This is a genomic window from Phytoactinopolyspora halotolerans, from assembly GCF_010550675.1.
Lineage (GTDB): Bacteria > Actinomycetota > Actinomycetes > Jiangellales > Jiangellaceae > Phytoactinopolyspora > Phytoactinopolyspora halotolerans.
The window spans coordinates 57,672-115,342 of record NZ_JAAGOA010000002.1 but is presented as its reverse complement, the minus strand read 5'-3'; the positions used below and the strand labels follow the sequence as shown (position 1 = coordinate 115,342).

Annotated in this window: 52 protein-coding genes and 1 tRNA gene (2 of these 53 cut by a window edge); 31 read left to right on the top strand and 22 right to left on the bottom strand. The window is 67.6% G+C overall.

What is annotated here, in order from left to right; all coding sequences use genetic code 11:
* The 4 genes in view from G1H10_RS02845 to G1H10_RS02830 are tightly spaced (at most 37 nt apart) and all read left to right on the top strand, a layout consistent with a single transcriptional unit that may run on beyond the window.
* Positions 1-190, top strand: the 3' end of a protein-coding gene (locus G1H10_RS02845) for an ABC transporter ATP-binding protein (RefSeq protein WP_163732411.1). Its footprint begins 596 nt before the window's first position; only the last 190 of its 786 coding nucleotides appear in the window; its start codon lies off the left edge, out of view; the stop codon is at positions 188-190.
* 37 nt (positions 191-227) lie between these two features.
* Positions 228-1,220 carry an ABC transporter substrate-binding protein gene (locus G1H10_RS02840; RefSeq protein WP_163732408.1) on the top strand — a complete coding sequence of 331 codons (993 nt, stop codon included), beginning with the start codon at positions 228-230 and terminating at the stop codon, positions 1,218-1,220.
* Positions 1,217-1,780 carry a hypothetical protein gene (locus G1H10_RS02835; RefSeq protein WP_163732407.1) on the top strand — a complete coding sequence of 188 codons (564 nt, stop codon included), beginning with the start codon at positions 1,217-1,219 and terminating at the stop codon, positions 1,778-1,780. The genes G1H10_RS02840 and G1H10_RS02835 overlap by 4 nt, the downstream gene beginning before the upstream one ends.
* Before the next feature lie 14 nt (positions 1,781-1,794).
* Positions 1,795-3,279, top strand: coding sequence for an aldehyde dehydrogenase family protein (locus tag G1H10_RS02830; protein ID WP_163732404.1), 1,485 nt, complete (start codon positions 1,795-1,797; stop codon positions 3,277-3,279).
* 140 nt (positions 3,280-3,419) lie between these two features.
* Here G1H10_RS02830 and G1H10_RS02825 read toward each other — a convergent pair whose 3' ends face one another.
* Positions 3,420-4,253 (bottom strand): alpha/beta fold hydrolase, encoded by an 834-nt coding sequence (locus G1H10_RS02825; protein WP_163732402.1) that lies wholly within the window; start codon positions 4,251-4,253, stop codon positions 3,420-3,422.
* A gap of 120 nt (positions 4,254-4,373) precedes the next feature.
* Here G1H10_RS02825 and G1H10_RS02820 point away from each other — a divergent pair, with 120 nt between their 5' ends.
* Positions 4,374-5,624, top strand: a complete 1,251-nt coding sequence (locus G1H10_RS02820; RefSeq protein WP_163732399.1) for an FAD-dependent oxidoreductase — start codon at positions 4,374-4,376, stop codon at positions 5,622-5,624.
* A gap of 51 nt (positions 5,625-5,675) precedes the next feature.
* On the opposite strand, the gene G1H10_RS02815 is transcribed toward G1H10_RS02820, so the two are convergent.
* Both G1H10_RS02815 and G1H10_RS02810 read right to left on the bottom strand, forming a co-directional pair.
* Complete coding sequence (locus G1H10_RS02815; protein ID WP_163732396.1) at positions 5,676-6,659, bottom strand: phosphotransferase family protein; 984 nt, start codon at positions 6,657-6,659, stop codon at positions 5,676-5,678.
* Between the two features lie 433 nt (positions 6,660-7,092).
* Positions 7,093-7,407 (bottom strand): DUF2470 domain-containing protein, encoded by a 315-nt coding sequence (locus G1H10_RS02810; RefSeq protein WP_163732394.1) that lies wholly within the window; start codon positions 7,405-7,407, stop codon positions 7,093-7,095.
* Between the two features lie 136 nt (positions 7,408-7,543).
* Here G1H10_RS02810 and G1H10_RS02805 point away from each other — a divergent pair, with 136 nt between their 5' ends.
* Positions 7,544-9,100 carry a DUF7059 domain-containing protein gene (locus tag G1H10_RS02805; RefSeq protein ID WP_216852839.1) on the top strand — a complete coding sequence of 519 codons (1,557 nt, stop codon included), beginning with the start codon at positions 7,544-7,546 and terminating at the stop codon, positions 9,098-9,100.
* Positions 9,101-9,113: 13 nt separating this feature from the next.
* Here the strand turns inward: G1H10_RS02805 and G1H10_RS02800 are convergent, their stop codons facing one another.
* Positions 9,114-10,115 (bottom strand): helix-turn-helix domain-containing protein, encoded by a 1,002-nt coding sequence (locus G1H10_RS02800; protein WP_174264019.1) that lies wholly within the window; start codon positions 10,113-10,115, stop codon positions 9,114-9,116.
* Between the two features lie 71 nt (positions 10,116-10,186).
* Here G1H10_RS02800 and G1H10_RS02795 point away from each other — a divergent pair, with 71 nt between their 5' ends.
* Entirely contained in the window at positions 10,187-11,431 is a 1,245-nt protein-coding gene (locus G1H10_RS02795; protein WP_163732388.1) for a YbfB/YjiJ family MFS transporter, read from the top strand.
* On the opposite strand, the gene G1H10_RS02790 is transcribed toward G1H10_RS02795, so the two are convergent.
* A complete protein-coding gene (locus G1H10_RS02790; RefSeq protein ID WP_163732386.1) occupies positions 11,394-11,858 on the bottom strand; it encodes a MarR family winged helix-turn-helix transcriptional regulator in 465 nt (154 codons plus the stop codon). The two genes, G1H10_RS02795 and G1H10_RS02790, sit on opposite strands and share 38 nt — an antisense overlap.
* 110 nt (positions 11,859-11,968) lie before the next feature.
* Here G1H10_RS02790 and G1H10_RS02785 point away from each other — a divergent pair, with 110 nt between their 5' ends.
* Together G1H10_RS02785 and G1H10_RS02780 are read left to right on the top strand one after the other, a co-directional pair.
* The gene (locus G1H10_RS02785) at positions 11,969-12,892 is read left to right on the top strand and encodes an SDR family NAD(P)-dependent oxidoreductase (protein ID WP_163732383.1); all 924 of its coding nucleotides are present in this window, start codon (positions 11,969-11,971) and stop codon (positions 12,890-12,892) included.
* On the top strand, positions 12,889-13,341 hold the full coding sequence (locus tag G1H10_RS02780; RefSeq protein ID WP_163732380.1) for a MaoC family dehydratase: 453 nt from the start codon (positions 12,889-12,891) through the stop codon (positions 13,339-13,341). The genes G1H10_RS02785 and G1H10_RS02780 overlap by 4 nt, the downstream gene beginning before the upstream one ends.
* A 31-nt stretch (positions 13,342-13,372) precedes the next feature.
* Here the strand turns inward: G1H10_RS02780 and G1H10_RS02775 are convergent, their stop codons facing one another.
* Positions 13,373-14,377 (bottom strand): NAD(P)-dependent oxidoreductase, encoded by a 1,005-nt coding sequence (locus G1H10_RS02775; RefSeq protein ID WP_163732376.1) that lies wholly within the window; start codon positions 14,375-14,377, stop codon positions 13,373-13,375.
* Between the two features lie 209 nt (positions 14,378-14,586).
* Here G1H10_RS02775 and G1H10_RS02770 point away from each other — a divergent pair, with 209 nt between their 5' ends.
* The 7 genes from G1H10_RS02770 to G1H10_RS02740 all read left to right on the top strand — a co-directional run bounded on the left by G1H10_RS02770 (position 14,587) and on the right by G1H10_RS02740 (position 21,771).
* Positions 14,587-14,943 (top strand): MerR family transcriptional regulator, encoded by a 357-nt coding sequence (locus G1H10_RS02770; RefSeq protein WP_163733273.1) that lies wholly within the window; start codon positions 14,587-14,589, stop codon positions 14,941-14,943.
* Between the two features lie 119 nt (positions 14,944-15,062).
* Entirely contained in the window at positions 15,063-16,076 is a 1,014-nt protein-coding gene (locus G1H10_RS02765) for a M28 family metallopeptidase (RefSeq protein WP_216852837.1), read from the top strand.
* A 115-nt stretch (positions 16,077-16,191) separates the two neighbouring features.
* Positions 16,192-16,962, top strand: coding sequence for a CAP domain-containing protein (locus G1H10_RS32240; protein WP_216852836.1), 771 nt, complete (start codon positions 16,192-16,194; stop codon positions 16,960-16,962).
* Positions 16,963-17,152: 190 nt separating this feature from the next.
* Positions 17,153-18,361: an MFS transporter gene (locus G1H10_RS02755; protein ID WP_216852835.1), complete on the top strand. Its 1,209-nt coding sequence runs from the start codon at positions 17,153-17,155 to the stop codon at positions 18,359-18,361.
* A gap of 616 nt (positions 18,362-18,977) precedes the next feature.
* On the top strand, positions 18,978-20,258 hold the full coding sequence (locus G1H10_RS02750; RefSeq protein ID WP_216852834.1) for a GGDEF domain-containing protein: 1,281 nt from the start codon (positions 18,978-18,980) through the stop codon (positions 20,256-20,258).
* 57 nt (positions 20,259-20,315) lie between these two features.
* The gene (locus tag G1H10_RS02745; protein WP_163732360.1) at positions 20,316-20,723 is read left to right on the top strand and encodes a MerR family transcriptional regulator; all 408 of its coding nucleotides are present in this window, start codon (positions 20,316-20,318) and stop codon (positions 20,721-20,723) included.
* Positions 20,724-20,775: 52 nt separating this feature from the next.
* The gene (locus G1H10_RS02740; RefSeq protein ID WP_163732357.1) at positions 20,776-21,771 is read left to right on the top strand and encodes an aldo/keto reductase; all 996 of its coding nucleotides are present in this window, start codon (positions 20,776-20,778) and stop codon (positions 21,769-21,771) included.
* A 67-nt stretch (positions 21,772-21,838) separates the two neighbouring features.
* Here G1H10_RS02740 and G1H10_RS02735 read toward each other — a convergent pair whose 3' ends face one another.
* A complete protein-coding gene (locus tag G1H10_RS02735; protein ID WP_163732353.1) occupies positions 21,839-23,989 on the bottom strand; it encodes a DUF6351 family protein in 2,151 nt (716 codons plus the stop codon).
* 40 nt (positions 23,990-24,029) lie between these two features.
* The gene (locus tag G1H10_RS02730; RefSeq protein WP_163732351.1) at positions 24,030-25,049 is read right to left on the bottom strand and encodes an ABC transporter substrate-binding protein; all 1,020 of its coding nucleotides are present in this window, start codon (positions 25,047-25,049) and stop codon (positions 24,030-24,032) included.
* Between the two features lie 184 nt (positions 25,050-25,233).
* Between G1H10_RS02730 and G1H10_RS02725 the strand changes: the two genes are divergently transcribed.
* The 3 genes from G1H10_RS02725 to G1H10_RS02715 all read left to right on the top strand — a co-directional run bounded on the left by G1H10_RS02725 (position 25,234) and on the right by G1H10_RS02715 (position 29,756).
* Positions 25,234-25,941: a YggS family pyridoxal phosphate-dependent enzyme gene (locus G1H10_RS02725; protein WP_163732348.1), complete on the top strand. Its 708-nt coding sequence runs from the start codon at positions 25,234-25,236 to the stop codon at positions 25,939-25,941.
* A 407-nt stretch (positions 25,942-26,348) separates the two neighbouring features.
* On the top strand, positions 26,349-28,973 hold the full coding sequence (gene topA, locus G1H10_RS02720) for a type I DNA topoisomerase (protein ID WP_163732345.1): 2,625 nt from the start codon (positions 26,349-26,351) through the stop codon (positions 28,971-28,973).
* 84 nt (positions 28,974-29,057) lie between these two features.
* Positions 29,058-29,756 (top strand): DedA family protein, encoded by a 699-nt coding sequence (locus G1H10_RS02715; protein ID WP_163732342.1) that lies wholly within the window; start codon positions 29,058-29,060, stop codon positions 29,754-29,756.
* Between the two features lie 79 nt (positions 29,757-29,835).
* On the opposite strand, the gene G1H10_RS02710 is transcribed toward G1H10_RS02715, so the two are convergent.
* A complete protein-coding gene (locus tag G1H10_RS02710; protein ID WP_163732339.1) occupies positions 29,836-30,996 on the bottom strand; it encodes a serpin family protein in 1,161 nt (386 codons plus the stop codon).
* Between the two features lie 186 nt (positions 30,997-31,182).
* Between G1H10_RS02710 and G1H10_RS02705 the strand changes: the two genes are divergently transcribed.
* The 3 genes from G1H10_RS02705 to G1H10_RS02695 are packed head-to-tail and all read left to right on the top strand — an operon-like array spanning position 31,183 to position 34,377.
* Entirely contained in the window at positions 31,183-32,544 is a 1,362-nt protein-coding gene (locus tag G1H10_RS02705) for a glycoside hydrolase domain-containing protein (protein WP_216852833.1), read from the top strand.
* A gap of 24 nt (positions 32,545-32,568) precedes the next feature.
* The gene (gene tmk, locus G1H10_RS02700; RefSeq protein WP_163732336.1) at positions 32,569-33,219 is read left to right on the top strand and encodes a dTMP kinase; all 651 of its coding nucleotides are present in this window, start codon (positions 32,569-32,571) and stop codon (positions 33,217-33,219) included.
* On the top strand, positions 33,220-34,377 hold the full coding sequence (locus G1H10_RS02695; RefSeq protein ID WP_163732334.1) for a DNA polymerase III subunit delta': 1,158 nt from the start codon (positions 33,220-33,222) through the stop codon (positions 34,375-34,377).
* A 50-nt stretch (positions 34,378-34,427) separates the two neighbouring features.
* Here the strand turns inward: G1H10_RS02695 and G1H10_RS02690 are convergent, their stop codons facing one another.
* Entirely contained in the window at positions 34,428-35,396 is a 969-nt protein-coding gene (locus G1H10_RS02690) for an FkbM family methyltransferase (protein ID WP_163732331.1), read from the bottom strand.
* Between the two features lie 311 nt (positions 35,397-35,707).
* Here G1H10_RS02690 and G1H10_RS02685 point away from each other — a divergent pair, with 311 nt between their 5' ends.
* The 5 genes from G1H10_RS02685 (at position 35,708) to G1H10_RS02665 (ending at position 40,355) form a co-directional block, all read left to right on the top strand.
* Positions 35,708-36,604 carry a PSP1 domain-containing protein gene (locus G1H10_RS02685; protein WP_163732329.1) on the top strand — a complete coding sequence of 299 codons (897 nt, stop codon included), beginning with the start codon at positions 35,708-35,710 and terminating at the stop codon, positions 36,602-36,604.
* Entirely contained in the window at positions 36,601-38,319 is a 1,719-nt protein-coding gene (locus G1H10_RS02680; protein ID WP_163732326.1) for an alpha/beta hydrolase, read from the top strand. The genes G1H10_RS02685 and G1H10_RS02680 overlap by 4 nt, the downstream gene beginning before the upstream one ends.
* A gap of 22 nt (positions 38,320-38,341) precedes the next feature.
* A complete protein-coding gene (locus G1H10_RS02675; protein WP_163732323.1) occupies positions 38,342-39,562 on the top strand; it encodes a L,D-transpeptidase in 1,221 nt (406 codons plus the stop codon).
* A gap of 86 nt (positions 39,563-39,648) precedes the next feature.
* A tRNA-Thr gene (locus G1H10_RS02670) sits at positions 39,649-39,724 on the top strand.
* A 157-nt stretch (positions 39,725-39,881) separates the two neighbouring features.
* Positions 39,882-40,355 carry a nitroreductase family deazaflavin-dependent oxidoreductase gene (locus tag G1H10_RS02665; protein WP_163732321.1) on the top strand — a complete coding sequence of 158 codons (474 nt, stop codon included), beginning with the start codon at positions 39,882-39,884 and terminating at the stop codon, positions 40,353-40,355.
* 40 nt (positions 40,356-40,395) lie between these two features.
* Here the strand turns inward: G1H10_RS02665 and G1H10_RS02660 are convergent, their stop codons facing one another.
* On the bottom strand, positions 40,396-40,938 hold the full coding sequence (locus G1H10_RS02660; RefSeq protein ID WP_163732318.1) for an MOSC domain-containing protein: 543 nt from the start codon (positions 40,936-40,938) through the stop codon (positions 40,396-40,398).
* Between the two features lie 217 nt (positions 40,939-41,155).
* Between G1H10_RS02660 and G1H10_RS02655 the strand changes: the two genes are divergently transcribed.
* Complete coding sequence (locus G1H10_RS02655) at positions 41,156-41,824, top strand: hypothetical protein (RefSeq protein WP_163732316.1); 669 nt, start codon at positions 41,156-41,158, stop codon at positions 41,822-41,824.
* A 65-nt stretch (positions 41,825-41,889) separates the two neighbouring features.
* Here the strand turns inward: G1H10_RS02655 and G1H10_RS02650 are convergent, their stop codons facing one another.
* The 9 genes from G1H10_RS02650 to G1H10_RS02610 form a co-directional block, all read right to left on the bottom strand.
* Positions 41,890-43,134: a sugar ABC transporter permease gene (locus G1H10_RS02650; protein ID WP_216852832.1), complete on the bottom strand. Its 1,245-nt coding sequence runs from the start codon at positions 43,132-43,134 to the stop codon at positions 41,890-41,892.
* Entirely contained in the window at positions 43,131-43,922 is a 792-nt protein-coding gene (locus G1H10_RS02645; RefSeq protein WP_163732313.1) for an ATP-binding cassette domain-containing protein, read from the bottom strand. Before G1H10_RS02645 ends, G1H10_RS02650 begins: the two co-directional genes overlap by 4 nt.
* 3 nt (positions 43,923-43,925) lie before the next feature.
* Complete coding sequence (locus G1H10_RS02640) at positions 43,926-45,026, bottom strand: substrate-binding domain-containing protein (RefSeq protein WP_163732310.1); 1,101 nt, start codon at positions 45,024-45,026, stop codon at positions 43,926-43,928.
* Positions 45,027-45,144: 118 nt separating this feature from the next.
* Positions 45,145-45,783: an AAA family ATPase gene (locus tag G1H10_RS02635; protein WP_216852831.1), complete on the bottom strand. Its 639-nt coding sequence runs from the start codon at positions 45,781-45,783 to the stop codon at positions 45,145-45,147.
* A 12-nt stretch (positions 45,784-45,795) separates the two neighbouring features.
* Positions 45,796-46,209, bottom strand: a complete 414-nt coding sequence (locus G1H10_RS02630; RefSeq protein WP_163732307.1) for a TFIIB-type zinc ribbon-containing protein — start codon at positions 46,207-46,209, stop codon at positions 45,796-45,798.
* 126 nt (positions 46,210-46,335) lie between these two features.
* Positions 46,336-47,460, bottom strand: coding sequence for a 5-methyltetrahydropteroyltriglutamate--homocysteine S-methyltransferase (locus G1H10_RS02625; RefSeq protein ID WP_163732304.1), 1,125 nt, complete (start codon positions 47,458-47,460; stop codon positions 46,336-46,338).
* Positions 47,461-47,627: 167 nt separating this feature from the next.
* On the bottom strand, positions 47,628-50,936 hold the full coding sequence (locus G1H10_RS34385; protein WP_163732301.1) for a UvrD-helicase domain-containing protein: 3,309 nt from the start codon (positions 50,934-50,936) through the stop codon (positions 47,628-47,630).
* 113 nt (positions 50,937-51,049) lie between these two features.
* Positions 51,050-51,958: a transketolase family protein gene (locus G1H10_RS02615; protein WP_163732299.1), complete on the bottom strand. Its 909-nt coding sequence runs from the start codon at positions 51,956-51,958 to the stop codon at positions 51,050-51,052.
* 2 nt (positions 51,959-51,960) lie between these two features.
* On the bottom strand, positions 51,961-52,656 hold the full coding sequence (locus G1H10_RS02610; protein WP_163732297.1) for a thiamine pyrophosphate-binding protein: 696 nt from the start codon (positions 52,654-52,656) through the stop codon (positions 51,961-51,963).
* A gap of 142 nt (positions 52,657-52,798) precedes the next feature.
* On the opposite strand from G1H10_RS02610, the gene G1H10_RS02605 reads away from it, so the two are divergent.
* Entirely contained in the window at positions 52,799-53,227 is a 429-nt protein-coding gene (locus G1H10_RS02605; RefSeq protein ID WP_163732294.1) for a hypothetical protein, read from the top strand.
* Here the strand turns inward: G1H10_RS02605 and G1H10_RS02600 are convergent.
* A complete protein-coding gene (locus tag G1H10_RS02600) occupies positions 53,224-53,991 on the bottom strand; it encodes a slipin family protein (protein WP_163732291.1) in 768 nt (255 codons plus the stop codon). The two genes, G1H10_RS02605 and G1H10_RS02600, sit on opposite strands and share 4 nt — an antisense overlap.
* 6 nt (positions 53,992-53,997) lie before the next feature.
* Entirely contained in the window at positions 53,998-55,455 is a 1,458-nt protein-coding gene (locus G1H10_RS02595) for an NfeD family protein (RefSeq protein WP_163732288.1), read from the bottom strand.
* A 407-nt stretch (positions 55,456-55,862) separates the two neighbouring features.
* Between G1H10_RS02595 and G1H10_RS02590 the strand changes: the two genes are divergently transcribed.
* Together G1H10_RS02590 and G1H10_RS02585 are read left to right on the top strand one after the other, a co-directional pair.
* On the top strand, positions 55,863-56,375 hold the full coding sequence (locus tag G1H10_RS02590) for an anthrone oxygenase family protein (protein ID WP_216852830.1): 513 nt from the start codon (positions 55,863-55,865) through the stop codon (positions 56,373-56,375).
* 215 nt (positions 56,376-56,590) lie between these two features.
* Positions 56,591-57,671, top strand: partial view of an alkaline phosphatase D family protein gene (locus tag G1H10_RS02585; RefSeq protein WP_216852829.1) — the 5' portion only. Its footprint extends 536 nt past the window's final position; 1,081 of the gene's 1,617 nt are visible here — the first part of the coding sequence; its start codon is at positions 56,591-56,593; its stop codon lies off the right edge, out of view.

The window sequence follows — 57,671 nt, the reverse complement described above, 5'->3', positions numbered from 1 at the left end:
GGTCTATCTCAGCGACCGCGTCGTGGTGCTCACCCCAGCGCCCACCCGCGTCGCCGAGATCGTCGACGTCCCCCTGGCCCGGCCACGGGACCAGGTCGAGACCAAAGAACAGCCCGAATTCGCTCATCTGCGGGCCTACGTCTGGCGATCGATCAAACGCCCCGAACACGCGGCCACAGCATCCGTCTGAGCGAACCGAGCCGACACCGACTCGACAAGGAGAACAGATGAGACACCAGCGCATCCCCGGCCGTGTCCGCCCCGTCAGCGGCATGGCAGCGGCGGTCGCGGTCACAGTCTTCGCCGCCGCCGGTTGCGGCGACGATTCCGCCGACGCCACCGGTGACGGCGGGGATCAGATCACCGTCGACGTCGGCACCCTGCCGATCGCGAACGCCGCGCCGATGTACCTGGGCATGGAGGAGGGCTTCTTCGAAGAAGAAGGCCTGGAGATCGAACCCACGGTCCTGCAGGGCGGCAACGAGATCATCACCGGCCTGGTCTCGGGCGACTACGACTTCGGATTCGTCGGCTACATCTCCGCCGGCGTGGCGCTGAGCCAGAACGTACCCGTCTGCGTCGTCACGGCCAGCGATGCGACCGGCACCACGCCGGAGGACGACTGGCAGGTCCTGGTGGCCGGCGCCGACAACGGCATCGAATCGCCGCAGGACCTCGCCGGCGCGACCCTGGGCATCAACGCGCTCGGCGGGGTCGCCGAGGTACTGATCAAGGCGGCGCTGGACGCGGACGGCGTGGACCCGAACTCCGTCGAGTTCATCGAGGTTCCGTTCCCGGAGGTTCCGGCCGCGGTCGCGGAGGGCCGCATCGATGCCGGTTACACCTCCGAGCCGTTCGTCACCACCGTCCTCGACCAGGGCGGCGAAGTGGTCTATGCGCCGCAGTCCGAACTCGCTCCGGAATATCCCAACGGGTCCTATGCGGCGAGCGAGCAGTTCATCGCGGAGAACGGCGACGTCGTCGAACGTTTCACCCGAGCGATGAACCGCTCGCTGGACTACGCACGGGAGAACGAGGACGCGGTCCGCTCGATCATCCCCAGCTACACGGAGATAGACCCCGCGGTCGCCGAGCGGATGCGGCTCCCGGTGTACACGTCCGAGCTCGACGAGCAGGCGATCGACGAGCAGATGGGATTCATGGAGCAGTTCGACATCGTCGAGGCCGCCCCCACCGCCGACGACCTCATCTGCGGATGAGCCGGACCGAAGAGCCGGACATGCGGGTGGCAGGGCCGGCCCCCGGCGCCGTACCGCGGCTGGCCGAACTGCTCCGCGTCGCGCGGCGTCCGGTCTTCATCGCCGGGCGAGACGCACGGCCGACGGGAACGCGAAATGCCCTCATCCAGCTGGCGGCCTTCAGCGGTTCCCTGCTCGCGACGTCCGCTGCCGCCCGGGACCTGTTCGACGGCGAGCCGTGGTCGATCGACGTCTCGGGCGGTTCCTCCGCGCGCTTGGCCGATGATCTGATCCGCACCGCCGATCTCGTCGTCGGCTGGGGTATGTCGCACGACGCGCGGACGCTCCGCCACGGCGCGCCGCTCTCGGCGGAAGCGACGGTGGTCCGGATCGACCAGAACGCCGACGTGTTCGGCGACTACGCGCCTGTCGACGTCATCCTGGTCGGCGATGTTCGTTCGATTGCGGAGGCCACCGTCGACGCGCTCCGCTCCCACCCCCGGACCACTCTGTCGTGGCGCACCCCTGAGCTGCGTCGCGACCTCGCGAGGCGCCAGCTGGCCCTCGCACCCCAGACATAGAGAGGCGGACCACCGTGACCGTTGACGCGTCCTCGCAGGTAAAGACCGGTTTATACATCGGAGGTCAAGCACGGGAGACCGCGGATACCCTCGCCGTCGCGGATCCGGGCAGGCCGGGCGCCGTCGTCGGGTACGCGGCGTCGGCGTCGCCGACGGACGTCGCGGACGCGGTAGCGTCGGCCAGGCGGGCCTTCCCGGCCTGGTCCGGGTTGTCGGCGTCGGAGCGGGCACAGGCGATGGCCCGGGCGATCGAAGGGATCGAGGAGGACCGGGACACCGACGCCGTGATCCTCTCTCAGGAGAACGGGAAGATCGTGTCCGAGGCGTGGGTGGATGCGCTGGTGTTCCAGATCCGATGGCAGCTGGCACTGGCCCTCGCCGATCAGGTCGACACCGGAAAGGTGCTGGATCCGGCCCCCGGGATACCGGTGACCACCCGGGTGCGGTACCAGCCACTCGGCGTGGTGACCGTCATCGTGCCGTTCAACTGGCCCATCGCGATCCTCGGCGCATCCCTGCCACACGCGCTGCTGGCCGGGAACACCGCGATCGTCAAGCCGCCGCCCACGGCGCCGCTGGCCACCGCCCGCGTCGTGCAGCGGGTGGCGGAGACGCTGCCGCCGGGCGTGCTCAACGTCGTCACCGGCCGCGACGAGAACATGAGCGGGTTGATCCAGAACACCGACGTCGCCAAGGTATGTTTCACCGGTTCCGTGGCCGGCGGCAAGAAGATCATGGAGATGGCCGCGAAGACCCTGACCCGGGTGACCCTCGAGCTGGGCGGAAATGACCCGGCCGTCATTCTGGACGACGCCGCGCTGGACGACACACACCTGGACCGGCTGTTCGCCTCGATCTTCGACACCACCGGTCAGATCTGCATGAACACCAAACGGGTCTACGTCCACCGCACCCGGATGCCCGAGGTGGTCGACGGGCTGGCCGCACGGTTGGAGAACACCGTCATCGGCTACGGACTCGACCAGGACACGACCATGGGGCCACTGCACTCACCCGCACAGAAGGCATTCGTCCAGGACCTGGTCGAGGAAGCTCGCGGCGCCGGCGCGGACGTCCGCGAATTCGGCCGGCTCCCGACGGGTGACGAGTTCGCGGCCGGGAACTACGTCCGGCCCGCGCTCGTCGTCGATCCCCGCTCCGACCTGCGCGTGGTCACGCAGGAACAGTTCGGCCCCGTCATCCCGATCCTCCCGTTCGATACGGACGACGACGCCGTCCAACGGGCCAACGACACCTGGGCCGGGTTGTGCGCGTCGGTCTGGAGCACTGACCAGGCTCGCGCCGAAGACCTCGCCACGCGTATCGCTGCGGGTTATGTCTGGATCAACGACCACGGCGCCGCCCGCCTCGACCTGCGCGCGCCGTTCGGCGGCATGAAGCAGTCCGGCTTCGGTCGTGAGCAGGGCATCGAAGGTGTGCGGGGCTTTCAGGACACCCACTCGACCGCGATACTCGACGAACGAGCACTCGGGGGCTGATCACGGCTTCGGGTCAGCGGCGTCACGGGCATGCCCTCGACCGCGGCCATCAGGTCTGCGGGCTTCTTGAGTTCAGGTAGCGCTTGCGGCCCCGTTTACCGACTCCAAGCGTTACGTGAACTCAGGAAGTGCCGGCCGAGTCATTCGGGGGGTTGCCGCGCATTCCGGGTGAGCCAGCGGTGCAGCACGGTGGCCAGCTGGATCGGTGCGTCGAGCTGTATGAGATGTCCCGCGTGGTCGATCAGCTCCAGCTGGGCGCCGGGGATCAGCTCGGCGAGTCTGTGTGCCCGGTCCACCGGGATCCAGGTGTCTTCGGTACCCCACGCCACCAGAACAGGGACGTCCAGCGACGGGTACCGAGGCTCGACTTCGTCCGTGTAGGCCTGGTCCGCCTGCGCGATCTGCCGGTAGAACGCCGCTTGGCCTTCCGGTCCTCGCCACGGCGCGGCCAACGCTTCGAGTTGCTCGTCGGCTGCACCTCGATGGCTCGCGCCCGCGATGTACGCCCGGAGCGCGCCGTCGTGCACCGCCGGAGGCAACGCGCCGAAAACGTTGGCGTTGTCCCGTACCAGCCGGAAGAATTCGGAGCCCCACGGCGCGAGCGCCACCACGTCGACCAGGGCCAGCGACGCGTATCGGGCGCCGTGCAGGAGGTGCGCGCGGAGCGAGACCGCACCGCCGTAGTCGTGCGCCACCACGTGCGGGCGATCCAGCTCCCAGTGCGAGAGCAGGTCAGCGAGAAGCTCGCCCTGCACGTCCAGGGACACCCGGTGGTCGGCGTCCTTCGACGACGCCCCGTACCCGGGCATGTCCCACAGGTAGACGGTGAACTCCGATGCCAACGCCTGCGCGAACGGCTGCCACAGCCATGACGACCACGGTGTGCCATGACAGAACACCACCGGTGGCCCGTCTCCCGTCGCCGTCCAACGGACCCGGCGACCACGCCATTCATATTCTCTGTTCAGTTCCATCACCGGCAGTATCGCAGCACGGGATCGCAGCAGGGGCTGTCCCAGGGCCGACACCCATGTCAGGAACTCGGGTCACGGGTCAGATACCACGACGCGCCGACGGTCGATAAGGTCGGCGGGGTGACGGAACCACACCTCTCTTCTTCGGCACGCGCGCAGGACGGCGGGGAGGACGTCGGCACCGCACAGGATGCCGTGCTCACCGAACCTGCCGGGAGCAAGGTCGATGGCGTCTACGATCTCGTGGTGATAGGCGCCGGTCTGATGGGCGCATGTACTGCCTGGGCGGCCGGGCGCCGCGGGCTGCGCACGGCTGTCCTGGACCAGTTCGAGCCGGGCCACCCCCACGGCTCTTCCCACGGCACGTCACGGATCTTCCGCCGTGTCTATCCGGATCCCTTCTACGTCGAGCTCACCGCCCACGCGGCGGACAGCTGGCAACGGCTCGAGGATGACACCGGCGTCGTTCTACGACGTTTCACCGGAGCGGTCGACCATGGCCCTGACCGCGAGCCGCACCGCCTCGCCCAATGGCTGTCCGACGCGTCCGTGCCGCATGAGCTGCTCAGTGCTGAGGAGGCCGGCAAGCGCTGGCCGCAGATGAGGTTCACCACGGACGCGCTCTACCATCCCGACGCCGGGGTCCTGGACGCTGACCTCGCCGTGGTATCGGCCCTGGCCCGGGCGTCCTCGGACGGCGTCGACGTGCACACGTCCGCCAAGGCGACGATGGTGGCGCCGGGCGGGGACCACGTCGTCGTGCAGGTCATCATCGGCGATGAACGTGTGCCGCTGCGTACCAGGCGGGTCGTCCTGGCCGCCGGGCCATGGAACCAGCCCTGGCTGGCCCGGCTGCTGGGCAAGTCCGCCCCGGCACTGACCGTGACGCAGCAGCAGGTGATGCATTTCCGGCAACGGGAGCCGGCCGAGGACTGGCCGGTCATCGTCCACCGCGACCTCGCCCGCACGGATCTGGAGGGCATCGGTGTCTTCGCCCTGCCGGCCGGACGGGCGGCGCCGCGCGCGGTCAAGGTCGGCGAGCACGGTCACGGCACGGTCACCACCGCGGAGGGTCGGGACGCCCAGGTCGATCCCGCATCCGTCGAGCGGCTGGTCCGCTACGTCGACGAGTTCCTGCCGGGGCTGTCCCCCGAACCATTTCTGAAGCTGTCCTGCCTCTACACGCGGACGCCGACGGAGGACTTCGTCATCGATACCGTGGGGCCCTTGGTGGTGTGCTCGCCCTGCTCCGGCCATGGGGCGAAGTTCGGCGCGTATATCGGCGAACTGGTCACGTCGATGATCACCGGCGACGGCTCACCGCCCGACCGCTTCACCCTCCGCGCCCACGCATCTGCCCCGGCACCGTGACGCCGGAGCTGCCGTTCGTCCCGTTGACGTGATCGCCCGTGCAGACCGACGCTAGAGACGGCGAGCGACTCCGGCGAACATGCGTTCCGCTTCCGAACGGCAGAACTCCGGCAGCGTCGGCAGTCCGGGTGGGGCGGGCTGCTGCGCACGCCAGCCCTGCGCGACAGCGAAGAGCAGCAGAAGGTCGGTGACGGCGTCCTCATCGGCACCGACGTCAGCCATGCGCACATCGAACTCGGGTGAGTCGGCCCAGGACAGCGCAAGGAAGAACGGATCAGCCCAGGCCGGACCGAGCCGGGCCATGCCCCAGTCCAGAATCGCCACCGTGTTATCGGGACGGATCAGCAGGTTGTCGTCACGGAGATCGCAGTGGCACAGGGTCGCCGGTTGCCGCGAGGTCGTCCCCTGTTCCTCGCCCGGTGCCGGGCTCACGTGCAGCCGTCGCGGCAACGAACGCGTGCGCTCATGAAGCTCGTCGACCCGCGACACCGCCGAGTCCGGGAGGAAGTGGCCCGGCTGCTCCACCACGTCCGCCCAGCGGGCGAGCCATCGCTGAGCCGTCTCGGCCATCGTGGGGAGCGTCAGCCCGTCCGGCGCGGGGGTAAGCTCGTCGACTTGTTCGAGCACGGTTGCCCAGACGGCGTCGGCGTCCGCCCGATCGGACAGGTCCGGGTGCCGCCCTTTGACGTCTTCGAGCATGAGCGCTACCCAGTCGCCGTCGTCGTACGTCGCTATTGGTTCCGGCCGGTACGGCACGGACGGCAGCCTACTGAGCAGCGCGATCTCCTTGCGGAACAGATTCGGTGTGTCCGGGTTCAGCTCGGAGCCCACGGCCTTGACGAAGGCTCTCCGGCCGCCGACGGTCGTCAGCCGCGCGGCGCACCCCGGCGACATCCCCCCGCGCTGGCCGGCCGCTTCCGCCACGGCGCCGCCCAACGCGATCTCGGCCCAGGCTTTGACTCGATCAGGTATGTCGGCGAAGTCCCGCCGCACGCCCACCGCCCGCGGCTCGGCAGCGCGTCCGTCAGTCTTCACATCGCTGACAGGGCCGCGTCCGGACACATCACCATCGTCTCGGATCCGCCGTCGGTCCGCATGCCGATTCTCGTCCCGCACGTCACCGTGCGTGCCGCATGTCACCGTACGTAATGCATGTCACCGTACGTACCGCGTTGCGGGCCGAATCCGGCTCTTCGCGATACGTGTGGTGACATGCGGTACGAACGGTGACAACGACGTGTCGGCGGCCCCGCCATATGTACGGACGAGCTCCGCCGGCATCAGACAACCTGCCACACCGCCTCGATAGGAGCCAGAACGAGTCCGTCGTCGGTGACCGCCAACGGCCATAAAGTGACCGTTGTAACGGACACTTTATGACCATCGTAACGGACACTTTATGACCACCTGGACGGCCACTCTGTGCCGTGCAGGGCAGCGATGCCCCTTCTGATCCGCCCGGAGTCAATCAGTGTTCGGCCGCCGCCCTTGGCGTCGTGCCCTGGGCCTCTGCGGCCTCGCGATACATCCGGACGAACTCCTGCCGGATCTGCGGCCGCTCGGACAACCGCTGGCTCCACGACACTCGGACCGTTCGCTCCTCACCGCCGACGGTGACGGTGAAATCCACGCCATCACCGTCCAAATACGCGACGACGGCTTCCGTCGCGTCGGGAACGCCGCCCAAAGACCGCACGATCAGCAGCGAATCGTCGTCGTGGTCCTCGTTCATGTGCCGCGCGACCGCTTCAATGACGTCGGGCGCGAACGGGTTCTCGCTCATCTGGCCACCTTACACAGAGCTAAGGCTTACCTTACCCTTCGCGTACAAATCGCTTCAGCGAACGACATTGCGGCTGCTACCGCGACCACAACGCATGTCGTAGGACGCTGCACCGATCTGAGCCACAATGGCCAGCGTGACTGATGACTCAGCCAGCCCGGCCCACCGGCCCGCGACCGACCCGTCTGTTCCTCCCGCCCTACCGCTGCCCGGCCTCGCTGACGACGACGTCGCTCAGCTACGCCACGCCCTGGCCGAGGCGCGGTACACGGTCGATGCGGTCCACGACCTCCTCGGGGACCGGGCCGCTGCCGCGCTCAACCGCAACCGCACGATCCCCGGCCGGCTGAGACTCGACGCCGACCGTTCGGCGCTCGCCCTGCTGACCAGGCTGTGGCGGTTCCAGCGTGCGGTCCCGGTATCCGAGGTGCGGCGCCTGTTGCCGCTGGAAAGCCTGGTCGACGGCGGAATCCTGGCCGCCGACGGGGACCGTGCCTGGGCGCTGGTCGACATCCGGCCATACGCCGACGACGCCGGAGATTGGTGGGTCGCCGCGGACCTCACTCCCGGGCTGGACGGCCGTTCCGCTGCGTTACCCGTGGACCACGTCCTGGGTCTCAACGGCGCCTCGAGCACGCTGGCACAACTGACGATCCGCCGACCGGTCGCCCGCGCACTGGATCTCGGGACCGGCTGCGGGGTCCAGGCCCTGCATCTGGCCCGGCACTGCGACACCGTCGTCGCCACCGATGTCAACCGCCGAGCGCTGGCGATGGCATCGCTCACCGCTCGGCTCAACGGAATCGAGGTCGACGTCCGGGAGGGAAGCCTCTACGCGCCCGTCGCGAACGAGCGCTTCGATCTGATCGCCACCAACCCCCCGTTCGTCGTCTCGCCGGGCGGGCGCTACGTCTACCGGGACAGCGGTCTGGCCGGCGACGAGGCGAGCCGTCGCGTCGTCGTCGAAGGCGCTTCCCGGCTCGGCGACGGCGGAATGCTGCAGTCCCTGGCCAACTGGATGCACATCCGTGGCCAGGACTGGCAGGAGCGCGTCGGGGCCTGGGTCGAACAGACCGGCTGCGACGCATGGGTAATCCAGCGTGAGGTTCAGGACCCGGCCGAATACATCGAACTCTGGCTGCGCGACTCCGGCGAGACCGGCAGCCCCGGGGACGACCAGATGTACCGCGACTGGCTGGCATGGTTCGACGAGAACGGTGTGGAGGGCATCGGTTTCGGCTGGATCAACCTGCGACAGTCCGGGGCGGATAGTCCGACGGTGCGCATCGAGGGCTGGCCGCACGCGGTGGAGCAGCCGCTGGCACCCGTCATCGGCGATTGGTTCGACCGGGTCGATCGGCTTCGCATCGACGACGACGCGCTGCTCGATCTGCATCTCACCGTCGCCGACGACGTCGTCCTGGAGCAGATCGGGCAGCCCGGGGAACAGGACCCGGAGCACCTCGTCCTGCGTCAGCACCGCGGCATGATGCGTGCAGTGCAGAGCGGCACCGCGGAGGCGGGATTCGTCGGCGCCTGCGATGGCACGCTACCCGTGGGAGCGATCATCGACGCCCTCGCCGATGTGCTCGACGTCGACGGCGGACGTCTGCGGGGGCAGGTGCTCCCCCGGGTACGCACGCTGCTGCAGGACGGTTTCCTCAACACCGCCGACGGGCGTCCTGCCATGTGAGGGCGTGTGGCGCTCACGGTGCGGGAGGCGGCGTCGGCTCCGTCGGCTCTTGCGAGGACGCTCGGAAGGCGCGCCGGTAGGCCGACGGCGACGTGCGCATGGCCCGGGCGAAGTGATGCCGGTAGGTGACCGCGCTGTCGAACCCGACCCGGGCGGCGATCTGCTCCACCGGCGTGTCCCCGTGTTCAAGGAGGGGAAGACTGGCTTGCACTCGCTGTGCGATCAGCCACCGGATCGGGCTGGTTCCGGTGGCACGCGTGAAGTGTCGCAGATAGGTCCGCGGTGACATCGCCGCCTGCCGCGCGAGCGTCTCTACCGTCATAGGCCCCGCGAGCCGTCCCAGTGCCCACGACATGCTGGCGGCGATCCTGTCGTCATGCGGGTCGGCCGCCACCGGCGCCTCGATGTACTGGGCTTGGCCGCCGTCCCGGTGCGGCGACACGACCAAACGCCGCGCAACGGTGTTGGCCGCGGCCGCCCCGTGATCACGGCGGACCAGGTGGACGCAGAGATCCAGGCCGGCAGCGCTTCCCGCGCTGGTCAGAATGTCACCCTCGTCGATGTACAACGGCGTGGGGTCGACCTCGATCCGGGGGTACCGGCGGCGGAGGATGTCGGCGTAAAGCCAATGGGTGGTGGCTCGCCGCCCGTCCAACAAACCCGACGATGCGAGCGCGAAGGTGCCGGTGCAGATCGACACGATGCGGGCGCCGCGGTCGTGGGCACGACGCAACGCGGCCGTCAATTCAGGGCTTGCTTCGGCGTCGACGTCGGAGACGCTCGGAACGATGACCGTGTCCGCCGAGGCGAATGTGTCGAGCCCATGTGGTGTGCGAAGCACCGCCCCTCCGACGACGTCCACCTCATCCGGCCCCTCGGCACAGATGGTCAGCCGGTAGGCGGGGGCGTCCGGCCACTTCACGCCGAAGACTTCGGTGACGATGCCCAACTCGAAGGCGGACATACCCCGGTAGGCCAGCACGGCGACATGGTGGAGCGACGCCTTGTCGATCATGGCGTAATCTTATCGTATAGTGACGCGTGCGCCACTGGTGGCGTCATGTTCCGTCACGAAGCATGGGGTGCATGCCACACGCCGCCGCAGAGCCGGTTTCCCCAAGCTCGTATCGGCATCCGTCAGCAGCACGTCGGCTGAGCCTCGCCGGGCTTGCCGCGGTCGGGGTCTCCTTCGGATTCGCCCGCTACGGTTACGGCCTGTTCCTCCCGGATATCCGCGCCGAGTTCGACCTGCCGTTGTCCGTCGTCGGCATGATCGGAAGTGCCACATACGCCGGTTACCTCGGCGCTCTGCTCCTGGTGGGCCTCTGTGCGGCCAGAGTCGGCCCGCGAGTTCTGGTCACCATCGGCGGCTGCTCCGCAACGGCCGGTATGGCCATCGTCGCGCTCGCTCAGCAGTGGCCCTGGCTCGTCGCCGGCCTGGTACTCGCAGGGACGAGCCCCGGCTGGGTATGGGCGCCCTTCTCCGACGCCGTCGACCGGGCGCTCCCCCCGGGGCGCCGCGAACGAGTTCTCGCGCTGATACCGAGCGGGACAGCGTTCGGCGTCGCCGTCGCCGGACCGCTCGCGATGGTCATGTACGGAACCGCATGGCGGTATGCGTGGCTGGTATTCGCGATCGGAGCGTTCGCCGCGACCGTCTACAACGTCCGGGTGCTTCCTTCCGGCCCGGCCGCGCCCGCCCGGGAACGCCGAGCGGCGGCGCTCAGCCTCAGCTGGTTCGCCCGCCGCGGAGTTGCGCCGCTCGCGCTGACCGCGCTGTCGTACGGCTGCACGGGCTCTGTCTACTGGTTACTGGCGGTCGACACGATAACCGCCGCCGGCGTGAGCGGCGGCGGCAGCCGCACTGCGGCGGTGTTCTGGACGATCACCGGCGTCGCTGGGATGACAGGCGTGGCCACCGGTGCGGTATTCGCCAGGCTGGGCCTGCGCCGTTCCCATGTGCTGATCTTCAGCCTGCTGAGTGTCGCTGCCGCGCTGCTGTGGGCTGCACCTGGGACTCCACTCGGGGTGGGCTTGTCCGCCATACTGTACGGCCCCAGCTTCATGGCCGGGTCGGCGCTGCTCGCGGTCTGGAGCTACCAGGTCTTCCCCGAACGACCCACTGCCGGATTCAGCGCGACTGTCTTCTTCCTCGGCGTCGGCACCATCGCGGGCCCGGCGACGGCCGGTGTCCTCGCCGACCGGCATGGTGCCCAGGCAGCCCTGCTGGCGGCTGCGATTCTCGCCGCTGCGACGTGCTCCACCGCTCTGCCCAGCGCCAAGGGCGCTGGACCTAGGAGGCTGCGGCGACGGGCGTCACCGCGGCCGTGACCACTCGACGCAACAGGTCGCGCAGCACAGTTCTCTCGTCCTCGGTCAGGGACGCCAACGAAAGTTCCGAACTGCCTTCAGCGGCAGCCCGCGCCTGAGCGTACAGCTGACGTCCAGCTTCCGTGGGCGTGATCAAGCGTGTTCGACGGTCCCGTTCATCCGGCACCCGCTCGACCAGGCCGCGCTCTTGCAGGTCGTCGGCGAGCGCGACGATCTGGCTGGGGTCGAGGCCGAGGAAATCCGACAAAGCCCGCTGCGATATCCCGCCCGTGTCGCACGCCGCTGACAACACCGAATACTGGCGCACGCGCAGGCCAAGGTCGGCCAGCGCCTCGTTGGTGCGACGGACGGTGATCCCGCTGCTGCGCGCCAGCAGGTACCCAACGTCGTCCAGCAGATGGAGTTCACCATCCCCGCTCTGAGACATGCGAACGCCTTTCGTGTGTGGAGCAACTAGATGAGGTTATCAATGATTGACAGTTTCAACTATTTGCTTCTACTGTTGAGGCCACAGTAGGACGGCGGAAAGGACATGACGTGGACCTCACCGGCAAGGTCGCGGTCGTGACCGGCAGCGGGCGCGGTCTCGGTTTCGCGTACGCCGCGAAGCTGGCTGCACTCGGCGCTCAGGTCGTCGTCAACGACGTAGACTCCGACGCCGCCAAGGCCGCTGTCGATGCGATCACCGGACGCGGCGGGACGGCGGTGGCGCACGTGGGCGCGGTCGGTACCGCCGATGTCGCGCAAGCCCTCGTCGATCAGGCTGTATCCGAGTTCGGCCGGCTGGACGCCATCGTCACCAACGCCGGAGTCCTCCGCGACAAGGTGCTGTGGAAGATGACCGATGACGACTTCGACACCGTCGTCGGCGTTCATCTGAGAGGCACCTTCACCTGTGCCCGCGCCGCCGCGGTCCGATTCCGCGAACAGGGCGACGGCGGCAGGATCATCTGCATCGGTTCACCCACCGGGCAGCGCGGAACGTTCGGGCAGACCAACTATGCCGCTGCCAAAGCCGGGATCATCGGCATGGTTCGCACCTGGTCGATGGAGCTCGCCCGCGCCGGCGTCACGGTGAACGCCGTCATCCCGGTCGCCGCCACGGCGATGACCGAGACTGTTCCGTTTCTGCGCCCCTACGTCGACGCCGCCAACAACGGAGATCCGCTGCCGGCGTTCGCGCGCCGAGCGTTGGCTTTCGGCACACCGGACGACGCAGCGGGCATCGTCGCCTTCCTCGCCTCGGATGCCGCCGCGGGCGTCACCGGGCAGGCCATCGGCGTCGGCGGTGATCGGCTTTCCCTCTGGTCCCACCCGCAGCAGGTGGTCGCCGGATACGCGGACGGCGGCTGGAGCCCGGAGGCGATCGCCGACGCGTGGCCGACCGTGTTCGAGCCGCATCAGCAGAGCGTGGGAGAGCAGTTCCCGACTCCTCCGGACGACGCGGAAGGAACCCCATGACGACCACCGTCAGTTACGCCGAGCTGCCTGAACTCATCGGCCGACATCTCGGCCACAGCAGCTGGCTGAGCATCGAGCAGAAACGCATCGACACCTTCGCCGACGCCACCGACGACCACCAGTGGATCCATGTCGATCCGGAGCGAGCCAAGGCTGGACCGTTCGGAGGAACAATCGCCCACGGTTACCTGACGCTGTCGTTGATCATCCCGTTGTGGTCTGAGTTGCTCGAGGTGCACGGCGTGACCACGAAGGTCAACTACGGGTTGAATTCCGCGCGCTTCCCGGCACCGGTTCCAGCCGGCGCACGCGTCCGGCTCGGCGCCACCGTCGCGGACGTCACTGAGGTGACTGGGGGTTTCCAGCTCGCGGTGGATGCCACCATCGAGGCGGAGGGCATCGCCAAGCCCGTCTGCGTCGCGCAGCCGGTGTTCCGGTTCTACGCCTGACGCAACAGTCCCGACGTACCCCGCGGACGCGTCATGCCTTGCTGGTCTCCACTGTCGACGGAGTGCCATCGCGGGAGTTCCCAGTGTCCCGTCGACCGGGATCGTCGCCGTCATCGCCTGGCCTGTGGGGCCGAAGCACTTCGGTGACGGCTGAGATCTCCTGGTCTCCGTAACCTAGCTCCGATGCCCGGCGTACGCGATCCCATGCCGCATCTTGCCAGGCGACGTCGACGCCGGTCTCACTGGCGAACTCCTGCTCGGCCGCTGCGACGCTGAGGAAGAGGTCGATCGAAGACGACGCGTCGCTGTAGTCGCGCCGGTCGATCTGGTCGGCCAGACCGGGCAGCAGGTTCTTGATCATGTCGAGCCACTTCTCGGTGTAGCCGACCATGCTCGCCGCCGCCAGCCCTCGACTCTGCAAGGCCGCCGCGCCTTGGAAGAAGCCCATCAGGGTCGGCAGCAGGAGCCCGCCCACCGCCATCTCGTAGAAGGCTGCGAGGTCGGGTTCTTCTCCGAGATAGACCGTTTCGCCGCCCAGCACACGGAGCGTCGCGGCATGGTCGGCGAACACGGCCGGGTCGCCGCTGTATGTCAGCAGAGTCTCTGGTTGGCCAATGGCCCCGGGCACATCCTTGATCGCACCGGCCAGGAATCGTGCACCCCATTCGGTCGCCAGCGCGGCCATATCGCGCGCCCCGGCAGGGGAGCCGGTATTGAGCGTGACGAGGTCACGTCCCACCAATTGCGACGCCGCCGGTTCGAGCGCAGCTCGGGTCTCGTCGAAGCCGGTAAGGCAGGTGACGATGAGCGGGCTGGCCGCAACGGCGGCCGCTACCGTCGTCGCCTGGCTGGCGCCCTCGTCCGCCAGCGGTGTCGTCTTCTCGGCCGTGCGATTCCACACAGTCGTCACATGGCCTGCCCGAAGGAACGCCCGCGCCAGCGCAGCGCCCATTGAGCCGAGTCCGATGACCGTGACAGGACGGCGGCCTCCATCAGCAGCGGCAGTACTCCGGTTGGAGGTAGACAGGTCGGTCATTCCGGATCTCCTGCGATCGTCGAACGTGCGTCTTTCCGAAACAGCTGCACCATGGCTGCGTAGCTGTCCTCTCCAGACCCGCAGCCGCTACGCGGTCGGCCAGAGCCTTCACTGCTCAGCAGTGGTCGAGCCCTGCGTTTCGTTGAATTGGAAGACATGACGGCATCATCAACGTTGATACCGGTGTGAAGGTCAAGAGCGCCGGGCGAATGCGGATCGGTGAGCTGAGCGAGCGAACCGGCGTGGCGGCCCATCAGTTGCGCTATTACGAGTCCAAGGGTCTGCTGGAGCCGAAACGCGCAGGCAACGGATACCGTGAGTATGATGACGACTCAGTCCTGCGTGTCGCCCAGATCCGGCGACTCCTCGAAGCGGGGTTGTCGACGGACGACATCAGCTACGTGCAGCCTTGCGTAAGCGGTGAAGCGCCCGAGCTCGAGCCGTGCGACGAGCTGTTGACCACGCTGCAGGCGCGGCTCGCAGAACTGGACGAGCGGATCGGTGACCTCAGTCGGTCACGGCAGGCGCTGAACGAATTCATCGCGGCCGCCGAGCGCCGCCGGTGAAGAACACGCGATCAACCGCCATCCCGTTTCTACAAGGTCCTCTACGGTCGAGCGGGCGGACAACTTCCAGTTCTGCGCACGCTTGCACGTGGACGGCTCGGCGAGGTGCTATGGGATGTGTGCGCAGATCGCTGACCCTCTGGGGCGTCGTAGCGGCCGCGGTGCTCGTCACGGCCTGCAACGGTGACGACGACGGCTCGTCGTCTCCAGCCGGGACGACGCCTGCGGAGCAGGAGTCCCCGACGACGTCACCGCCGACGACGCCCCCGACTCCGACGTCGAGCCCAAGCCCGACACCGACGCCGACCCCTACCCCCACGCCGGAACCGGTCATGTTCGACGCCGACGCCGCATTCGACACGATCGAACACCTTGCCGGTGAGATCGGACCCCGGGAGGGAACCTCCGACGCGTTCGCCCGCGCTGCGGACGACATCACCGATCGGTTCGAAGGTCTCGACTACGAGATCTCGCACGTCCAGGTGCCCGTGCCCGCCGGCAACTCCTGGGGCGTCGACGTCGGAGAAGGCGAGTCCACCAACGTCATCGCCGACCCACCGGGTTTCGATCCGGATGAGGCGCACGTGATCATCGGTGCGCATCTGGATACGGTCCCGCAGGCACCGGGCGCGGAAGACAACGCCTCCGGCGTCGCCGTCATGATGGAGCTGGCGCGCATGGCCAGCGTCGAAGCGCCACCGGTGCCGGTACGGTTCATCGCATTCGGTGCCGAGGAGCCGCGCGGCGAGGGCGACGATATGCATCACTTCGGATCCCAGCAGTACGTGGCGGACATGCCCGCGGATCAGCAAGAGGCGTTGGTGGGCATGGTCTCGCTCGACCGCGTCGGCGTCGCTGCGGATCACGTCCCGATCTGTACCGGCGGGACCGGCACGACGCAGCTCCGGGATGCGTTGATCGAAGCCGCGGAGTCGATCGACGTTCCAGCCGAGGCTTGTGAGAACCGGGCGAGCGACCATTGGTCCTTCGAGAAGGCCGAACTCCCGTCCGCTCGGCTCGGCAGCGTCCCTTACGAGGCATACCACTCACCGGACGACGTTCCGGAGGTGGTCGATACCGATCAGCTCGATCTGGTCGGCCGGACGATGTGGGCCTGGTTGACGTCGCTATGATCAGCCGCGCGCACAAACCGCTCCAAAGGCGGCCATACGACGTTTGACGGGCGGCGTAAGGCGGGTATGCGTGCCCTAGTCCTGGTCGTCTCATCGCGTCGGAGGTAGCGCTGGCATGGTCTCCCGGTGCTGCCGTCGAATCGCCCTGCTCATCGTCGTCGGCAGCGCCGTCGTGGCATGCGCGGAGGCAGAGCAGACCACCACGCTGGGCGATGTCGGGCGGCCCGCCGCCACCGTTCAGGCCGACGAGTTCGCGGCCATGCACGACCGGTCACCGACGCCTGAGCAGAAGCCATCTGCGACGGTATCGCCGCCGCCGGACGACCCTTCTACCAAGCCCGAGCAGCCCACAGCGACGCCGACGGCCACACCGACCGGCGAACCTCCTGAGGACCAAGACCCGGACGAAGAGGAACCGCCACCGCCGCCAGACGACGACGAGGAACCGCCAAAGGACGACGAGGACCCGCCGGAGTCCGACGAACCAGCGCCGCAGCCGCCCGGCCTGGACGACATGGAAGATCGCGTCGTCGAACTCACCAATGACGAGCGACGTGCCCATGGCTGCGAGGACCTTCACGTAGACGACCGCCTGCACCAAGCAGCGCAGTCGCACAGCGATGACATGGCGGAGCGGAACTACATGAGCCACACCAGCCCCGAGGGGGAAGGCCCCGGAGACCGAGCGGAAGCGGCGGGCTACCCGCGTTGGTCAGGCGAGAACATCGCCATGGGATACACCACTGCCGAAGCCGTCGTCGAAGGATGGATGAAGAGCGAGGGACACCGCGCGAACATACTCAACTGCGAGTCGGCGGCGATCGGCGTCGGCGTGGCCGAGGGCGATGACGGCATCTACTGGACACAGCTGTTCGGTTATGAGTAACAACGGCCCAGTTGTACCGCACGATGCCGACGACCAGCGCGAAAGGCGCGGGCATCGGTGAAGCCGCGGCACACCCCGGCGTATAGCAGCACTTCACGCCCAGTCATGGGAACTTGCTCTGCGCAGCGGAACTGAGCAGACTCTCTCCACGATGCCTGGGCGGCCCGCTTCTTACCGAGACGTGTTCTCCGTGCGTGAGTTCCGTCGACTGTGGATAGCGCATGCCCTGTCCGTGATCGGCGACCAGCTCGCTCGCGTCGCCATCACGATTCTTGTTTTCCAGCGCACCGAATCGGCAGGGCTCACCGCCCTGACCTATGCGCTGACGTACATCCCGGATCTCATCGGCGGCGCGACACTGGCCGGCTTGGCTGATCGTTTCCCGCGTCGCACCGTCATGGTGGTCACCGACCTTGCTCGCGCCGGGCTCCTCATCCTCATGGCGATCCCGGGCGTGCATCTGGCAGTCCAATGCGGGCTGCTGGTGCTGATCCAGCTTCTGTCCGCACCGTTCTCTTCGGCGAGGCAGGCGGTACTCGCCGACATGCTGTCCGGGGACCGGCTCACCGTCGGCATCGGTGCGATCTCGATGACATATCAGGTCGGATTGGTCATCGGCTTCGGGTCCGGCGCGGCGCTCGTCGCAGAAGTCGGCGTTTCAGCGGCGCTGCTGATCGATGCTGCGACGTTCATGCTGTCCGCCGCGGTCATTCAATTCGGACTCCCCCGGTACTCATCGGCACCCCAGATCGGCCGTACGGACATCGGACAATGGCAAATCGTCAAGGCGGGCTGGGCCATCGTGGCGAAGAACGCCCAGATGCGCACGCTACTGGCCATCGCATGCTGTGCCGGGTTCTACGTCGTTCCCGAAGGTCTGGCTGCTCCGTACGCAGCACAGATCGGGGCCGATACCGTCGCGGTCGGCCTGCTGCTCATCGCCAACCCAGCAGGAACAGTCATCGGCCTGACGCTACTTCAACGAATCCCCCCAGATCGTCGGCTGCAGTTGATCGCGCCATTGGCCATCGCGAGCAGCGCCATACTCCTCCCGACCGGCCTGGCACCTGGACTCATCGTCACGCTCGTTCTGTGGACTGCCAGCGGCATGTTCTCGGCTCACGACATGATCACGCAAGCCACCTATCTACGCCTTGCGCCTGCGCACCACCGCGGCCAGGCCATGGGCGTAGCCATAGCTGGGCTACGCATGGCCCAAGGACTGGGCATCATCGTCGCCGGGCTCCTCGCCCAACTGCTGTCACCAGCCATTGTCATCGCAATCGCGGCGCTACTCGGCTCTGCAGTGACCGTGATGGTCGCCCTTCGCTGGAATCGAACAGCCCCGCCCCACACCGTTTTCCCACCTACGGGCGAGGCCGACGACATCTCCCATTAATGTCTCGCAATCGATCGTTCGGCTGTTCTTGTCAACTCACGTCCACGTGTTGTCACGCATCACACACACCTCCACTCCGAAACCACCGACCAACTCACCACCACAAACTCACGTCCACGTGTTGTCACGCATCACACACACCTCCACTCCGAAACCACCGACCAACTCACCACCACAAACTCACGTCCACGTGTTGTCACGCATCACACACACCACCTCTCCGAAACCACCGACCAACTCACCACCACAAACTCACGTCCACGTGTTGTCACGCATCACACACACCACCTCTCCCAGCCCCAGAAGCACACGGACAGCAAGGGTCGTCGGGCCTGCCACCGCTGCTACCCAGCTGTGGCCGCGGCACCATCCGGTGTTGCACGGGGCCCCTTCCGTCACGGGACAGACGCGCCGAGTTCAGCAGTCAGCACGTCCGGTTGCATCTCTATTGTCACGATTTGGCCCGCGACAGCTCGCACGGATTGGGCTAGTATGTGGGCAACCATTCGCGGGGGTTGGCTATCGACGCAGGCGAAGGCGGGTACCGAGCTTGAACGGGCGACTTCGAGAGTGGTGTCTGGGATGGGCACTGTGGCGGGCACCGAAACCAGTCCTCGTGCTGGTCACCATCGTGAATGTGGCAGCCCTGATCCTCACAGCCACTTTGACGCCCGCCACCCGTGTCACGACACATGAACTGTTGCTCTTCGGTATCCTCGCGGCTGGTGCGTGGATCTCGATGGAGCTGACGCGCCACATCGAACGTCGACGGGTCTACGGGCACAAGTCTTCCGTGGCGTATATCGACACGAAGGCAGTCTGGAGCTTTGCAGCCGTCATCGTGCTCCCCATAGCACTTGCTGCCGCAATGGTAGTGACCACTTACGCACTCGCGTGGTGGCGCGTCAAAAACAATGGCCGACCGGGGATCCCGTTCCGTTGGATTTATTCTTGCTCCACGGTGTTATTGGGAACCTATGCCGCCGCAGCTGTACTCGCGGCCGGCATGGAGAATTATCCCGGCACCCCTGGCTCCGCCGACATGTCCGGCTTGATCGATCTCGGCGCAATAGCTCTCGCCGCAAGCCTGCGATGGGGCATCAACTATGTTCTTGTTCTTGCCGCCATCGCCATGGCAGATCCCACGATGCCCACTCGTCAGCTATTCACCAACTTCAGCGAGCAGCTACTCGATGCCGGCGCATTGGGACTCGGAATGGTTACCGCTGCGGTCGTAGTCAACAACCCATTCGTCATTCCCGGCATCGTGATTGCCATGGTCGCACTTCATCGCGGCTTTCTCGTACATCAGTACCAATTGGCATCCAGAGTGGACACTAAGACTGGACTGGCATCTGCTGGGTGGTGGCATGAGTACGCCGACCAGATGTTGGCAAAGAGCCTGGAGAGAAGCGAGACTCCTGGAATTCTTATCGTCGACCTGGACCACTTCAAATCGATAAATGACACATACGGCCACCCGTTTGGCGATGAAGCGCTTAGCGCGGTAGCCCACGAGATACTCGCCGAGATTCGCGATCAGGACGCATGTGGCCGATGGGGTGGCGAAGAATTTGTCGTCATCCTTCCCAATATGCAGACCGAGAGCGATGTCATCGCGGTTGCTGAACGCGTTCGACGCCGAATCGAGTCCCTGGTCCTTATCAGTCCGGAATCAGCCGATCAACCCGAGCGCGTACCGCTAACCGTATCGGTCGGCGCAGCGCTGTACCCGATTGGCAACAAAATCTCGCTCGACGAGTTCCTACTCGCCGCCGATGGCGCGCTCTACAGCGCCAAGCGCGGCGGCCGGAACCGGGTCCGATTAGCCGTCAGCGAATCACAGCAGCGCTCCGCACTTCCACACCCTCACTCGAAGACAGAACCGGCAAGCTGAGGTCAACTACCGAGATCGCTTGACTTAGAGTGCACTCTAAGCTCTAGCGTCTTCGATGTGACGACTACTGAGATCGACCGTTCCGCGCCCGAGGCGCCAGCCGCGCGCAGCATCTCCGAGGTAGCCGAGCTGACCGGTGTCAGCGCGCATACGCTGCGGTATTACGAGCGGATCGGCCTGCTCGATGTCAACCGCGACCACGCCGGCCGCCGCTTGTTCTCACCGAACGACATCCAGCGAGTGGTATTCATCACACGACTCCGGCACACGGACATGCCGATCCGGCAGGTTCAGCGGTACTTCGCGCTCGTCGAGGCTGGCCCCGAGACCCAGCCAGAACGCCTCGAACTGCTGGTACGCCACCGCGAGTCGGTCCTAGCGCAGCTCACAGACCTGCACGCCGCGCTCGAAACGATCGATTACAAGATCGCGATCTACGGCGGGTCAGACACGTCCTTCGCGTAGCACTGCGCACCTCACCCACACATCACCGTCACAGACATCGACGAGGAGAGACATGACCCTGCCAACGCGCCCTCTCGGCCGCTCGGATCTCACCGTATCCGCGCTCGGTCTCGGTTGTATGGGAATGAGCGAGTTCTACGGTCCACGCGACGAGCAAGAGGCTGTGGCGACGCTCCATCACGCCCTCGACCTCGGGGTGACGTTCCTCGACACCGCTGACATCTACGGCCCGTACATCAACGAAGAACTGGTCGGACGCGCGATCTCAGGGCGTCGGGACGAGGTAGTGCTGGCGACCAAATTCGGCATCGTTCGCGATCTTGCCCGCCCGTTGTATCGGGGGTACAACGGCACCCCCGAATACGTCCGATCGTCATGCGATGGATCGCTGCGGCGGCTCGCCGTCGATCACATCGATCTGTATTACCTGCACCGTGTGGACCCCGACGTCCCCATCGAGGACACCATCGGTGCGATGAGCGAACTCGTCACCGCCGGGAAGGTGCGCTACCTCGGTCTTTCCGAGGCGGCGGCCGACTCGATCCGGCGCGCGCATGCCGTACATCCCATCACCGCCCTGCAATCGGAATGGTCCCTATGGAGCCGAGACGTCGAGGGCGAGATCATCGGTACATGCCGCGAGCTCGGCATCGGCATCGTCCCCTACAGCCCTCTCGGCAGGGGTTTCCTCACCGGAGCGATCACCTCCCCAGAAGACTTCGCCGAGGACGACGTGCGCCGTCACCATCCCCGCTTCCAAGGCGAAGCCTTCGCCAAGAACCTGGAGCTCGTCGACACGGTGCGGGCGATCGCCGAGAGCAAAGGCGTCACCGCCAGCCAGGTAGCGCTCGCCTGGGTTCTGGCACAGGGCGACGACGTGGTGCCCATCCCCGGCACGCGGCGCCGTAGCCATCTCGAAGACAACGTGGCCGCGCTGCAAGTGCTGCTGGAACACGACGACCTCGAAAGACTGAACGCGCTGGCTCCGGTCGGCGAGCGCTATGCCGACATGACGTTCGTCGCCGGCGTGACGCCGCCGGCACGCTGAACGCCGCTCGGCGCGTCGTCAGTCGCGGCCTGTGCAGGCTGGCGAGTCCGCACAGGCCATGCCGCGCCTACCGGCCGGAGAAGGTCAACCAGACGCCCTCCAGCGGCACCTGGCCCACTCCGGGCTGATCCCAGTCGCACACGCCGTCAGGGAAGATGCCCACCAGGCGCTCCCACTGCGCATCGGTGAACGTCACCGCGTAATCGTCCCGACTCGGCCGAGTCAGGCTGCACTTCAGCACGTCGCCGGCGAGCGGCGCCCCGGCCATCACGCGCGGATCCGCGTGGTACGGATACAGCTCGTTGCATGTGTTCGCGACGCCGTACTGGATCTGCTCGTCGATCTTGGCGCCGTCGTCGGTGAAACACCCATCAGACAGACCGGCGGGACGGCTACGTACCGTCAGGTCACGCTCGCCCATCAACGGTCGGCGTTCGGCGAGATCGGAACGGATCCGCAGCCAGTCATGCATGGCCGCCAGCGCCTCAGAACGCATCTGTTCGGGCACCGCGCCGCCGCCAGGGCCGGTCCAACTGATGTGGGTGTGGGCGTTGCCTTGGGCCGTCAGCATCCGCTCACGCATCATCCAGGACCGGTAGCGATCATGGAAATCGCCTTGCAGGTCCCGATACGGCCGAACCTCGATGATCGGGGTGAATTCGAGTCCGCCGGAGAACTCGTTGACTCGCCCGGTGGCGTAGGCGCGCTCCAGGGCCGCCGGATCAGCCGCCGAGCGCTCCTGCGTAGGCACGCCATCGACGTCGAACCCACCGATCGCCTCGTTCATCTCCAAGAACTGATCGACGCTGATCACACCGTCGTTGAGCGGCTGCAGACCGTACTGAACGCCGACATTGTCCGGCGCTACGCGGCGTCCGTAGCCGTTGTCATCCCGGCCGTACACGTTGGCGACAAGGTCTGAGATGGTGCACCTGATCCCGCTGGGGTTCGTCTCCGGATCCCACCGGTCGGCCACCGGTATGGCGTCCGCACAGCCTCGGTCCGGGTAATCCACGCCGTCGAAGAACATGAACCCTGTGCAGGCGTTCGGCGTGGCGTAGCCGGTCACGGCCCGGCGTTCCTCCGCGGTCCACGACGTCGACGTCTCATTCCAGTAGCCGGTCAGAGCGCGGCAGTCATGTCCGTTGACGGTGACGGTGCGCTCGTCCGGGTAGCCGATCTCCCCGACGACGCCGTCCAGGATGCCCGGGTACGCGTTGGAGATCAGCAGCTGCTGCATGGTCCCGGCGGAACCGCCCCAGCCGATGGTGAAACGGTCTGGACCGTACGTCTCGATGAAATGTTCCTTCACCATCATCGCCGACTCGGCCGACGTGACGTCGTCGCAGTTGGTGGCGTACACGTTGAGGCTGGACGACGCGACGGCGTAGCCCTGACGCAGCAACAGATCCTGTTCGACGCCGCCTGTGGTGCGGCCCTGCCAGTGGCCGGTGCCGCAGGCGCCGCCGAACGTGTAGACCAGCACACCGTTCCACCCTGGCGTCGGGGTCCACGCGTCCGGCAACGGCGTACCGGGCTCGTGCAGGATCGCCGTCTCATACACGGCCCGGTTGATCGTGCCGCGTTCCACCCTGACCACGTACGGGACCTCGTCGCCCTCGGTTGTGGTCGTGATGGCGACGTCGCCGGGCAGCCCGTCGTCCGCGGGAAGGTCGCGGAACTCCCCCGACGTGGTGCGGTAGCGGTACGTCACCGTCGCCTGGTCCACATGGCAATGCTCGTCGACCGCACCGAGGTTCCACGGCGGCTCGTCGGCGGTGCAATACATCCGCACCTGCGGGCCAGAGAAGACCGGCCCGTGTCCGGGATGGTTCACCAGCTCCAGTTCGGCGGCCGGGCGGCCCAGGCCGTCGCCGTTCGCGGTGGCCGTCAGCCGGTTGGAGCCGGGATGCAAGGCGTCGACACGACCGATCAGGCGGCGTTGATCACCTTCGGCAGCGCGGAACACGCCGCGGACGTCGGCCCCGTTGAGCGCGATCCCCACCTGATGAACCGGGACCGACCGGGGAACCACCACTTCGACAAGCGCCTCGCCCCCGGTGACCATGTCCGCAGGGCCGGAGAGGACCTGGACGGAGAACTCGCGCGAGGCCGGGAACCGTTCGCCCGCCCTATCCGTGTCCGGGGCCGCCGGCGTTCCGATCCCCAGCACGGCAGCCGTGGCCATCGCCGAGATCAGCACCATGCGTCGTCGCATCCCGCCACCTCATCGTCGTTGGGATAGGTCCGCCCGTGGCTCAGTGCAGCATCGTGTCGAGGTCGGGGCTCTCATCCAGCAGCCCGTCCTGCACCGCCAGCTCGCCGAGCGTCTGCAGCGCGTCGACGTTCACCTCGGAGGTGAAGGTCTCGATGGCGACCCGTTCGGCCAGTGCCGGATCCATGTCCAGGAAATCGACCATCGTCTCCCGGACCTGCTCCGGGTTCTCTTCGGCGTAGGTCAGCGACTGATCCATCGCCGCCACGAAGTCCTCCACCAGCTCCGGATCGGCATCGGCAAGCTCGCCGCCGGTGAAGGTCACCATCGTGTCGAGCCCCGGTGCGACCGCCTGATAGTTGTACGTGACCAGCTGCGCGCCGTCGTCGACGAGCGTGGTCACGAAGGGCTCCGGAATCCAGACCGCATCGACGTCACCCTGTTGCAGCGCTGCCGGCATGTTGGGGAACGGCAACTCCACGAACTGCACCGACTCCGCATCGCCGCCGTCTTGCCGGACCGCCTCCCGGATCGTCACGTCACCGGCGCCGTTGAGGGTGTTCACGGCGACCCGCTGTCCAGCCAGGTCAGCGGCGCTCTGGATGTCCGAACCCTCGGCGGAGAAGACGCCGTTGATGTCGTCTCCTTCCGGTTTGGAGGCGGAGAAGCCTGTCACGACCCGGAGGTCAAGACCCTGGTCGCGTGCGAGCATCAGGGGCAGCGGCTGCCCGACGACGAAATCGATCTCGCCCGCAACCACCGCCGGCAGCAAAGCCGCACCGCCTTGGCCCAGCTCAAGCGTCACGTCGATCCCGTGCTCGGTGAAGAAGCCCTGGTCGATGCCGAGCTGCAGCGCCGTCGTCGGCACGATGGGCAGGGCACCCACGGTCACGCTCCGCATCTGCTCGTCCGCACCACCGTCGTCGTCCGAACCCTCGGTCTCCCCGGAGGCATTGGAATCGTCGGTCGGCTGCGCCTGCTCGGTCTCTTCTCCGTCGTCGCCTCCACAGCCGGCCAGAAGCAAGCCGACCGCCGCGATACTCGTCACAATTCGTGCTCGCATGATCCGGTCCTTTCATCGTCGACACGCCGGACGTCGAGGATGTGTCTCGAATCACACGATGATTTCCTCAATTATTGAGAATGTCAATGATTTTCCGCCCTCTTCACTCACCCAGCCCCGCCGCACGGCTGAAGCAACAGCCGCCACCGGCCCGGCACCGGGATTGCACTAGGTTAGAAGCGGCATGCTGAACGACGACGAGATCCTGGCCAACCTTCACGACGTGCGGACACGTATCGACCGCGCCGCAGCTCAGCGTCGGCACGGCTCCGGCGACGTGCGGCTGTTGCTCGCGACGAAGACGGTACCCGCAGACCGGATCGCCGTGGTGGTCACAGCGGGTGAACGGCTGCTCGGCGAGAATCGTGTCCAGGAACTCGCCCAGAAGGATGAGTACCTGTCCGCGCTGCCCTGCGAACGCCACCTCATCGGTCACCTTCAGAGCAACAAGGTGAACCAGGCGCTGAGGTATGTGACCTGCATACAGTCGCTCGATCGGGTGGAACTGGCCGATCGGCTACAACGACGGCTGGACACGCTCGACACCACGGTGGATGTTCTGCTCCAAGTGAACACATCCGGCGAGACCAGCAAGTTCGGAGTTCCGCCGGACGAGGCGCTGACGCTCGCCCGTCAGACGGCCAAGCTGGACCGGCTACGCATTCAGGGCCTGATGACCATCGGACTTCCCGCGTCCGACGCCGACCTGATCCGGCCCAGCTATCGCCGGTTGCGCGAAGCACGAGACCGAATCCGCGACGCGCAGATCGATGGCGTGCACATGGGCACGCTGTCGATGGGTATGAGTGCTGACCTGGACATTGCCATAGACGAGGGCTCCACCATGGTGCGGGTCGGCTCCGGGGTGTTCGGGGCGCGCCCACGGCCCTGAACACCGTCGGCACGCCGGCCGACCACTGTCGGCACAGAGGCGGCGCAGCGGTCCCCGCACCGTTCGCCCGGAAGTCGCCGGTTCGAGGCGTTCGCTGCGCCGAAACCGACGTGCGTCCGTGCCGTCGGTGGGGCGCAGTCTGAAGCTCGAAGACAGCCTCCGGGCCGTCTCATCAGATCGTCCACCCGAGCACGAGGGGCCCTCGACGTCTTACACTCACCCTGGAGTAGGGCGGTGTTGATCATGCATGGACCACGCTCACCTCGACCAGCGGCACGTCTGGACGCTGGCGTACGGGCACGAGCGAACCCACCATGCGTACACCGCCGCGGAACTCTCATGGAAGCACCGTCGTATATCGTGCGTTGCTTCGAGAGGGGTTTGTCACGAATGACCAAGGGGATTTGATGGCACAGAACGCGAACGGGGCGGGACGCCGCCTCGTCGTGGTGGAGTCGCCGGCGAAGGCCAAGACCATCGCGGGCTATCTCGGCGACGGCTACATCGTGGAATCGTCCTTCGGGCACATCCGCGACCTGCCGTCGAAGAAGACCGAGGTGCCCGAGACCAAGCGTGAACGCTTCGGCAACCCGGTGGGTGTCGACGTCCAAGGCAACTTCGATCCTCTGTACATCGTCCCCGCGGGCCGCGCCAAGGATCAGGTCAAGAAACTCAAGTCTCTGCTCAAGGACGCCGACGAGCTGCTGCTCGCCACCGATGAGGACCGCGAGGGCGAGGCGATCGCCTGGCACCTCCGCGAAGAGCTCAAGCCCAAGGTGCCGGTCCGCCGGATGGTCTTCCACGAGATCACCCGGGACGCGATCCAGAACGCCGTGCAGAGTCCGCGCGACATCGACGAGGATCTGGTCGACGCGCAGGAGACACGGCGTATCGTCGACCGGCTTTACGGCTATCAGATCTCGCCGGTGCTCTGGCGCAAGGTGACACAGGGCCTGTCCGCCGGGCGGGTACAGAGCGTCGCCACCCGGCTCGTCGTCGACCGTGAGCGCGAGCGGATGGCATTCACGGCGGCGTCGTACTGGGACATCACCGCCACGCTGGACACCGGAACGTCGGAGGAGCCCAGCGCGTTCGCGGCGAAGCTGCTGAGCGTGGACGGCGCGCGGGTCGCGGCCGGACGCGACTTCGACTCCCACGGGCAGGTCAAGGGCCGCGGCAACATCGTCGTTCTGGACGAGGAGCGTGCCCGGACACTGGCCGGTGCGTTGCACGATGTCGGCTACCAGGTGCGCTCGGTCGAAGCGAAGCCGTACACCAGGCGCCCCTACGCCCCGTTCCGTACGACGACGCTCCAGCAGGAAGCGTCCCGCAAGCTCGGCTACGGCGCAGCCAGGACGATGCAGATCGCCCAGCGCCTGTACGAGAACGGCTACATCACCTATATGCGGACGGACTCCACCACGCTGTCCGATGCGGCGATCAGGGCCGCGCGCGCCCAGGTGCAGGAGCTTTACGGCGCGGACTACCTACCGGACGCGCCACGAATCTACTCCAGCAAGGTGAAGAACGCTCAGGAGGCGCACGAGGCCATCCGGCCCGCGGGCGACTCGTTCCGCACACCTGCCGAGACGGGACTGCGCGACGAGGAGTACCGCCTATACGAGCTGATCTGGATGCGCACCGTCGCCTCTCAGATGAAGGACGCCAAGGGTGAGACCCTCACCGTCCGGGTGACGGCGACCGCGTCCACCGGTGAGTCCGTCGAACTCGGCGCTTCCGGCCGCACCATCACCTTCCACGGCTTCCTCAAGGCGTACGTCGAGGGCTCCGATGACCCCGAGGCGGAGCTGGACGACCGGGAGAAGCGGCTTCCGCATCTGACCGAGGGTCAGGCGCTGACCGCTGCCGGCGTGGAGCCGGAAGGGCACACCACCAAGCCACCGTCCCGCTACACCGAGGCGACGCTGGTCAAGGAGCTCGAAGACCGCGAGATCGGCCGGCCGTCCACCTACGCCTCGATCATCCGCACCATCCTGGACCGCGGCTACGTGTTCAAGCGCGGGAACGCCCTGGTGCCGGCGTGGCTGGCGTTCGCCGTCGTCCGCCTGCTGGAGGAGCACTTCAGCAGGCTGATCGATTACGAGTTCACGGCGAAGATGGAGGACGTACTCGACGAGATCGCCGCCGGGCGGGCCGACCGCGTCGCGGAACTGGCGCAGTTCTGGCACGGTGACGAGAAGGTCGAAGGGCTCAAGCACCTGGCGGACAATCTCGAGGAGATCGACGCGCGCGGCATCTCCTCGTTCCCGATTGGCGAGGGCATCACCGCTCGCGTGGGCCGCTACGGGCCGTACGTCGAGGACGAGGAGGGCAACCGCGGAAGCATCCCGGACGAGCTTCCTCCGGACGAGCTGACCGTCGAGAAGGCCCGGGAGCTCCTCAAGGCCGGCAACGGCGACCGTGAGCTCGGGGTGAACCCGAAGACCGGACGGACGGTCGTCGCCAAGGCCGGACGGTACGGCCCGTACGTGACCGAGATCCTGGAGGACGACGCGCCGAAGGGCACGAAACCCCCGACCGCATCGCTGTTCAAGAGCATGTCGCCGGAGACGGTCACCCTCGACGACGCGCTGCGCCTGCTGACGTTGCCACGCACGGTCGGCAAGGACGCCGAGGGCAAGGAGATCATCGCCGCCAACGGCCGGTACGGCCCGTACGTGAAGAAGGGCTCCGACACGCGGTCGCTCCCGGACGAGGAATCCCTCTTCACGGTTACCGTCGAGGAAGCGGAGAAGCTGTTCGCCCTGCCCAAGGGACGGCGCGGCGCGCGGACCACGACACCTCCGCTGAAGGAGCTCGGCGACGACCCGGCCAACGGTAAGCCGCTGGTGGTGAAGGACGGCAGGTTCGGGCCGTACATCACCGACGGCGAGACCAATGTGACCGTCCCGCGAGGCACATCCGTGGAGCAGCTGACGCTGGACCGTGCGGCCGAGCTGATCGCGGAGAAGCGTGCCAAGGGTCCGGCGCCGAAGAAGCGCGCCGCCCGATCCCGCGCCCGCTCCTCCTGACCAAGATCGGGGTTACCCCGAGGTTTCCCTGAACTTCGCTGTCTCAGGGTTGTCTGTGGCGGCCGCCGGGGCAAGGCTGGATCCGTGGATCTCCTGGCTCTCGCCGCCGTGCCCGCGCTCGCCTACATGCTCATCGCGGCGCTGGTCGCCGCCGACGCGATCGTGCCGGTGGTGCCGTCCGAGGTGGCGGTCGTCACCGCGGGCACGCTCGCCGCGGCGGGCCGGCTGGATGCCGTCTCGGTGCTGGTCGCGGCGGCTGCCGGCGCGGTGGCGGGTGACTCGATCGTCTACTTGATCGGTCGGCATGCGCTCCCGGGCAGGTTGGCCCGGTCCCGGCTGGGCCGCCGGATGCAGCACAGCGTCGAGCGAGCCTATGCGCGGATGGGCTCCGCCAGTGTCGCAGCGATCATTGCCGGCCGGTTCGTGCCGCTGGGCCGGACCGCGAGTTCGGCGGCCGCCGGCCTGGCCGGGGTCGCACCGCAGCGATTCCTTCTCTGGGGCGCGATCGGAGGCAGCGCGTGGGCGAGTTGGATGCTGGGCATCGGCTACGTCACCGGATCGGTGACCGAGGCGCCGCTGTGGGCTCAGTCGGCGATCGGCGCCGCAACCGCGATCGTCATCGGCGTGTGGTTCGCCGCGGGCCAGGCCGTCGTACGCACGCGCCGCCGGATGTCCGCCCGTGCGGCCGCCGCCGGCCGCACGATCGACACGTCGTCCGTACCGCCGAACGCCGACGGTGAGCAGGCCCGGCCGTCGATGACCTTCGACCGGATCGCCGCCTGACGGACCGCTGTCGAACAGGGCGCCACCGAGCAGCGCGCCGCCGACCAGAGCGCCGCCGAGCGGCCGGCGGCGGCAACGCCTAGCGCCGGGCCGGCTCGGCCGTCTGCACCCAGCCCGCGAAGAGCACCAGGCCGGAGTCCCGGTGGACGGCGAGGAAACCGAACGGGCGGTCATAGGTGACCTGCAGGCCACGCTCCTTGCGCATCGGCATCGACACCATACGCATGCCGATCGCCGTCACGGCCGCCGCCTCGAAGCCGGTGGCGCTGAAGATGGCCACCGCCGATTGCCGCGCCTGATCGACGTGCAACGGCACCGGACCGATCCGGGAGAAATGTCCTTTGTCCCGTCGACGGACGGTGTCCAGGCCGAACAACGCGGCATGCGCCATGAGATCGTGATCGCTGCGGACCGTGAAACGGACCGTGGTCATGGACACGCCACGTTTCTGCGCCGGGACCACCTCCAATCCGGGCGCCGGGCGGGCCCCGGCATCCGCCGCCTCCAGCAACGACGAACCGGCCGTCAGCTCAAGCTCGCCGGCCAGCGCATCGATCGCCGCCGGCAGTACCTCGTGTCCGGTCCGCTGCTCATCACCGAGTACCAGGTGCACATCGATACCGTTGTCGCCCTCGACGCGGGTCAGCGTCAACGGACCGGCCGCTTCCGTACGCGCCACCACGACGTCGTCCAGCTCCGGCCATGACCGGGTCAGGCCGGCGATGCGCTGCTTCGCCCACGGGCCGCTCCGCGGCACCAGGTGCTCATCGCTGAACCTGCGGGTCCACTCCGTCCGGACGGCGAGCGCGCTGGCGAGCATCAGCATCATGTCCGGGTCGGTGTCGACGGGGAAACGCTCGATCAGATCCCTGGTGTTCTCCCGCGCCCACGCGTCCAGCTTCGGCTGATCCACTGCGGCGTCGCCGGTCAGCTCGCCGACACCGGCGACGGGCAGCTGTGCCGCCCAATCCGGATCGATCTGCGCCGCGGCATGTGCCCACAGGCCGAGGGCGGCGTCGACACCGTCGGCACCGCCGATCAGCTTGAGGACCGCACGCGCGGCCTCCATGCACTGGTCCGCCGGCAGCCCGACCGCCTGTGCCAGCTCACTGCGGCCCGGCTCGTCCGCCGACGACGCCAGCACGGCCAGTAGCGGCCACGCACCCGCACCCGACACCACGCCGGCGCCCTCGGCGCTGAGCCACGACGATGTCAGTCGATTGATCACTCGCACGTCCACGGCCCGACTCTATGACCGCCACGCGGTGAGCGCGGCATGCACGTCGCCGGGCAGGCATCTCTTCTGGCTCCCTGTCGTCACATGGACATCTGTGGCACCATGAGACTCAACGAGCGCTGCGGTCACATGTGTCACAGCGTTCGGTCTCACGAGTGTTGGCATCGGCACACAAGAGACGGGGGAACCATGGACAGGGCGAAACCGAGCCGCTGGCACACCGGCGGGCGAACACGGCGCTGGTTCGGCATGACGCTCGGCATCAGCTCGCTGACCTCCGCGTTGATCGTCGGGACGGTCAACGCGCCCGCCGTCGCCGAGCCGGAGACGCCGGTCAGCTATCCGAGCGGCGCGTCCGCCACCCGTACGTCTGGGCTCGGCTTCGACACCTGCACGGCGCCCTCCCGGAGCGCCCTGCGCGCATGGCGTCAATCGCCCTACTCCACGGTCAACGTCTACATCGGCGGAATCAATCGAGCGTGTCGCCAGCCGGAGCTGAGTCGATCCTGGGTCCGCGACGTGACCGCCATGGGGTGGGATCTACTGCCGACGTACGTCGGCCGGCAGCCGTACTGCGTCAACGCACGAGGTATGAGCACCTTCACCAAGTCCGACGCATACCGGCTCGGCCGCACGAACGCGCAGCACGCGATCGGCAAGGCAGAGGAGCTCGGCATGGCCCGCGGCAGTGCGCTCTACGCCGACATCGAACATTACGACCGCTCCGACCGCGACTGCGCCACGGCCGTGCGTCGATACGTCTCCGCCTGGACCAGCACCCTGCACGCGAACGGGTACCTCGCCGGCGTCTACCTGCACCACGCTTCCGGCCTGCAGGACCTGTCCACGAGTTACGGCTCCGCCCACTACGCACGGCCGGACGCGATCTGGCTCGCGCGGTGGGATCGCGACACCTCCCTGCGGGGATGGCCGAACACCGCGGACAGCAAGTGGTCGGTCCACCAGCGCGCGAAGCAGTACCGCGGTGAACACAAGACCACCAACGGCGGGGTCACCCTGAACATCGACAGCAACTCCATCGACGCACCGGTCGCGACGGTCGCCCGGCGATATCGAGTGACCAGCAGCGTCTCGCTGAACGCCCGCACCGGGCCCGGCACGTCGTACGGGGCCACCGGGGGACACGCACCGGGCTCCACACTCTCGGTCATCTGCCAGGCACGCGGCGCGAAGGCGGGCTCCACCTCGGTGTGGGATCTGCTCGCGGACGGCACCTGGGTCAGCGACGGCTACGTCTCCACGCCGTCGAACACCGGGTTCTCCCGCGCCTTGCCACGCTGCAAGTGGCCGGGTCAGGTCTCCAGCACCGGTCCGCTCAACGCGCGTTCCGGCCCGGGCACGTCACACGCCAGGTCCGGAAGCCCGCTGCCGAGCGGATCGCTGGCGTGGATCGTGTGTCAGAAACGTGGCACCCGGATCGACGGCACGTCCGTGTGGAACAAACTGGCCGACGGCCGCTGGGTGACCGATCACTACGTCTCCACCAGGTCCGCGACCTCGTGGAGCTCGCCGATCCCCCGCTGCCCATAACCGCCGGCATCGTAGGCTTGGGCCGTGGTTCACAACGAGGGTGCATCGCCGCGGGGACAGACCGGTCGTGGGCTCTTCATCGCGTTCGAGGGTGGCGACGGCGTCGGTAAGACCACACAGGTCGAGTTGCTCTCGAAACATCTGCGTGCGCACGGCCGGGACGTCGTCGTGACGCGCGAGCCGGGCGGTTCCCGGATCGGTAAGGAGGTCCGGAGCATCCTGCTGGACGGCGGTGACCTCGATGCCCGCGCCGAGGCCCTGCTCTTTGCCGCGGACCGCGCGGACCATGTGGCCTCGCTCATCCGTCCTGCGCTGAACCGCGGCGCCGTCGTGGTGACCGACCGCTACACCGACTCGTCGATCGCGTACCAGGGCGTGGGCCGCGAGTTGGGCGTCGAGCAGGTCGCCGCGCTGTCCGAGTTCGCCACGCTGGGCCTGAAGCCGGACCTGACGATCGTGCTGGATCTCGACGCCGACGAGCGGCGACGGCGGATGGAGAGCCTCGGCCGGTACGACCGCATCGAGCGCGAGCCCGATCACGTGCACGCGCGCATCCGGCGGGCGTTCCTGGACCTCGCCGCCGCGGAACCGGAGCGGTACGTCATCGTGGATGCGTCACGTCCGGTCGAGCAGATCGCGGCCGCTGTGGCGCAGGCCGTGGAAAGGGTGAACTAGATGAGCGTGTGGGATGCCGTCGTAGGGCAGGCGGTGGTGCCGGCCCTGCAGCGCACGGTCGAGCACGCGTCCGGGCGCACGGAGGGCCACGGCAGCGGTTCGATGACGCACGCATGGCTGTTCACCGGCCCTCCGGGGTCGGGGCGCTCCGTCGTAGCCAAGGCCTTCGCGGCGGCGTTGCAGTGCCCGCAGGGCGGCTGTGGCAGCTGCACCGAATGCGCCGAGGTCCGCGCCGGGACGCATCCCGACGTCGCCACGCTCTCCACCGAGGGCCTCAACATCCGGATCAGCCAGGTCCGTGAGCTGGTGCCTCGGGCCGCGCTGCGCCCGGCTCGCGGCCGGTGGCAGATCGTCATCGTCGAGGACGCCGACCGGCTCGGGGAGGACGCGGCGGACGCGTTGCTGCTGTCGGTCGAAGAGCCACCCGAGCGCACCGTCTGGATGCTGTGTGCCCCGACGGCGGAGGACATCGTCCCGACGATCCGTTCCCGCTGCCGCGTGGTCCAGTTGCGCACACCGCCCTACGACGCCGTCGCCGCCCACCTGACGGCGACCGAGAACGTCGACGAGCGCCTCGCCGCATTCGCCGCCCGCGCCTCTCAGGGGCACATCGGACGGGCCCGGGCGCTCGCCATCGACGAGGAGGCCCGCGCCCGCCGTGAGGAGGTCCTGCGGCTGCCCTTCGCGCTGAGCAACATCCGCGAGTGCCTGGACGCAGCGGCCAACCTGGTGGAGACGGCCAAGGCCGACGCCGAGCGACGCTGCGACGCGCTGGACGCGCGGGAGACCGAGGAGCTGAAGAAGGCCCTCGGTGCCGGCACCACCGGGCGGAAACCGCGGAACATGAACGCAGCGCTGAAGGAGCTGGAACAGGAGCAGAAACTGCGGCGCACCCGGGTGCAGCGAGACTCGATCGACCGCGCCCTGGTGGATGTGCTGGCTCTCTACCGCGATGTGCTGATGCTTCAGCTGGGTGTCGGGGCCGAGCTGGTCAACGACGAGATGCGCCCCTCGCTCGAGCGGCTGGCGCACAGCGGCACACCGGAGGCGACGCTGCGCCGGATGGAGACCATCGTCGAGACCAGAGAGGCACTGCTCGGTAACGCTGCACCGCAGCTCGCCCTGGAGTCGATGGCGCTCGCGCTGCGGGAAGGCTGACTGGGTCAGGCCGGAGCGCCGGTCAGGCTGACTGGGTCAGGCCGGCAGCATCAGGCCGGCAGCGGGACGCCGGCGGCGGCGAGCTGAGCGTCGCTCTTGGTGGTGAACAGCCAATCCCGGCAGTGGATGCTCGGGCTCAGTTCGCCGTACTCCACCAGGGTGTCGGGTTCGACGCGGAGAAGACGGTAGCCGTGCGGTGCCAGCGCCGTCGCCACCCGGTCGGCATCGCCCGAGTCCGGGAGGACCTCGCAGAGGATGTCCGGACGGTTCGCCTCGAGGAACTCCTGAGCGTTCTGCAGCACGACGTCCTCGGTCCCTTCGACGTCGATCTTCACGAGCGTGGCGGCGCCCCGGACCGACTCGGGCATCGAATGCATGATCGCGTCGAGTGAGTACACCGGTACGTCGACCCCGTGTTCGAAGTACAACTCGGTGGAGTAGAAGTCCGGCAACGCGGATCCGCCATCCCCGACGGCGATGCGTGTCGAGTCGCCATCCTTACCGACGCCCTGTATATGCACGGTCACCCGGCGGAGCAGGTCGTTCGCGACCACGTTGTCCAGCGCCGCCTTCGCCACCGCCGGGACCACTTCGAAGGCGTGCACCTGAGCGTCCTCGGCCACGCGCGCACCCAGGATGGAGAACAGGCCGGTGTACGCGCCGACATCCAGAATCAGCTTGGCGTCCTTGGCCAGCGCGGCGAAGACGTCAAGTGCGAGCTGGTCCGCGGGACGGGGCCGGACGCCGTGTCCCCAGTACAGCTCCTTGGCGATCACGCACCGGTCCGGATCCTTCATCACGAACGAGACACCGGCCATGTGCGCCTCGACCTCGTGCACCCGCGCCGGAGCCGGCAGCCGCTCGGAGCGGATGCGGTCGTCCAGCATCGATGCGCACGTCCGCACTACGGCATGCGGGACACGCCAGGACAGAACGCGTTTGACGGTCGGCTTGGCCCCATACCAGCTGTGCCGACGGCTGCGCCCGCTCTTGTCGAAGTCGGTCCTGTCACCGGCCATCTCACCGCTCACACCCTCGATTTGTGCTTATGTCTCGATGCCGTATCGATTCAGACTCTGTTTCGTGTCTAAGACGGTTCTACCCCCGTATGTGGTTCCCATCACTTCGGGTCATGGACGGGATCGTCATGCGACATTGGCCGAGACAACGCCGTTCGTCACAGTCATCCCCCAGTGTGCGCCGCCGGCGGGCCCATGCCCTAGTTCGGGCTCTCCCGGTACGTACCGGTCCACGAGCACGGGTGACGCGGGGCCCGAGTAGACGCCCGCGTGGTGTCCGCCACAACAGGTCGTAAGGTGGACGTGTGGGCATGGTGATGGCAGTGGCCTTCACCCGGTACGGGAAGCTCTACTACCTGGACCCGGGCGGGCACTCTCCGAGAGTCGGTGACAAGGTACTCGTGCCCACTGACGACGGCCCTGAGGTGGCCGAGTGCATCTGGGCCCCGCAGTGGGTGACCGAGGACGTCGAGGGACTACCGGTCTGCGAGGGCATCGCGACCGAGGAGCATCTGGAGCGGGACGAACGTAACCGGCAGCGCCGGGCCGAGGCCCGCGTCGTCGCCCGTCGGCTGATCCGCGACCACGGCCTACCCATGAAGGTGGTGGGGGTCGACTTCGTCGACACCCGAGAGGACGTCGATCAGCTCATCACGATCTACTTCAGCGCGCCGCAGCGCGTGGACTTCCGGGAGTTGGTCCGCGACCTGGCCCGCACTTTGCGCGCCAGAATCGACCTGCGGCAGCTCGGACCCCGGGACGAGGCGCGCGTGCAGGGCGGCGTCGGCCCGTGCGGGCGGGAGACGTGCTGCTCGACGTTCCTGAAGGACTTCGAGCCCGTCAGCATCAGGATGGCGAAGGACCAGGACCTCCCGCTGAACCCGCTGAAGATCTCCGGCGCCTGTGGGCGGCTCATGTGCTGCCTGAAGTACGAGCACCCGCTTTATCAGGACTTCAAGGTCAGCGTTCCCTCTCTCGGCTGCGGCGTCGAGACGGACGAGGGGGTCGAGGGCACGGTCGTCGGCTACAACGTCCCGTCCGAAACGGTGTATGTGCGGGACCGCGAGACCGGCCGCAAGGTAGCGTGCCCGAAAGCAAGCGTCTGCGGATCGCGCCAGGCGTATGAGTCGGCGGTGGCGTCCGGCATGCGGGCGACTCCGGACGACGGCAGTGACGACCCTTCTCTTGGCGATCAGGAGTACGAATGAGCCGGCGGCCGCACGCGTCGCGAGCTATCGCTCTCGGAATGATGGCGGCGGTCGCCGTCGCCGGCTGTTCGTCCACGGACGACCCAGACGCCCCGCCACGACAGGACATGCCGCCGGAATCGACGCCCGCCCCGGACGCGACCGAGGGCATCGACCCGGAACTGGAGAAGTACTACACCCAGACACTGGAGTGGGAAGACTGCGGCGACGAGTTCCAATGCTCGACCCTGACGGTTCCGTTGAACTACGCGGAGCCCGACGCGGGGGATATCGAGCTGTCCTTGTTGCGCGTCCCGGCGTCCTCTGATGAACCGAGCGGATCGCTGGTGGTGAACCCGGGTGGACCCGGCGCATCGGGCGTCGACTATGCCCGCAACGCGCACGTGGTCGCCTCTGAGCAGGTCTTGGAACAGTACGACATCGTCGGCTTCGATCCGCGGGGCGTCGGCGGCTCGACCCCGATCGAATGCTTGGACGACTCGTCGCTGGACGAGTTCCTCAGCGACCCGCCCGGCGACGACGACGGATCCGATGACGCCGATTCCGGCGACGACGGTGGCGAGGACACCGGCGCGCAAGACGATGCGGACGGCAGCGACGACACCGGCGCGGACGACACCGGCGGCGAGGACAGCGGCGGCGAGGATGCGGGTACAGACGACGGCGACGCGGACGACACCGACGACACGGCAGCGGCGATCGCCGAGCAGGCCGAGGAGTTCGCGCAGGCATGCGAGTCCAGGTCCGGCGAGCTCCTGGAGCACATCGGCACCGCCGACGTCTCGCGCGATCTGGACGTACTGCGTTCCGCGCTCGGAGACGAGGCGCTGAACTACCTCGGTAAGTCCTACGGCACGTTGATCGGCGCGGTCTACGCCGATCTCTTCCCGGAGCGGGCCGGGCGGCTGGTGCTGGACGGCGCGATCGATCCGACCCTGGAGGCCGCGGAGGTTGCGCTGGGGCAGGCGCGCGGCTTCGAGCGGGCGCTCGACGCGTACCTGGACTGGTGCCTGGACAACGACTGCCCACTGGGGGACACCGAGGAAGACGCCCGCGCCTCGTTGGCGTCGCTGATGGCGCAGACGGAAGAGGAACCGCTCCCCACCGGTCAGGAGAGCCGGCCGCTCACCGCGTCGCTCGCGTTCTATGGAATCATCCTGCCGCTGTACCTCGCACCCGATCAGGGTTATCCCACGTTGTCCGAGGCGCTCGACAAGGCGGTCAACGAAGACGATGGCAGCGTCCTGCTCCAACTGGCCGACCTGTACCTGAACCGCAACGCGGACGGAACGTACAACGGCAACCAGAACGAGGCGATCATCGCGGTCAACTGCCTCGACTACCCCGAGGGGACCACCGTGGAGGAGGCGCAGGCGGCGCTGCCCCAGTTCGAGGAGGCGTCTCCGATCTTCGGCGAGTACCTGGCGTGGAGCGGATTGGCGTGTTCCGAGTGGCCGGCGGAATCCGACTTCGACCTCAGTGACATCGACGGCGCGGGGGCGGACCCGATCCTGGTGGTCGGCACCACCGGCGACCCGGCCACCCCGTACGCCTGGGCCGAGTCCCTGGCCGACCAGCTCGAATCCGGTGTGCTGCTCACGTTCGACGCGTTCGGCCACACCGCTTACATGTCCGGCAGCGACTGTGTCGACGAGGCCGTGGACGACTACCTGCTCAACGGCACCGTGCCGGAGAACGACCGCACGTGTTCGTGATATAGCGGGGATAATGGGGCATATGCATCGAACGCATCGCTCCCGCCGCGGACTCGCCGCCGGCTGTGTCAGCCTTGCTCTCGCGCTGACACTTGCCGCGTGCGGCGGCGATGACTCCGAGCTGCCGACGCATGCCCGCCAGGTGCACGCGCTGACCCAACTGAAGGACCTGGACGATACGGTCGACTTCTCCGAGCCGTTGAGCCTGGAGATCAGTGCGGGGCAGATCGAATCCGTAGAGGTCGTCTCGACGGACGGCGATCGCCTCGAGGGCCAGGTGAACGACGACGGGCGGACCTGGAGCAGCGCGAACCGGCCGGAGCCCGGCGCTGACTACGAGATCACCGTGGCCGCCGCTGACCAGTTCGGGGAATCGCATACGTTCAGTGACCAGGTCAGCGTCGCTGAGGTGCCCGACGGCGAACGGCTCACCCTGGCGATGCTGCCCAGCAACGAGTCGGAGGTGGGCGTCGGGGCACCCATCGTCGTCCAGTTCGACCAGCCGGTCACCGACCGCGAGGCCGTCGAACGCCACATGCACGTCTCCTCCGACCCACAGGTGGTGGGCAGCTGGCACTGGGTCAACGATCAGGAGGCACGGTTCCGCCCGAAGGAGTACTGGCCGGCAGGAACCCAGGTCGCCCTCGATCTCGACCTGAACGGCGTCCAGGCCGGCGAGAACCTGTGGGGAGGACGCTCGTACCACCTGGAGTTCCAGGTCGGTTCGGCACAGATCGCCGAGGTCAACGCGGACACCTACCGGATGGACGTGAAGGTGGACGGCGAGCGCGAGTACCGGTGGAATACCAGCCTCGGAGCGCCGGACTTCGCCACCCGCAACGGCACCTACGTCGTCCTGGAGAAGTTCGAGGAACGGAACATGACGTCGTGCAATGCGAACATCACCTGTGACGAGTCCGACCCGGACTACTACGACGTCGACACCGATTGGGCGGTACGGCTCTCCTACAGCGGCACCTTCGTCCACTCCGCGCCGTGGTCGGAGGAGTCGCAGGGCGAGGACAACGTCTCGCACGGTTGCATCAACCTGAACGACAAGAACGGTGAGACGTTCTTCAACATGGTCCGCTACGGCGACGTCGTCACCGTGAAGAACTCCACCCGCGATGCGAACGACCTGGTGCAGCGCGGTGATCCGGGCATGGTCGACTGGAACCAGTCCTGGAAGGACTACGTCGCCGGTTCCGCGCTCGGCGAGGAGATCACCACCGACGAGCTCTGAGCACGTCAGCGGCGGGTAACCGCCCGATTCGGCATCACGGGCGGATACGTTCTATACTCGTGGACCGTGCCGGTCATGCGGCACAGGCCACCTTAGCTCAGTCGGCAGAGCGATTCACTCGTAATGAATAGGTCGTCGGTTCGATTCCGACAGGTGGCTCCAACTCTGATGATCATGAACGCTTACCGTGCTATGTGAACGGAAAGTGTTCATGATCATCTCTCTGTGAGAGGCCATACCGATCAGGAATCGAGAAGCGCCGGTCACGCGGCCACGGTTAGCGTGACAACGACCGACATCGACCTGACCGGAGGAATCCATGACACGGAAGACGGAAGCCGACAGGCGTGGCAAGCGCGCGCCCGGCACGCCCGGACGGATGTCCCGATGGATGCAGCACAAGGCGAACGCCCGCACGCTCCGCAAAATCCGACGCGGACGTGGCAGCTTCATGGGCATGGACCTGCTCATCCTGCACACGGTCGGCCGCCGGAGCGGACAGCCGAGGGAGACCCCCGTCGCGTGGTTCGCCGACGGCGAGGACTCCTGGCTGATCATCGCATCCGGCGGCGGAAGCCGGAACCCGGACTGGCACGGCAATCTGATGGCACACCCCGACCAGGCGGCGATCGAATTGCCGGGTCGCGAGCCGAAGCCGGTGATACCGCAGCTACTCGACGGCGCCGACCGGGAGCAGGCATGGGGCCGCATCACGGCCGCCCAGCCCCGCTTCGAGAAGTATCAGCGCAAGAGCGACCGAGTGTATCCGCTGATCCGGCTCACTCCGCGATGACCGGATCGCCACTGCGCTGAAGGACCGTCGCCGCAGCGGTTCACACCGGCTGTAACGGCCGATACGGCTGCTGCGGCAGGACCACCTCGATCGCGTCTCCCGGCCGGATCACGCCGCCGATGTGCACGATACTCATGACACCTGCTTTGCGTATGATCATGCCGTGCTCGCTCCGGTGAACGACGCGCCTGAGCAGGCCTTCCTGGTAATCGTCGATCTGTGTGCACGGATTGCGCAGGCCCGTGACCTCGACGACGGCCTGGTCACCGAGGTGTAGCAACGTCCCCGTCGGCAGATCGAGCAGATCGATGCCGGAGGTCGTGACGTTCTCGCCGAGCTCGCCCGGGAGCACCCGGTGTCCCACCGCGGCGAGCTCGGCGAAGAGTTCGCTGTGGATCAGGTGAACTTGACGCAGATTCGGCTGACTCGGATCCCGTGCAACCCGGGACCGGTGCTTGACCGTCCGGCCCATGTGCGCGTCGCCCTCGACGCCCAGGCCGGCCAGAAGCGTCAGGCTATCCCGGCCCATCTTGCTGAAACCGTGGCTACCGCTGCTGCTCACAGCCGTGATCGAACTGCCCATGCCGGCTCCGCAACTCTCGACTCACACGCGCTCCTGCAGTCTACGGCCGAGCAGCCCGGTGTCCGAGGTGACTACCCGCAGCCACAGTCCGGCGTGGCGAGCGAGGCAGGCCTTGACGAGAAAGCTAGTTCGATTAGCTTTATGGCTAACACGACAAGGTACATATGTCTTGTCCCGCCCCCGATGCCTTCCGCCACGGAAAGAAGGAGCGCCCCACATGTCGTCGCTTGCCACTGTTCGCACCCCTGCTCACATCCGGCTGGGAAGCCTCGCGCTGGGCGGGGCGGGCGTGATGTTCGTCCTATACCCGACCGTGCGGCCCTGGGACGACGAGGACGTCGTCGGCGGCGCGGTAGCCGCCATGAGTTCCTCCGCCTGGGTCGCGTCGCATCTGTTCGCAATGGTCGGCTTCATCCTGGTGCCGCTAGGCCTGCTCGCCGTGCGCCGGCGCGTCACGGACACACGGGCCGAGGCGCTGGCGGCGACCGCCGCTGTCACCACCTGGGTCGGCGCCGGGCTCACCCTCCCGTACTACGGAGCGGAAGACTTCGCGCTGAATGCCATCGCCGAGGAAGCCGCTGCGGGACGTGCAGTCGAGCTCCTGGACCTCGTGGATGCCATCCGCATGGACACGGCCGCGGTCACCACCTTCGCCCTGGGGTTGCTCACCCTCGGCGTCGGCGCGGTTCTGGCCGCCATCGCCATCTACCGCTCCGGTGTACTTGCCCGCTACAGCGGAGTCCCGTTCGCCACCGGCTTCGCGCTGTTCATACCGCAGTTCTACGCTCCCGCGCCGGTACGGATCGCCCATGGGGTGCTGGTCGCGGCTGGGCTGTTCTGGGTGGCGGTGGAGATGCTGCGGCCGCGCCGCGCAGCGGCGTCGTGACTCCGCACGCCGAGCGTCGCGTCGAGTCGGCGCGCACGGTGGCGCAAGTCGCCGGTCACTGCCGGTCAGCCTTTCACGCCGATGTCGCCGCGGCCGCGCTGGCTGAGCGCGTCGCCGGTGACGGCCACCAGCAGAATGGCTCCGGAGATCGCCAGCTTGGTGCCGGTTCCGGCCTGCATCAGATCCAATCCGTTGGACAGACTCCCCATGACGAGCGCACCTAGCAGGGCGCCCCACGGGCTGCCACGACCGCCGAAGATGGTCGCGCCACCGATCACCGCCGCCGCGATCGCTTCGAGCAGCAGTGGGCCGCCCGCGAAGGCGGTATACGAGACGGAGGCGAACCGGGACGCCCCGATCACACCGGCGACGGCACACAGCAACGAACTCAGCGTGAACGCCGCGATGCGGACCTTGGCCACGTCGATACCCGCGCGGCGTGCCGCCTCCGCATTGCCGCCGATCGCGTACAAGTACCGGCCGAACCGCATCCATCGCGTCACGTAACCGAAGATCGCCACCAAGGCGACGAGCAGCGCCGAGGCCAGCGGTATGCCGCGATAGTCGTTGAGCACGTTGACCACCACGGCCAGCATCGCCACGACGAGTGCAACCCGGATGAGCAACCCGCGCAGCCCGGGCGCCGATAGACCGGAGGCGAGTCGCTTGGCCCGTCGGCGCACCTGGACCAGCGCGTAGATCCCCGCGATCGCGGCGGCCAGCAGCCAGCCGACCGGTTCAGAGAGGTAGGTGGTGGTCAGATCGCGGATCAGGTCCTCGTTGACGTTCACCGATCCGCCGCGGCCCAGTATCAGCAGCATCACACCCTGCAGGCCCAGCAGTCCCGCAAGTGTCACCACGAACGACGGCACACCCACCACGGCGACGAAGAACCCCTGGAAGGCTCCGACCGCCGCTCCGATCGCGAGAGCGAGCAGGATCGCCGGTACGGGGTCCCAGCCCTGCCTGGTCACCAGCACGCCGGTGACCGCCGCACACACCCCGGAGGTCACCGCGACGGACAGGTCGATCTCACCGATCAGCAGCACGAACGTCACACCGAGCGCGATGGTCCCGATCACGGCGATCTGCAGGAACAGGAACGAGAGGTTCCGCGGGCTGAGGAAGATCGAGTCGAGCGAGTAGAAGACGATCCAGATGACCGCGAGTGTGATCGCCACCGGGACGATGGACAGATCGCCATGGCGGAGCCGCGCGACAGCGTCGCGCCAGCCGCCACCGGCCGTGCTCACCGCCGCACCTCCGCGGCCCTCCCGGGTGTGGTCCTCCGATTTCCGTGCGAGCGTCACTGATCCACCTCGCGCTCCGTCTTGGCACCGGTGATCGCGCCGACCACACGGTCCGGATCCGCGGTCGCCGCGTCAAAGGTCGCCACCCGCCGTCCGAGTCGCAACACGATGATGCGGTCAGCGACGTCGAACACATCCGCGAGGTTGTGACTGATCACCACGACGCCGATGCCATGCTCACGCAGCCGTCGTACCAGGGCCAGGACCTCCTGCGTCTGCGCGACGCCCAGAGCGGCGGTCGGTTCGTCCAGCAGCACGACGCGCGCATCCCACATCACCGCCCGGGCCACCGCCACGGACTGCCGCTGCCCGCCCGACATCGCCGCCACCGGCAGGCGGACATTGCTGATGGTCGTCACACGGAGTGAGCGGAGCACCTCCCACGCGCGCTCCTCCATGGCGATCTCGTCCATGCCCCGCACCGCGTTCAGCCGCTCCCGGCCCAGGAAGAGGTTGGCGACCACGTCGAGGTTGTCGCACAGGGCGAGATCCTGGTACACGGTCTCGATACCCAGCTCGACCGCGTCCCGCGGACCCTTGATGGTGACCTCACGCTCGTCGAAGACGATCCGGCCGAGATCCGGCCCGTGGATACCGGCAACCGTCTTGACCAGTGTGGACTTGCCGGCACCGTTATCCCCGACCAGGGCGACCACCTCGCCGGGGTGGACCTCGAAGTCGACGTCCTCGAGCGCCTGCACGGCGCCGAACGCCTTCGAGATGCCCTCGAGCCGGAGCAGCGCCGATCCGGTGCTCTCGGCAGCCGGGTCGGCCGTGGCTTCGCTCATCCGCTATCCGCCCGCGCAGATCTCGACGTCGGTGCTGACACCCGAGCAGATGGCGTCCAGTTCGTGGATCCCGGCGTCGACCGCCAGCATCACGCTCTCTTCGTCGTCGATCACCTCGACCTCGAGGAGTCGGCTCGGCACGTCCTGCATGCCGTTGTCGACCGCGTCGGGCACCAGCTCATCAGAGGGTTCCTGGTCCGCCAGCAGCGCCGCGGCGATCTGCGCGGCGACGTCGGCCTGCTGGGTGAAGTCCTTGAACACGCTCATGCCCTGCCGGCCGTTGAGAATGAGTTGGAGGCCCTGCTCGGTGGCGTCCTGGCCGGTGACCGGGACCTCGCCGGCCAGTCCTTGGGCTTCGAGCGCGGTGACGATCGTGGCCGCCATGCCGTCGTTCGCCGAGAGCACACCTTGAACGTCGTTGTCGAGCTGGGTGAGGGCAGCCTCCATCGACTCCTGGGCGGCGGACGGGTCCCAGCCGGGGGTCCAGTTCTCATACCCGATGGTGCGGGTCCCGTTGTCCACCGCCTCCTGCAGCACCGGCATGTAGCCTTCCGCGAACCACTGCGCGTTGTCGTCATCCTCGGAGCCATGGATCACGACCAGCTGGTCGCCGTCCGCGGTGTTCTCCATCAGCCACTCGCCCTGCGCACGCCCTACCTGTTCGCCGTCGAAGGTGACGTAATAGTCGAGCGGGGCGTCCTCGATGAGCCGGTCGTAGGCGATCACCGGAACGTCGGCGGCCTCGGCATCCTCCACGATGACGGAGGCCGCCGTCTTGTCGACAGCAGCGATCACCAGCACCTCGGCACCCTGCGTGATCGCCTGCTCCGCCTGCTGCTGTTGCTCAGCCGCGTCGTTCAAAGCGTTGAAGACCTGCACGTCGACGTCGGGTGCGTGCTCGGCCATGCCGGCTTCGAACCCCTCCCGGTCCGGACCTTCCCACCGCGGGGTCACATTCTCCGGTAAGAGAAGGGCCACCGTACCGGTAGCTTCCGACACATCCTCCGAACTACCCTGACCGCCGTCGCCGCCATCGTCGTCGCCACACGCCGCCGTAATCAACCCCACTACGGCGAGCACAGCGACTATCTCGAGTCGTCTCATGGTCGGCTCCTTTGCACGGACGCAGGTGCGAACTCGCCCCACACACTACCGCCGGCACCGCGCCACGGAACAGAGTTTGATCAAAGAATTGCCGGGGGCATTTCCGGAAGTTTCGACGCTACGACCGGGTCGGGCAGCCCTCCAGGGCAAGAATCCACCGCCGCACGGCCCCGGCAGTCTCGATGGCAGGCACGTCCGTGGTGTCCACCAGTGTCAGCGGCGGCTGCATCTCCTGCGCGTTCCGGTCGATCCAGGCCGCGTATTCAAGCATCTCGGAGATGCGCGGCTCGTCCCATTGCCGCCATGCCGGACGCGCGGCCAAACGCTCCCGCAGCACCATGGGTTCGCAGGTCAGCGCAAGATAGTGGATGTCCGAGAAGAGCGCCCGCTCCGGCAACGGCTCGAACTCCGGCGGCACCACGGTGCCGCACAGCACCACCGGCCGGCCACTCTGATGGATCATCGCCGCCATACGCAGCCACGCCGCCCGGAAGAGACGGTGATCGGCAGAGTCGTCCTGCAGACCCGCCTGCCAGAGCACATCTTGCTCCAGAACGACGAACCGGTCGGCAAGCGATGCGGTCAACAATCCGGCCACGGTGGACTTCCCGGTACCGCTCGGACCGGTGACGCAGTACAGCGGCAACCGCCGGAACGGCCACCGGTGTCCGCATTCCACGCAGCGCACCATCGGCCCCGGTATGACCGGGACCGCGTCGGCGCGTTCCCCGCAGCGCTCGCAAACCAACAGGTTCACGGCCGCCGCAGATCAGTCGAAGAGCTGCTCGAAGAAGCTCTTGCGCCGCCGGCCGCCGTACGGCCGCGGCGAATCCTTGTATCGTCCGAACCCGCCGCCGAACGGCCCCGGGCTGTCCGGCCGTCCCCGGTAGGGCGCCGGCGAGTCAGGGCCACCGCGGTAGGGCGCCGGCGAGTCAGGGCGACCGCGGTAGGGCGCCGGCGAGTCCGGCCGATAGCCGCGCCGGTCCGGCACCGGCCCGGTGGCGACCGGAGGCGCGCCGTACTCCAGCGGCGGGGGCGATCCATTGTGACGCTGCTCAGCGTCGACGATCTGTTCCAACTCCCCGTAATCGAGGAAGATGCCACGACAGTTCTGGCACTGCTCGACATGGACGCCCAGGCGGTCGAACGTGCGCATGGTCCCATCGCACTTCGGACAGGTCACGTTGTCATCCTCTCCACCGGCTCCGGATGCCGCCGGTGCTGTCCATTCAACGTGACAACGTTCGGGAGGGGTTCCCCGCCCCCGTGTTCGCGGACTGCGGCACGCGCCACCGCCCGAGCGCCCGGCTCAGCCCCAGATCTCGGCGGCCGTCTCCACCAGCAAGCTCAGCTTGGCGACCTGCTCGTCATAGCTGAGGTTGTTGCCCTCGACCGTCGACGAGAAGCCACACTGCGGCGAGATACAGATCTGCTCGATCGGCACGTACCGGCTCGCCTCCTCGACCCGGCGTTTGAGCTCATCCTTCGTCTCCAGGTCACCGCGTTTGGTGGTGACGAGCCCGAGCACCACCTTCTTGCCCGGCGGCACGAACCGCAGCGGCTCGAACGTCCCGGAGCGCTCGTCGTCGTACTCCAGGAAGAACCCGTCGACAGCGAGCTGGCCGAACAGCGCCTCGGCGACGAAGTCATATCCGCCTTCGGCCGCCCACGACGACTGGAAGTTGCCCCGGCACATGTGCGTCGTCACCGTCAGTTCGGCCGGTTTGTCCTCCAGCACCCGGTTGAGCTGCCGGATGTAGTGTTCATGCAGGTGTTCACCGTCACCACCCCAGGTGGCGACACGCTCCCGCTGGCGGGGATCGTTGAGGTAGGCCAGGCTGACATCGTCCAGCTGCAGGTACTCGCACCCCAGGTCCGCCATCATCCGCAGCTGCTTGGCATAGGCAGCGGTCAGGTCCATCCAGAACATCTCCTCGTCCGGATAGACCTGCGGGTCGATCGCGGCCGGCCCACCGCGGTAGTGCACCATGCTCGGCGACGGAATGGTGAGCTTCGGGGTCAGGCCGGTTCCCGCGGCCGCCGACTGCAGAAACCGGAACGGCTCGCCGAAGATCGGGCGCTCCAGCCCGATCTTGCCGTCGATGGCCATCGCGGCGCTGGTGAACTCCACCACGCCGTCCTGGTTGTGCATCGGCACCTTGATCTCGCCATCGGCGCGATGCACGCCGTCGAGCTCGTAGATGAAGTCCATGTGCCAGGACGTGCGCCGGAACTCGCCGTCGGTCGCGGTGTTCAGCCCCACGTCGCGTTGCATCGCGACGACGTCCCGGATCGCCTCGTCCTCGATCCCGCGGAGCGTGGCGGCGTCGATCTCCCCGGCCGCGTGCTGTCGCCGTGCGTTCAGCAACCGCTCCGGCCGGAGCAAGCTGCCGACGTGATCCGCTCGGTACGGTGGACGTCCAAGGTCCGTCATCCTGGCCTCCCGGGTGTGATCATGAATTGATGGATGCCCACGCTAGAGGCCCAGCTCCGGCAGTCTCTACGGCCGTTTCCGGTCACCGGAAGCCGCATTGACGAATACGGCCATGCGCAGGGACAATGTGCGGCGCACGGGTGCCGGAATCACCCCGATGCCGGGGGTCACATGAGGGTCAACTGGTCCACTCGACGCCGACGACGCACGCCCTCGCCGTCCAGCCGGTCATAGACCGATCCGTCCAGCGAACTCAGGAACGGCGAGCCGGAACCCGTCCGGGACTGACCACGCCACGTCCGCTCCGCGGCGTGCGTCAGATAGAGCATCCGTTGCGCTCGGGTCATGCCGACGAAGAACAGCCGGCGTTCCTCGGCCAGATCCTCATCGCCTAGGTCCTCTCCCGGCCATCGGAAGGGCAACAGGCCCTCCTCGCAACCCACGATGAACACCACCGGGAACTCCAGTCCTTTGGCGGCGTGCAGGGTCAACAGGGAGACCCGGTCCGCGCGGGGGTCGAGGGCATCGACCTCGGCCCCGAGCAGCAGCTCCTGGCGGAAGCGCTCGAGGTCTGACCCGCACTCGGCGGCGAGCGATCTCAACAGATCGATCGCCGAATAGAGCTCCGCGGATCGCTCCGATCGTTCCAGCGTGGATGTGCGCGCCAGCACCGTCTCCGCGGCCCGGCGCAGGGCCGCCGGCACGTCCGGCGCGGCGGTCGCCGGCGAAGCGAACGTCAGCTCGGTCAGGAGATCGCGAACCCCGGGCCGCTCGACCAGCCGATCATGCGAATGTCGCTGGTACGGGTAACCCGCCCGGGCGAACGCGTCCATCAGGGCTTCTGCCTGGGCAGCCGTCCGGTACAGCACGGCGACGTCGGCGAACCCGATCCCGCCGTCGCCATCGCCGTCCGCGCGGCCGCTGTCCCGCGAGTGGAACGACGAGCCGCCGAGCAGCCCGTCGATGGTCCGGGTCACGAACGCCGCCTCGGCGTGCTCGTTCGGCGCCTCGTGCACACCGATCTTCCGCGGCTCAGGATGGTCGCCTACCGGCATCAAAACCCGATCAGGAACCAGCGTGGACGGGCGGACGGCCTGCATGGCTCCGGTCAGGATGTGCGGATCCGAGCGGTAGTTGCGGGTCAGCTGGATCGTCTCCGCGGATGGGAAGTCCTGCTGGAAACGGAGGAAGAACCCGACGTCCGCGCCACGGAACCGGTAGATCGCCTGGTCCGGATCGCCGATCGCGGTCACGTTGCCGCCGGCCGGTGCCAACAGCCGGAGCAGCCGGTATTGCATGGCATCGATGTCCTGGTACTCGTCCACCGAGATCCACCGGTAACGCTCACGGAACTCGACCACCAGATCCGGGTCCGCCTCCAGCAGTTCCACCGGCAGGCCCACCAGATCGTCGAAGTCCACCAGGTCCAGCTCACGCAGCCGGGCAAGGTAGCCGTCGAGCGCCTTGACCGTCTCCGGATCCATCGGTTGCGGGCTGCGGCGCACCCGCGACAGCTCGGGCAGTATCCGGCGCGCGCTCTGTTCGTCCCCGAGAACCTCGGTCAGCACCTCGAGCCGGCGTGCGTCGTCGGCGACCTGGAAGTCAGCGGTGAGGCCGGCGTCGCGATGCCGTTCACGGAGTACGCGCAGGCCGAACGCGTGGAACGTGGTGACGGTCAGCTCCCGCGCCCGATCCGGAATCAGGGTATGCAGGCGATCGATCATCTCGCCGGCCGCCTTGCGCGTGAACGTGATGGCCAGGCACTGTTCCGGCGCCACCCCGTGTTCGGTCACCAGATGTGCGATGCGGTGCGTGAGCGTCCGTGTCTTGCCCGTGCCAGGCCCGGCGACGATCAACAGCGGGCCGCTGCGCAGGGCCGCCGCGGCCCGCTGATCCGGGTCGAGCCCGATCAGCATCTCCGGGATCGGGACGGCGACGTCGAGGATCTCCACCCCGTCCTCGTCCACCGGCGGTGGTCGGTCGACGGCAGGCGTCTCGTCCAGGCCGGGCAGCTGCTCATTGAGGGCAGGCGTCTCATCCTGGACGAGCGCCTGCCCAGCCCTGGGCGGTACGTCAACCGGACGATCGGGCTCCGGCGACGCCGCACCGTTCGAGCCACGGGTGGTGTCCTTCGGGGTCCGCGACGCCTCGGTGTCCTTCGGGGTCTTCGTGGCTTGCGGGACCAGCCCGTCGTCGAAGAGTGCCAGCGCCTGCCAGTTCCGCACGCCATCCAGCTCATCCGGCGTGAACAGGCGGATGGTGCCGTACTCACCGTCGTATCCGGCCTCCCGGATGACGGCGCCTTCGCGCAGCCGCCGTACCGCCTCGGCCAGTTGCGGCGAGGAGTCGGACAGCTCGTCGACCGGCACGTCGTCCAGGATCGCCAGTTCGGGTCCGTGCACCGCCACCAGCGAGGCGATCTCGTTCTGCACCTTCTTGCTCTTCGGCCCCACGCCGAGGATCTCGCCCATGATGTGCGGCAGTTGGATCAGGCTGCGGAACCCGGGCGCCCTCGCGGGCCGATATCCTTCCGGCCGATCCGCCAGGTCTTCCACCCTGCTCAGCACACCGACCGTCAACGGTTTGCCGCACTCCGGGCAGCGGCCGTCCAGCTCGCGGGTCCGAGCGGGCTCCAGCCGAACCTCACACTTGCGATGACCGTCCAGGTGGTACTTCCCCTCCTCGGGGAAGAACTCGACGGAGCCGAGGTAGCCGTCTCCGGTCTCCAAGGACCGTTTGATCGCGTAGTAATCCACGTCGGTGTCGAACCTGCTCGCCTCCCGGCCGAGCATCGGCGGCGAATGCGCGTCGGAATGGCTCACCAGGCGGTAGCGGTCCAGCGCCGATACGCGCCACATCATCGCCGGATCGGCCGAGAGACCCGTCTCCAGTGCGAATATGTGGTCCGCCAGATCCAGGTAGCAGTCGTCGACGGCGTCGAACCCGGCCTTCGATCCGAGCACGGAGAACCACGGGGTCCACACGTGCGCCGGCACCAGGTACGAGCCCTCGCCGGATTCCAGCGCGATCTCCAGCAGGTCTCGCGAGTCCAACCCCAGGATCGGCCGTCCGTCCGAGCCCAGATTGCCGATCGCGCCGAGCCGCCGGTTGAACTCCGCGGCCGCTTCGAAGTCCGGAAGGTAGACGAGATGATGGACCTTGCGGGTGCGATCGGCACGCTTGTAGATGGTCGAGATCTCCACCGACAGCATGAAGCTGACATCGGCGACGCACCCGGGAGGCAGGTCGCGGTCGATGCCCCGTTCGATCTCGGGTCGGAGCCGGAAGAGGCCCGGCTCGGCGGCGATGAGATTCTCCTCCAGGTGCGCGAACCAGGCCGGGTGGGTCACGTCGCCGGTGCCGACCACCCTGATCCCCTTGCGCTTGGCCCACCAGGTCAAATGCTGAAGATCACAGTCCTTGCTGCATGCTCGGGAGTACTTGGAATGGATGTGCAGGTCGGCGTAGAAGCGCACTCACCGATCATGCCATGCGTCCCATGGCAGGCCGGGCATGGTGCGGCGAGTGCCGGTTTGAGTGCGGCTCCTGCGGGATTCTGGCGTACGTTCAGCGCACCATGCGCGCCAACTCAGCGCACCATGCGCACCAAGGACGGGGATGCGGTGGCGAACCCGGCGATACTCGACCGCAACCCGGCGACGTCGAGCCCGTACGCCGCGTCGTGGTCTTCGATCCGGCCGTAGATCCGGGCGGTGTGCGGCGAGACACCGAGCGCCAAGACCCGGTGCGGAACGTCGGCGAGCGCCTGCGCCACCCGCGCGACCGACGTCCCCGCCAGATACGGCTCGACCAGCACGACGGCAGGTTCGGCCAGCACGACGCGCAAGGTCTCCGCATCGAACGGCCGGACTGTCGGCGCGTACAGCACGGTGACATCGAGGCCGGCGGTCGCGGCTAGCACGCGGTCCAGCATCGGGCCGACGGCCAGCACAGTGGGTCCGGTGCCGGTGCGCAGGACGCTGAACCTCCCGTCGGAGCGGGCGTGCGGCGCGTCGTTGACCTGCTCGGAGAGCCGTACGTAGACGCGATCGTCCGTCGTGGCGGCGGCACGGAGGAAGAGCTCGACCTCGTCCGGGTGGCCCGGCACGTAGACGGTCCAGCCTTCGAGGGTGTCCAGCAGCGCGACGTCGCCCGGGCCGTGGTGGGTGTACCCACCGCCGGGCCAGTCGTACGAGGCGCCGATGCTGACCAGCACAGCTCCCAGGTTCTGGTGGCTCAGGTCCAGCTTCAGCTGCTCGAATGGCCGCTCGACGAGGAACGGCGCGTACGAATGCACGATCGGGCGCAGCCCGGCCAGCGACATGCCGGCCGCCGTACCGATCAACGCCTGCTCACGAATGCCGACGTTGATGACGCGGTGCGGCCGCCGGCGCGCGGTGCCTACGAACCGGTCGGCCGAGATGTCGGCGAGCACGATGGCGATTCGCGGGTCGGCGTCGATCAGCTGTGCGGTCACGCAGGCGAATCGGTCACGCATCGTCACTCCTTGGGTTCGACGGTCGCGATGACCGCGGTCGGGCGATCCGGATGGTGTGCGGCCAGCGCACGGATCAGTTCCTCGTGGTCGCGGCCGTCCACGGCCTCGGCGGCCCAGCCCTCCCGCGCGAACCGCGCGGCGAGTCCGCCCGGCCAGCCGAGCGACGACGAGCTGTTGTCGACGACAACGACGGTGAGCTGGTCGAGGGCGCGTGCACCCGCGACCACGATCGCTTCGTGGTTGCTGCCCTCGTCCAATTCGGCGTCGCCGACCAGGACGAAGGTGCGTGCCGGACTCCGCTGAGCCCGTAGGCCGAGCGCCAGCCCGACGCCGATCGGCAAGCCGTGGCCGAGCGAGCCGCTGGCCACCTCGACTCCGGGGATCAGCGTGCGGTCCGGATGGTGCCCGAGGGGTGAACCGGTCCGGGCGAAGCCGTCGAGCCACGCGGCCGGAAAGAACCCGTGCGCGGCGAGAACCGCGTAGTACGCCATCGGCCCATGTCCCTTGGAGAGCAGGAAGCGGTCGCGCTCCGGATCGTCGGGCAGATGCGGGCTGACCCGGAGCACATGGTGGTAGAGCACCCAGAGCACATCGAGCGTCGACGTCGCGCTCGACGTGTGCTTATCGTCTCCGGTCATGCGCGACATGAGCGCCGGGAGGTCGTCGTAGGTGAACGTCGATACGGTTGTCGCGGTCATGTGCATGACCATGCAACCTGAACCAGAGTTCAGGTCAAGGGCCCGAAGAAGACCCGCGGAAGTTCTGTGGCGCAGCGGCGATAACCGCGGCGCTGACCACGCATCCTGCCCCCGGCCACCGGACCGATACAGTGATCCAGGGATGGACGACAGAACGAGCTGGCGTGAGCAGCGACGAGCCGCATACGCCGCGCACGCCGCGGCGCTCGAGCGGCAGAAGGCGGCGGAGACCGCGCAGGCCCGTGAACTCCTATCGGATTTCGTCCGGGCCGTACGCGCGCAGGGCATCCAGCCCGTACGGCTGCGGGCCCGCGTGCCGGACACGCGTGCCACCTATCGGACCGGGCTCACCGGGTGGTACCTGCGCCGCAACGGTTCGCTGGCGGTCAGCGTCGACGAGGACTTCTACATCCTCGACACACCGGCCAGCCTGAGATCCCGCCTGTTCGGCGTCCAGCCGGCCCCGTCCGACCCGCCGTTGGTGGTCGGGAAGGGCGCGCGGGACGGCGAGTCGATGCCGCTGGAGCAGCTCCTGCGCCAGCGCCTCGAAGCCGGAGAAGAATGGGACTAGCGCTGCTGCCCGTCGCCTGCTGAGGACAGTCGCAACAGCTCGATCGGCACCGGGAAGACCAGCGTCGTCCCTTGCCGGGACGCGGCGTCGACCAGCGAACCCAGGGTACGCAGCTGCATGGCGGCAGGGCGTACCTCGAGGATCTTGGCCGCCTCGCCGAGGTTCTCCGCTGCTTCCTTCTCACCCAGGGCATGAATCACCCTCGCCCGGCGGTCCCGCTCCGCTTCGGCCTGCCGCGCCATCGCCCGGCGCATGCTCTCCTCCAGGTTGACGTCCTTGACCTCGACCAGGGTCACCTTGACACCCCACGGATCGGTCACCTCGTCGATCGCCTGTTGCAGCTGCTGGTTGATCTCGTCTCGCTTCATCAACAGTTCGTCCAGGTTGCGCTGGCCCAAGGCGCTACGCAGCGTGGTCTGGGCGACACGCGACGTGCCGGTCCGGTAGTCGAAGATCGAGACCACGGACCGGACGGGTTCGACCACCTTGAAGTAGGTCACAGCATCGACGCGGACGGTCACGTTGTCCGCCGTGATGATGTCCTGCGGTGGAACATCCGTGGTGATCACACGCAGGTCGACCCGGATCATCCGGTCGATGATCGGGATGATCACGACCAGCCCGGGGCCTTTGGCGCCCTGGACGCGCCCCAACCGGAGCACCACACCCCGCTCGTATTCCGGGACGATCTTGATCGCGGCGGCCAGGATCAGCAGCACCACCAGGACGGCCAGACCGAGCCCGATCCAGGTTGTCTCGTTCACCAGATCTCACCCTTTCCTTCCGTGCGGTGGATCCTCGGGAGGAGACCACCCCGGCGACAGCGGAGCGACGACCAGGTCCAGGCCGTGCATGTCGAGCACTTCGACACGTTCCCCTTCGAACAGCGACGCCTCCGGGGATCGCAACCGCCACCAGCTTCCTTCCATCGAGGTCCACGCTCGCGTGGCATCCTCGTCGTCCACCTCGTCGACCGTGAGGACGCGTCCGATGTACGCTCCGGCGCCGGATCGGCTCGTGGTTCCGCGCTGGGAGCGCACCACGAGCCGGCCCGCGATGATCGCCAGGATCCCGACCACGACGGCGGTCGGCACCGCGACGATCGGATCCACGCTCACGCCCTCGGCGTCGTCGAAAAGGAAGACCGCCGCCAGCGCGAATGTCACCGCACCGCCCACCGCGAACCCGGCGATTCCGGGCGCGAACAGCTCGGCGACGAACAAGGCGGCGCTGATCAGGAGCAGTAGCACGCCGATGACGTTGACCGGGAGGACGGCGAGGCTGAACAGAGCGAGGAGGATGCTGACCGCGCCGACGGTTCCTCCGATGCCCACGCCGGGACTGGACAACTCGAACAGCAGGCCCAACACGCCCAGCGTCAGGAGGATGAAGGCGAGGTTGGGGTTGGCCAGGGTCTGCTGGATGTCCCGGAAGAATCCGAAGTCGTCGCGGTCGACGTCGGCACCGGCGACGGAGATGGTCACCGTCTGGCCGTCCTCCACCTCGACCGTCGTGCCGTCCGCCGCCTCCAGCGCCTGGGTCAGCGAGCCGGCCTGCGCGTCGACGATGTTCTGCTCGACGGCCTCGCTCGCGGAGAGTGACGTCGCGTCCACCACCATCGATCTGGCGACGTCGACGTTGCGGTCCCGCCGCTCCGCCAGCGACTCGGCGAAGGCGGCCGCATCCTGAACCGCCTTCTCCCCGGCCGCCTCGCCCTGGAGCCCGACGGGCGTCGCGGCGCCGATCGCCGTCCCCGGTGCCATCACGGCGAAGTGCGAGGCCAGCGTGATGATCGCGCCGGCGGACGCAGCTCGCGCGCCCTCCGGCGCCACCTGAACGATCACCGGGACGTCGCTGTTCAGGATCTCCTGAATGATGTCGCGCATGGCGCTGCCCAGACCGCCCGGCGTGTCCATCTCGATCACGTAGGCGGCGTAGTCGCCCGACGTCGCCTGGTCGATCCCGTCCCGGATGTGATCGGCCACCACCGGGGTGATCTCGGTGGAGACCTCGGTCACCAAGACGGTGGGTCGTTCGCTCTCGGTCGGGCCCGACGCATCCGCCGAATCCGACGCATCCGCCACCGCGCCGTCGGCTCCAGCTCCTCGAGCATCGTCGGCGAGGAAGGAGAGCGCGAGCATCAGCGCGATCACGGCCGCCGTGAGCGGAGCGGCGCGCACCGGCCGCCGAAGGCCGGGCTGGAACTGTCGCACAGGCCGCTCTCGCATGTCGGTCACCCATACGTGCCCATACCCAACACCGCGGCAGGCAACGAGAGAGCAGTGCTGTCGTTTCCGCGTGCTGAGGAGGTGTGCTCCAGTCGTCATCCTCCCGCGGTGGTGCCCCAACCCCACGCCGGGAGACCTCGCCGGTCATGCATGGTGCGGTGAGTAGTCATGCATGGTGCGGCGTATGCACGTCGGAACGGCCGAGCAAGCGCATTCCAGCGGTCATTCAGCGCACCATGCTCCGGCCCGACGCAGTGCTGAGCTCTTGAGACGCGGAGAAATGGGATCGAGCTTCGCTGCGATGGATCGTCGCAGCGCACGCGGTCCATGATGTGCGTACGGCTGCAAGGCACGGCATTCACACCGCGCCTCGACGGCAGCCGGAACCTTGAGATCATGGAGGAGAGATGCTCGACGCGTTCCGTGTCATCGCCCTCATCGGAGCCACGATGACAGCCGGCCTCATGGCGGGGGTGTTCGGCATCTACGCGGTCGCCGTCATGCCAGGGCTGCGGCGGACGGACGACCGGACGTTCGTCGGCGCCTTCCAGGCGATCGACCGCGCCATACTCACCCCGGCCTTCCTGGCGACGTTCATGGGAGCCTTGCTGCTCTCCGCGCTGGCCGCCGTGCTCCACATCGGCGACGGCGGACGATCGGTGCTGCCGTGGGCCGCCGCCGCAACCGTGCTGTACCTGGCCGTGTTCATCATCACCATGGTCGTGAACGTGCCGCTGAACGACCAGATCAAGGCGGCCGGGGATCCCTCCCATAGCGCTGATCTGGCGGCTGTGCGCGAGCGCTTCGACGAAGCCCGGTGGATGGGCTGGAACACTGTGCGCGCCGTCCTGACCACGACGGCGTTCGGTTTCCTGGCCTGGGCCCTGGTCCTCTACGGACGCATCACGGCTTCGAGCTGACGACGTCAAGTGGCCGGAAGGACTCGGCGTTGGGCCCGCACGGACGCCGCGCCCCACCGGGCTGGTCATCCGGCCCTTGAAGACGTCGCCGGAAGTTGATTCCACCGGCGCAACCTCGGCGTCACGCAACCGGCATCGAACCGTCGACCAGCGGCAGCCTCACCGTTCACCCGGCGCCGGTTCCATCGAGGCACCCGAACGAAAGGTGCCTCGTCATGGCCGGTTCCCTGATGGTCAATCGCCGTCGTCTCCTGGTCGGTGCCGGCGCGCTCGCCGGCGCGGCCCTCATTCCGGGTGCCGCATCCGCGAGCGCCCCCGTCGGCGCCCGGCCGGCACGGAGCCGCCTCGACTATCCCTTCACGCTCGGCGTGGCATCCGGAGATCCGCTTCCGGACAGCGTCGTGCTGTGGACCCGATTGGCGCCTCGGCCGCTGGAGCTCGACGGCGGCATGCCCGGGCGCGACGTCGCCGTCCGGTGGCAGGTGTCGGAGTCGGAGAGCTTCCGCAAGCCGGTGCGCCAGGGCGTCGCGATGGCGCGGGCCGTGGACGGTCACGCCGTGCACGTCGACGTGAAGGGCCTGCGCCCGCATCGCTGGTATTGGTATAGGTTCATCGCCGGATCCGAGGCCTCCCCGGTGGGTCGCACCCGGACCGCTCCCGCGCTCGGCACCGCACCCGCGGTCGCGTTCGCGTTCGTCTCGTGCTCGCAGTACGAGCACGGCTACTTCACGGCGTATCGGCACATGGCCGACGAGAACCCCGACGTCGTCTTCCACCTCGGCGACTACATCTACGAGTACGCGCCCGGCGGCTACGTCGCGCCCGGTGGCAACGTGCGCGACCACGTCGGCGATGAGATCCGCACGATCGAGGACTACCGGCGACGCTACGCGCAGTACCGCACGGACGCGGATCTGCAGGAGGCGCACGCCGCCGCACCGTGGATCGTGACCTGGGACGACCACGAGGTGGACAACAACTACGCCGACGACATCCCGGAGAACCGCGACCCCGGTCAGGGCAACGACACGACCGCGAACTTCCGGGCCCGGCGCGCCGCGGCGTACAAGGCCTACTGGGAGAACATGCCGCTGCGCGCCGACCGGCGAGCCGTCGGGGCGGACATGCCGCTCTACCGCGGCTTCACGTACGGGAACACAGCGTCGTTCAGCGTGCTCGACACCCGGCAGTACCGGACCGACCAGCCATGCGACGACCAGTTCCCCGCCGGGTGCGGTGAGGAGTTCGACCCGGACGCCACCATCCTCGGGAATGCCCAGGCATCCTGGCTGGAAG

Coding starts and splice junctions, on each gene's coding strand:
- G1H10_RS02840 (WP_163732408.1), top strand. CDS start 228: ATGAGACACCAGCGCATCCCCGGCCGTGTCCGCCCCGTCAGCGGCATG.
- G1H10_RS02835 (WP_163732407.1), top strand. CDS start 1,217: ATGAGCCGGACCGAAGAGCCGGACATGCGGGTGGCAGGGCCGGCCCCC.
- G1H10_RS02825 (WP_163732402.1), bottom strand. CDS start 4,253: ATGGAACTGAACAGAGAATATGAATGGCGTGGTCGCCGGGTCCGTTGG.
- G1H10_RS02810 (WP_163732394.1), bottom strand. CDS start 7,407: ATGAGCGAGAACCCGTTCGCGCCCGACGTCATTGAAGCGGTCGCGCGG.
- G1H10_RS02800 (WP_174264019.1), bottom strand. CDS start 10,115: ATGATCGACAAGGCGTCGCTCCACCATGTCGCCGTGCTGGCCTACCGG.
- G1H10_RS02795 (WP_163732388.1), top strand. CDS start 10,187: ATGCCACACGCCGCCGCAGAGCCGGTTTCCCCAAGCTCGTATCGGCAT.
- G1H10_RS02790 (WP_163732386.1), bottom strand. CDS start 11,858: ATGTCTCAGAGCGGGGATGGTGAACTCCATCTGCTGGACGACGTTGGG.
- G1H10_RS02780 (WP_163732380.1), top strand. CDS start 12,889: ATGACGACCACCGTCAGTTACGCCGAGCTGCCTGAACTCATCGGCCGA.
- G1H10_RS02775 (WP_163732376.1), bottom strand. CDS start 14,377: ATGACCGACCTGTCTACCTCCAACCGGAGTACTGCCGCTGCTGATGGA.
- G1H10_RS02770 (WP_163733273.1), top strand. CDS start 14,587: ATGCGGATCGGTGAGCTGAGCGAGCGAACCGGCGTGGCGGCCCATCAG.
- G1H10_RS32240 (WP_216852836.1), top strand. CDS start 16,192: ATGGTCTCCCGGTGCTGCCGTCGAATCGCCCTGCTCATCGTCGTCGGC.
- G1H10_RS02740 (WP_163732357.1), top strand. CDS start 20,776: ATGACCCTGCCAACGCGCCCTCTCGGCCGCTCGGATCTCACCGTATCC.
- G1H10_RS02735 (WP_163732353.1), bottom strand. CDS start 23,989: ATGCGACGACGCATGGTGCTGATCTCGGCGATGGCCACGGCTGCCGTG.
- G1H10_RS02730 (WP_163732351.1), bottom strand. CDS start 25,049: ATGCGAGCACGAATTGTGACGAGTATCGCGGCGGTCGGCTTGCTTCTG.
- G1H10_RS02725 (WP_163732348.1), top strand. CDS start 25,234: ATGCTGAACGACGACGAGATCCTGGCCAACCTTCACGACGTGCGGACA.
- topA (WP_163732345.1), top strand. CDS start 26,349: ATGGCACAGAACGCGAACGGGGCGGGACGCCGCCTCGTCGTGGTGGAG.
- G1H10_RS02705 (WP_216852833.1), top strand. CDS start 31,183: ATGGACAGGGCGAAACCGAGCCGCTGGCACACCGGCGGGCGAACACGG.
- G1H10_RS02695 (WP_163732334.1), top strand. CDS start 33,220: ATGAGCGTGTGGGATGCCGTCGTAGGGCAGGCGGTGGTGCCGGCCCTG.
- G1H10_RS02690 (WP_163732331.1), bottom strand. CDS start 35,396: ATGGCCGGTGACAGGACCGACTTCGACAAGAGCGGGCGCAGCCGTCGG.
- G1H10_RS02685 (WP_163732329.1), top strand. CDS start 35,708: ATGGTGATGGCAGTGGCCTTCACCCGGTACGGGAAGCTCTACTACCTG.
- G1H10_RS02680 (WP_163732326.1), top strand. CDS start 36,601: ATGAGCCGGCGGCCGCACGCGTCGCGAGCTATCGCTCTCGGAATGATG.
- G1H10_RS02675 (WP_163732323.1), top strand. CDS start 38,342: ATGCATCGAACGCATCGCTCCCGCCGCGGACTCGCCGCCGGCTGTGTC.
- G1H10_RS02665 (WP_163732321.1), top strand. CDS start 39,882: ATGACACGGAAGACGGAAGCCGACAGGCGTGGCAAGCGCGCGCCCGGC.
- G1H10_RS02660 (WP_163732318.1), bottom strand. CDS start 40,938: ATGGGCAGTTCGATCACGGCTGTGAGCAGCAGCGGTAGCCACGGTTTC.
- G1H10_RS02655 (WP_163732316.1), top strand. CDS start 41,156: ATGTCGTCGCTTGCCACTGTTCGCACCCCTGCTCACATCCGGCTGGGA.
- G1H10_RS02645 (WP_163732313.1), bottom strand. CDS start 43,922: ATGAGCGAAGCCACGGCCGACCCGGCTGCCGAGAGCACCGGATCGGCG.
- G1H10_RS02640 (WP_163732310.1), bottom strand. CDS start 45,026: ATGAGACGACTCGAGATAGTCGCTGTGCTCGCCGTAGTGGGGTTGATT.
- G1H10_RS02625 (WP_163732304.1), bottom strand. CDS start 47,460: ATGACGGACCTTGGACGTCCACCGTACCGAGCGGATCACGTCGGCAGC.
- G1H10_RS02615 (WP_163732299.1), bottom strand. CDS start 51,958: ATGCGTGACCGATTCGCCTGCGTGACCGCACAGCTGATCGACGCCGAC.
- G1H10_RS02610 (WP_163732297.1), bottom strand. CDS start 52,656: ATGACCGCGACAACCGTATCGACGTTCACCTACGACGACCTCCCGGCG.
- G1H10_RS02605 (WP_163732294.1), top strand. CDS start 52,799: ATGGACGACAGAACGAGCTGGCGTGAGCAGCGACGAGCCGCATACGCC.
- G1H10_RS02595 (WP_163732288.1), bottom strand. CDS start 55,455: ATGCGAGAGCGGCCTGTGCGACAGTTCCAGCCCGGCCTTCGGCGGCCG.
- G1H10_RS02590 (WP_216852830.1), top strand. CDS start 55,863: ATGCTCGACGCGTTCCGTGTCATCGCCCTCATCGGAGCCACGATGACA.